We start from the raw sequence: 54076 nt of genomic DNA, 5'->3' as shown, positions 1-54076 counted from the left end.
CGCGCGACCTCGCGCGCCGCCTCGGCCATGGTCGCCTCGGACTGATCCCGCGACCAGCGGCCGTCCGGGCCGATGGCGCGGAGCGTGTAAGGGGTCGCCAGATAGACCGGCCGCCCCCACCGCGCATGCCGGGCGACGAGTGCCGGGTCGGCATCCCAGCGCAAGAGATCCGCCCGGCCCGCGGGATGGCGCCGCAGCGCGGCCCATCCGTTCGATCGAAAAGCGCCGGAGGCCGCAGCCCCCGGCGAAGTGGCCGCGTCCTGTACAGGCAAGGGCGCGGCGGCGGTCACAGAAGGCTCCCGAGAGCCGTGGCGAGGATCGCAGATCCCGCGAGGACGGAGGGGACGAGCCACCAGCCGGAGGGCATTCGATAAGGACGGGGAGCGCTGTCCTGTCGGTAGGTTTCGCCCGCCTCGTCGCAAGAGGGGTCCTGCGGAAAGTGTTGGGAAAGTTTTCCAAGGCGCTTCCGGGCATGAGCTGCCCAGAAGTCCGCCACCGCACCGAGGTGGATGGCTGCGGTGATTTCGGCCACGAGGACCTTGCGCATGATCGTGATCATTCCTGTGCCTGTAGGGTTGTCGCCGCCTCTGCGGGGAAGTTCTGGTAGGCGAGGCCGACGACGAACCCGCTGGGGGAATGACTGCCGTCCCACCATTTGCGCGCCGTCGATCCGTCGACACCGAAGGTCATGGCCGCATGCTCGGGACTGTCGAAGTTCTCGCGCACGAAGCGCGACCAGCGCGCCGCGAAGAAGGCGCGATAGGTCATCGCCTCCCGCTTGGCGGAAGACTTTCCGGGGGACTTTCCTGACATGGTTGCTCCATCCTGAACCCGACCAGAGGTTTTCGATGACGAAGCGATTTGATGAAGGGCGAGGGGGGCAGCGGGATACATCACGCCGCTCCCTGCTTGTTTGCTATCGACTGGGTCATGAACCGGCGGAGCTCGTCCGCGATGCGGATCGTGCAACTGCCGCCGGCCTTCAAACGACCGTAGAGACGGCTATTGCCAACTGCGCGGCTCGTGACCGTCGCCGGCGCTATCCCGCGCGCGGCTGCATAATTCTCGATCTCAGAGAGGAGGTCAGCGTTCGACATGGCGCGATAGGGGACTTTTATCCCCATCATGTCAAGGGACATTTATCTCCTAAACGGCAGCTGGAGCTTCCGCTACCGTGCTGGGAATGACGAGGACCTTTCGAGAAGCCTTCATCGAGGCGCTGCAACGGACCGGATGGTCCATCAATCGTGTAGCGGACGCTGCAGGGGTTTCGGCAGACCAACTCAAGAAGCTGAACCAAGGAAGGTCCCTGTCCACGAATGTTGATGACGCCGTTAAGGTTGCTCACGCATTCGGCTACACCTTGGACGAGTTCATCAATGACGATCTGGCGAAAGTCCGATCCGACGTTGCCAGTCTATACAGTCAGCTATCAGATGCGGAGCGCCAGATCCTGCGAGACGCAGCACGAGGGCGAGCCGCTCGGGGCCAGGCGGAAGAGCCGTGATTCTTTCAAGTTCTCGTCGCACCTCGTCAATTTTCATAGCCGCCTCTAGTTCACAGTTCGTTCACGCTGGCCTTGCGAGGCCAGATCGTCAACCGCTCTCCGTCCCGGCTGCGACATTTTGGCTGTGGACAGCGTGAGCTTTCACAGGGTCGGGGCGTAGCAAGAAGAACCTTCGTGCGCAAACGGGCGGCCTGCAGCATGTTTGGGTCAGGTATTGAGAGCCGCCGGGGGCGCTGGCCGGCCCTCGGCGGCGGCCTCCTCGAGAGCCTTTGTGGCGCACCTGTCGTCGCATTGGGCGCGGGCGTCTGGTGCCCTCGAATCAAGGCGGACGATTTGGCGGGGACAAATATCCCTGACGCCCGTTGACGGGGATATTTGTCCCCGGTATGCTCCGTCCACCCTCAGATGGGAGCACATCATGCCCGCCACCGCCATCCGCTACCCGGCCTCGGCGCCGGTTGCCCGTTTCGCCCTTCTCGACCTGACCGAGCCCCAGCTGCGTCGGTTGCTCGCCGCGGCCGAGGCGGGGCTCCCGCAGCTCGACGCCACCGACGACGAGACCAGCGCCGAACTCGCCGCCATCCTCGGCCAGGCGCGGGAGGCGCTTGGAGCATGAGCCGGATCCTGCCCCTCACGCCCCGCGATCTGAATGCCGTGCGCCATCGCGCGGAGCATGCGCCGGACGGCGCCAGCCGCGATCTCGCGCGCCGCGCGCTGGCCGATCATGCTTTCGCCGTGGCCTCCGGACGCGCGCTGGCCCGGGCACGGCCGCGGCCGGCCTTCCGGACGAGCAGGCCGAGCCCGCTCGGGTCGAACCTGACCGGCTTCCTTGTGGGCGCGCTCGCGCTCCTGGGCTTCCTGTTTGTCGCGACGGTCCTGTGGGCGCACGTCACCGACGTGGCCAAGACCATGCGCCAGCAGGCCAGCGCCATGCGGGGCATGTGATGGAGGCCGCCCCGCAGCCCGCGCCGCGCACCGGGCCCGTCCCGGTCGAGAGCCTCAACGCGGCCGATCTCGACCGCATGGCCGCGGCCATCGACAGCGGCCGGATCCGCAAGCCGCCGATGAAGGAGACCCCGGCCGACCGCGCCGTGGCCGAGGCCGCCTATCAGGTCGCGGCCGACGAGCTCCGCCAGTTCATCGAGCGCTACGAGCAGCTCGAGGCCGAGAAGAAGGAGATCGGCGGTCAGCAGAAGGAGCTGATGGCCGAGGCGAAGGGCAGGGGCTATGCGCCGAAGATCCTCAGGATGATCGTGGCGCTCCGCAAGCGGACCCCCGACGACATCGCCGAGGAGGAGACGCTCCTCGAGCTCTACAAGGCCGCGCTCGGCATGGCCTGACCCACCCCCGGCGCGGCGGGCGATCCGCGCAGCTTCCGTTCACTCCGCCCGGCGCCTCGCGCGCGCAGGGCCCTGTCCCGCGCTCCGGCGCGCCGGAGAAGAATTGCATGAAGGGCATCCCGCATGGCTAAGGACTTCATCTCCCGAGGCGATCTGCGCCTCATCCCGCTCGCCGAGCTCCGGCTCTCGCCGCTCAACAGCCGTCAGGAGATCGCGGCCGAGGAGGTCGAGGCCATGGCCGAGAGCCTCGCCGTGGCGGGGCTGCTGCAGAACCTGATCGGCCATCTGACACCCACGGGCGTCGAGATCGTCGGCGGCGGCACCCGGCTCCGCGCGCTGCAGCGCCTCGCGGCCGAGGGCTGGAGCCGGCATGAGGATCTCATTCCGATAGATCCGGTGCCGGTGAAGGTGACGGCCGACCTGCAGGAAGCGGTGGCCTGGGCCGGCACCGAGAACAGCGCGCGCTCGGCGCTGCACCCGGCCGACGAGGTCCGCGCCTATGCCGCGATGCGCGAGCGGGGCGCGAGCCTGTCGCGGATCGCGCGCAGCTTTGCCCGCTCCGAGGCTCATGTCGAGCGGCGGCTGAAGCTCGCGGACCTGCCGGCCGAGGCTCTGGCGGCGCTCCGCGCGAACGAGATCTCGCTCGAGATGGCGAAGGCGCTGACGCTGGCGCCGAGCGGCGAGCGCTGCCTTGAGGTGCTGGGATCGGTGCGGGGGCGCGACGTGCGGCCCGAGCAGGTGCGGCGCGAGCTCACACCCGGCACCGTGCCCTCGACCGACCGGCGGGCGGTCTTCGTGGGGCTCGAGGCTTATCTCGCCGCCGGTGGAACCTCTCAGCGCGATCTCTTCGCCGACCGGACGCTGCTGGAGGACGAGGCGCTCCTCGACCGGCTCTTCGCCGAGAAGGGCGCGGCCGAGGCCGAGCGGATCCGCGCGGAAGAGGGCTGGGAATGGGCGACATGGGTGCCGGAGGAATATGTCTCCTGGACCGTCACGCAGAAGCTGGTGCGTCTCTACGCCCGGCCGGGGAAGCTCTCGGACGGAGAGGAAGCGGAGCTCGCGGCGCTCGAGGAGCGCGAGGCCGACGACACCCTCGACGAGCCCGGCCGCGCGCGGCTGGCCGAGCTCGAGGCCCGGCGCGAGGGGGGCTTCACCGACGCGCAGCGCGCCTCGGCCGGGATCTTCGTCTATTGCAGCAGCCGGGACGGGCTCTCGGTCGAGCGGGCCTATCAGCAGCCGCGGGCGGTTCCGCGCGGCGCGGCCGAGCTGGCACCCGACCTGCCGCAGTCGCTGATCGAGGACCTGCATCGGATCCGGCTCGGGGCGCTGCAGGCGCGGCTGATGGACCAGTCCGAGCTCATGCTCGACCTTCTCGCCTGGTCCCTCGGCGGCGGCCTCAGGCCCTGGGCGCGCCCGCTCGCGATCTCACCCACCGACCAGCCCATCGTGCCGGAGAAGGGCGAAGGCACCAGCTACCCGCCGCGGCTGGCGGCACGGCTCGAGCCGAATGCGAGCCTCGGCCCCGACGGCACCCCGGCCGAGTTCGAGGCCTTCCGGGCGCAGGGGAAGAAACACCGCAACCAGATCCTGACCGAGGCCCTCGCGCGGACTTTCTGCACCGGCAGCTCCGGCCTCTCGGCCGCGCTCGCGCGCCAGCTCGGGGTCGAGGTGCGCCGGATCTGGACGCCCACCGCCCAGGGATTTCTCGGCCGCTGCAGCGCGGGCTATCTCGACCGGCTCTGGAATGAGCTCGTGCCGGCGGCCGAGGCGGAGCCAGCTCATCAGAGCTTCAACAAGCTGAAGAAGGGGGAGAAGGCGAAGCGCCTCGAGGCGCTCTTCGCCGATCCCGACACCCGCGAGGCCCTTGGCCTCAGCCGCGAGGACTGCGCGAAGATCGACGCGTGGGTGCCGGCCGAGCTCGGCTGGCCGGAGGGCGAGGAATGAGCGGTCCAGACAAGGCCGCAGCCATGCGGCGGGCGAGGGCGGGCCGATGAGCGCCCCGTTTCGCCACGAGGATCCGGTGCTCGATTTCGTGCGCACCTTGGCCCGCAGCTACGCCGCGCGGCATCATGCAGAGGGACAGGAGAGAGAATCAGGATGCACGGCAGGCGCGCCGCAATCTACGCCCGCTACTCGACGGAGCTCCAGGACGGACGATCGATTGACGATCAGGTGGCGCTCTGCCGCGAGCATGCCGCGCGGAGCGGGCTGACCGTCGTCGCGACCTATGACGACCGTGCGAAGACCTCGGCGAGCATCTTCGGTCGCGACGGGCTCGCGCGCATGATGGAGCAGGCGCGGGCCCGCCAGTTCGACGTCGTGATCGTGGAGGCGCTCGACCGGCTGAGCCGCGATCAGGAGGATCTGGCGCACATCCACAAGCGGCTGAGCTTCGCCCGGATCGACATCCTGACAGTGCATGAGGGCGTGGCGGATTCGGTGTCGGTGGGCCTGCGGGGGCTCATGGGGACGATGTTCCTCGAGGCGCTGAAAGCCAAGACGCGCCGGGGTCTCGCCGGCGTGATCCGCGACGGTCGCCACGCCGGCGGGCAGACCTACGGCTATCGCGGCGTCCCGGGCGAGCCGGGAAAGCGCGAGATCGTGGCGCACGAGGCCGAGATCATCCGGGAGATCTTCGCGGCCTATGTGGAGGGGAAGAGCCCGCGGACCATTGCGGGCGAGCTGAACGCGCGGGGGATCGCCGCCCCGCGCGGGCCGAAGTGGAATGCCTCGACGCTGAACGGCAACCCGCAGCGTGGCTACGGCATCCTGCGCAACCCGATGTATGACGGCCGTTTGGTCTGGAACCGCGTCACCATGGTGCGGGATCCGGACACCGGGCGGCGCGTGAACCGCGAGAATCCGCTGGATGCCCGGCAGGAGGTCGAGGCCGAGCATCTGCGCATCGTGCCCCGGCCGCTCTTCGAGGCCGCTGTCCGGCGCCACGCGCAGCAGGCGGAGGCGGTGCGGACGGGCAAGATCACCAAGGCACCGCCCCGGCCTTTCTCAGGCCTGATCCGCTGCGCCTGCTGCGGAGGCGGCATGAGCATCCACGACCGTTGCGGCGAGGCCATCCGGATCCGGTGCAGCACGGCGAACGAGAGCGGAAGCTGCGAGAACAAGGCGCGCTATCGGCTCGAGAAGATCGAGGAGGCGATCTTCCTTCGCCTTCGGGCGCAACTCGACCGCCCGGACTATCTGAAGGAGTTCGTCCGGGTGTATGCCGAGGAGCGCCGGCGCCTGACGGAGACGGCGCGCCGCGACCGGGCACGGCTGGAACGGGCCGCGGCGGACAGCCGGGCCCGCTACATGCGGCTGGTGGACATGATGGCGCGCGGACTGATCGAGGGCGAGGAAGCCGACGCCCAGGTGCTGCAGGCCAAGCAGGCCGCAGAGATCGCGCGGAGCGAGCTCGAGATCGCATCGAGCGAGGATAATGTGGTGGAGCTGCACCCGCAGGCGACGGCCGCCTATACCCGCGCCATCGCCGATCTTTCGGCCGCGCTGCAGCGGGGCGACGGCACGTTCGACGCGACCTCGGTCGAGGCCCTGCGCCGGATCATCACCGAGATCACCGTCCATCCCAAGGATGAGGCCGGCGACGTCCTGGTCGAGGTCCGTGGCAACATGGAGCGGCTGCTCGGGATCGGCCAACAGATTGTGGGGGGTCCGATGGTGGCGAGGGGGGGACTTGAACCCCCGACCCCACGATTATGAGTCGTGTGCTCTAACCAGCTGAGCTACCTCGCCGTCGGTGGACGCTGCACTATGGGATGTGCCGGGAAGCGTCAAGCGCAAAAACCGGGTCGCGGGCGATCCGGGGGCGGCCGGTGGCGGTTGCAGTCACGGTGGCCTCGACGAAGAGGGGCCGGCCCTCCACCGTCGCCTCGCGGACGGCGCGGGTGAGGGCGACGCGGGGATCCGCCGCGCCGGCCTCGGCCGCAAGGCGCGCCACCCGGGTGGCAAGATGCGCCTCGGCGGCGGCGAGCGCGGCTTCCGGGTCGGGCAGGCTCTCGGGGCCGTCGGGGAAATGGACGATGTAGCGGCCTTCGCCGGGGCTCGTGACCTGCAGGCTCAGCCGCTGCGAGACGAGGCCCGCCACGGCGCCGATCGCATTGGCGACCCCGCCCTGTTCGGGCAGGATCGTGGTGCAGCCGAGCCGTTCGCCCACCCCGGCGTAGAAGGAGCGGGCCGAGGCGCCGAGGCCCACCACCGGCAGGGCGAGGCGGGCCGAGAGCGCGAGCGCCCCGGGCCGACGGGCGAGGCCCGCGCGGAGGAGCGGATGGTTCACGAGGAGGGCGGGATCGGCATAGCCGTCCTCGGCCAGAGCCACCTCGAGGAGGCACTCGGCCGTCCGCTCGGTTAGCCGGTCGAGGATCGCTTCGGCCAGCGTGCGGGCATCGGGCGCCAGACGCTCGCCCCGTGCCGTGCGGCGGCGCGCCATGAGGGTGAGGGCCTTCTCGGCCGCCGCGGCATCCCAGCTGGCCAGCCTTCCCAGCACATGGTTCGCGTCAGATGGCGTCACGCCCGCCACTATCACCAACCCGCGCGCGATCAGCCGCTCGAGCGCCGCGAGATCCATCCGGCTGCGCAGTGCCTCGGCGAGCGGCATGGCCGGGCGCAGACGCTCCATCAACTGCGCCTCGCGTCCGGTGAGGCCCGCGGCGGGCAGGCCCGTCGGCAGCAGGAAGCGGCCCTCGTGCTCGCCCGGCGCATCGGAAAGGAGGGCGCGGTCGAGTGCGGCATGGACCGGCCCGGGATGATCGGCCGCCAGCAGCGACACCGGGATCAGCCGGCGCGGCCCGAGGCGGAAGAGCCCCTCGAGCCCTTCGGGCGGATGCACCTCGCTGTCGCCGCCGAGGCCGGTCGTGCGCATCGCGACGGCCTCGACCATGGTGCGGAAGCCGCCGACGAGCGCGCCCTCGGGGTCGATCTCGGGCTGGCCGTCGCGCAGCACCGCCACGTCGGTCGTGGTGCCGCCGATGTCGGAGACGAGCGCATCCCGCACGCCGGTCAGCCACCGGGCGCCGACGAGGCTCGCGGCAGGGCCGGAGAGGATGGTCTCGATCGGGCGCTCGCGCGCCAGACGGGCCGAAATCAGCGCCCCGTCGCCCCGCACCACCATCAGGGGCGCCGTCATCCGGCGCTCTGTCAGATGCTGCTCGCAGGCGGCGATGAGACGGCCGATCATGCCGATCAGCCGTGCGTTGAGCACGGCGGTTACCGCGCGCTTCGGGCCGCCGAGACGCGCCGAGAGTTCGTGCGAGCAGGTGACGGGGCAGCCTGCGACGCGGTGGACGACGGCCCGGGCGGCAAGCTCGTGGGCGGGGTTGCGGGTGGCGAAGCTCGCGGCCACGGCGAAGGCCGCGACCTGCGGCGCGACGGCCGCCACTTCGGCCTCGAGCCGGGCGAGGTCGAGGGGCGCTGCCTCGGCGCCCGAATGATGATGCCCGCCGGGCAGAGAGATCACCGGATCGCCCGCCAGCGCCTCGGGCAGGCCCGCCCGCTCCAGATCGCCCGGACCGAAGCCTATGAAGATCAGCGCGACGCGCCCTCCCTGGCCCTCGACCAGCGCGTTGGTGGCAAGCGTGGTCGAGAGCGAGACGAGCCCCACGTCCTCCGGCGCGACCTGCGCTTCGGCCAGGGCCGCATCGATGGCCCGGCCGATCCCGAGTGCAAGATCCGCGCGCGTGGTCAGGGACTTGGCCCAGCCCACCACGCGCTCCGCCTCGGGATCGACGATCACCGCATCGGTGTAGGTGCCTCCGGTATCGACCCCGAGAAGAAGCGTCATGGCAGTCTCCGCGACAAACTGTCCCGGTTCTAGCCGATCGCGCGCGGTCCGAAAGGCCCCATGCGACGCGGGACAGGCCGCCGGCGTCGTGCTGGCGGATCAGGCCGAGCGCGAGGGCCTGCGGCGGCGGCGGTGTCCGGGGGGGATGTTCAGCATCTCGCGATATTTGGCGACGGTGCGGCGCGCCAGCTGCATGTCCTCGGCCGCCAGCGCCTCGACCAGAGCGCCGTCGGACAAAGGCGCGGCCGGATCTTCCTGCGCGACGAGGCGGGCGATGGCGGCGCGGATGGCCGCGGCCGAGGGACCGCCCTCGGCAAGGCGGCCGCTGAACATGCGCCGCAGCCACCAGGTGCCGCGCGGCGTGTCCACGCAGGTGCCCGCGACCACGCGGCTCACCGTGCTCTCGTGGATGCCGAGCGCCTCGGCCACCTCGGTCATGGTCAGGGCCACGAGCGCCGAGGGACCTTCGTCGAGCGCCGCCTCCTGCCGGGCGAGGATCTCGCGCGCGACCCTCAGCAGCGTGGCATTGCGGTTCTCGATCATCCGGCCCACCGCCTGCGCCTGGGTCCAGGCCGCGCGGGCGGCCGGCGTCGTCGGGCGCTTGTCCGGCTTGCGGATCTGCACCGTGGGCATGGCCGAGCGGTTCAGCGACACCTCCCACCCGGCCTCGCCCTTCGTCGCGATCAGGTCGGGCTCGCGCACCGGCGCCGCGCCCGGATCGAACTGCGCGCCGGGCTTCGGGTCGAAGGTCCGCAGGAGCCGCAGGCGCGCGGTCACCCCGGCCTCGTCCGTGTTGCAGAGCCGCGCGAGCCGCCCGAGGGCCCCCTCTGCCACCAGGTCGAGATGGTCGAGAAGGCAGCTCAGGGTGGAATCGAGCCGCTCGGCCTCGATGGCCTGAAGCCGCAGGCACTCGGCGAGGGTTCGGGCGAAGAGGCCGGCGGGCTCGATCTTCTGCAGCCCGGCCAGCACGGCCTCGACCTCGGCGGAGGGGACGCGGGCCTGCCGGGCGATCTCGTCCGGTCCCGTCCCGAGCCAGCCGGTGGGCTCCAGCGCTTCGGCCAGAAGGATGGCGATCCGCCGCTCGGGCCCGCGCGGATAAAGCGTGTCGATGCGCGCCATCACATGCGCCATGAGGCTCGGCCCCGCCGCCGCCACCGTCTCTCCGCCCGCCGACCCCTCGCCCTGCGCGAGGCGCGACAGAACGCTCGTCCAGCGCGGCAGCCAGTCGGTCGAGGTTGCCGGTTCGAGCTGGATATGGGGGTTCTCCGCCGCCTGCTCCTGCAGGTAGCGCGTGAGGCCCTCGGCATCGGAATTCAGGACGCGGATCGAGGCGGTGAGGCCGAGATTGAGCTGCAGCCTCTGGGTCTGGGCGATACTGATGCGCTGGCGGGACTTCATGGTTCCGTCGAGCCTAGTGCCCGCGCGCCCATGGCGCAACCGGGGCGGGAGCCCCGGCGCTTGGATGCGCCACGCCGCCCGGCGGGATCAGTCCCGGAACCGCTGCATGAAGCGGCGGTCGATCCGGTCCTTCCAGAGCCAGAGCCAGGCGCCTTCGAGCCGCAGGCCGAACTTGTCGGCCACGGCCACGCGGGCGCCGCAGGAGATGAGCTTCAGGTAATCGCGCTGCGGCCGGTAGCGCCGCAGGGGCCCGCACAGAACGGCGGCGCCGAGATTGTGGCCGAGGATCGGCGCCTCGCGCACCGCGAAGACGCCCGCCTTGGGCCGGGGCGCATGGGAGAGATGGGCGCAGTCGCCCACCGCGAAGATCGCGGGATCCGAGCTTTGCAGCGTCGGCCCCACCCGGACGAAGCCGCGCTCGAGCGCGAGGCCGGTGCCGGTCAGCCATGCCTGCTGCTGCGCGCCCGTCACGGTCAGGGTGAAGTCCGAGGGCAGGCGCGTGCCGCAGCCGAGGATCACCGCATCGGGCGCGATCCGCGCCACCTCGGTGCGGGTCAGGATCCGGATGCCGAAGCCCGCCATGCGGGTGAGGAGCGCCTGCCGCGCGCCTGCGCCGAGGCCCGGCAGCACCTGCGCCGCGCGCTCGACGACGGTCACGCGGGGCCGGGCGCCCGCGCTCTGCAGCCGGAAGGCCTGCGCCATGGCCAGCTCGATCCCTCCGGTGCCGCCGCCGATCACCACGATCTGCGGCTCGGCCGGCGCCTGCGCCACGAACGCGTCCCACCGGTCGGCATAGGGCCCGAGGGGCTTTGCCGCCACCGCATGATCCGCGGCCCCCGGCACCTGCGGCAGGTCCGAGGCGATGCCCACGTCGAGAGAGGCCACATCGTAGGGCAGGCTGTCGCCCCCCGCGAGCAGCACGCGCTTCGCCTGCCGGTCGATGCCTGTGGCGCAGTCGAGCACGAGCCGGGCGCCCGCGCGCCGGGCCAGATCCACGAGGTCGATCATCATGTCCGACCGGCGGTAGTGTCCCGCGACATGGCCGGGCAGCATCCCGGTGTAGGGCGCGGCGGGCTTGGGATTGACGAGGGTGACGCGCAGGTCTGGCACCGGCTTCCAGCCGAGCAGCACCAGCGCATGGGCGTGCCCGCCGCCGATCAGCACCAGATCGCGCGCGCCGCGCTCCATTCAGCCCTCCGCCAGCCGCGCGACCTGCGCGGCGATCCGGGCCGCAAGGGCCGGCAGATCGTCCAGCCGGTCGGTCTCGACCGCCGCGCGCGGCGGGGCCGAGCGGGCGCGGTGCTTGGCGTAGCGCGGATCGTAATGCCGCTGCATCAGATCGGCCGCGAGCTCCTCGAACCGGCCCGCGGCGGCGTGCGCGTGCCATTCCTCGATGCGTTTTGCCGGATGGACGGGGCGCAGAAGGTCGATGACGGCGGCGAGCCGCGGGCCGTCCTCGACCAGATCGCGATAGGCGCGCACGAGATAGGCCGCGCGGGCCGCGACGGGGGCGGCGACCTCGATCCGCGGCGCGGCCTGCATCGCCTTCCAGAGGCCCGGCGGCAGCCGGATCTCGCCGATCTTGCTCGATTCCGCCTCGACCACCACCGGCTGCGTCGGATCGAGCCGGGCCAGCGCCACGGCGAGGCGGCTTTCGAAGCCGCGCTGCGCGGGCTGACCGCCCGCCAAGGCGCCGAAGAGCGAGCCGCGGTGATTGGCGAGCCCCTCGAGATCGAGGACCTGCACGCCGAAGGCGGCCAGATGCGTCAGGATCTCGGTCTTCGCGGCCCCGGTGTTTCCGTCGATCACCACCACGGGCGCCCGGACCGGCCGGTCGTAGAGCTCCTGCACCACGAGGCCGCGCCAGCTCTTGTAGCCGCCTTCCAGCACCTCGACCCGCCAGCCGATCTGGCCGAGGATCATGGCGAAGGAGTTCGACCTCTGCCCGCCGCGCCAGCAGTAGACGAGCGGGCGCCAGCCGCCCGGACGGTCGGCCAGAACCTCCTCGATGTGACGCGCGGCATTGCGGGCCACCAGCGCCGCGCCGATCTTGCGGGCCGAGAAGGGGTTGACCTGCTTGTAGATCGTTCCGACCCGGGCGCGCTCCTCATTGTCGAGGACGGGCAGGTTGATCGCTCCGGGCACGCGGTCCTCCTGCCATTCGGCAGGCGAGCGCACGTCGATCACATCGTCGAACCCGTGCTCGATGAGCTGCGAAAGGTCGGTTGCACGATAGGCCATGCGCCTTCCTAGCCCGCCCCGCGCCCCTTTGCCAGCAGCCCTGCCACTCGCGACGGGACGGCAGCGTCGCAGGCGTGGTCTCTTTCCTACGCGGTAAGATGTGCTGGTCGCACCGTGCGCGCTCAGCCGGGGCGTTCAGCGCCGGAAACGGGGCTGCCGAGAGGTTTCGCTCCCCCGCCCGACCTTGATCGCAAAGGACATGCGGTTGACAGCCGTCAACTTCGGCCGCTCACTCACCTTCGGGAAAGAGGCGAGGTCAGGATCCCGACCGAGGCCTCGCCCGGTCCGCGGCTGGCCCTCGCAGGAGCGGCAGCCGGCGCGCTCAGTTCTTGGGCTTCGTGGCGGAATCCACCAGCTCGGCCTTCTTCCGCTCGGCCCATTCCCGGCCCGGATCGCCGCCCCAGAGAAGCCAGCCGACATATTCGGGCGAGGGATCGTCCTCGTTGCCGAAGTTCTCGTCCTGCTTGTGCACTTCCTGTCGGTCGAAGAAGTTCACCATCCGCTTGATGGTCTGCGGCGAGAGCGACTTGCGTCCCTTCAGGTCGCGCGCGCGGGCGACGCCCACGTTGGTGCCGCCGCGCTTGTATTTTCGCCGCAACTCCAGCCCCTTCTCGGCGGTCGAGGCGACCTCCGGCGGCGGCGTCAGATCCACAGTCTTGTCTTTCATCTTGACCATTACCCCCGTTCCCCCAAAGGAAACACAGGCTAACGCACGGGGGAGTGGCAAGGTTCCCGCCATCCTACTCCTGTGCGCGAAGAACTTGCGCAGGCCGCGACCGGAGCGGACGCAGCGCGAAGAGAAGCCCCGCGAGAAGCGTGGCAAGCACGCCTCCGACCACGATCGCCAGAGCCGAGACCGGCTCGAACCGGTAGCTCGCGTCCATCACGAAGGTCATGACCGCCCAGCCGGCAAGCCCCCCCGCGAGGATCGCGACGAGGCCGGCCGCGCCGCCGAGGAGGCCGGATCGGAGAGCGAAGCTCGCGAGGATCCGGGCGCGGGTGGCGCCCAGCGTCTTGAGCACCGCGGCCTCGTAGATCCGTCCGCGCTCGCCCGCCGCCGCCGCGCCGATCAGCACGACGAACCCCGTGACCAGCGTGGCGGCCGCGGCCCAGGCGGTGGCGGTCGCAATGGCCGAGAGCGCCTCGCTCACCCGCTCGATCGCATCCTTGACGCGGATGGCGGTGATGTTGGGATAGGCGGTGGCGAGCTCGCGCAGGATGCGGCCCTCGGCCTCGGGCTCGGCATAGACGGTGGCGATGAAGGTGTGGGGCGCGCCCGCCAGCGCGGCCGGGTTCATGACCATCACGAACCCCATGCCGGCCGAGGAGAAATCCACCTCGCGCAGCGAGGTGATCTCTGCCTCGATGTCGCGGCCGAGGATGTTGACCGTGAGCCGGTCGCCGAGCTTGAGCCCGATCTCGGCCGCCTCTTCCGCGGCAAAGGAGACCTGCGGCGGGCCCTGATAATCCTCGGGCCAGAAGGTGCCGGCCACGACACGGGCCGTCTCGTCGGGGCGCGCGGCATAGGAGATGCCGCGGTCGCCGCGCACCACCCAATGCTCGCCCGCCACTTCGCGGGCCGGGCGGCCGTTGATCCGGGTGAGGACGCCGCGCAGCATGGGGGCGGCCTCGACCCGGCTCACCGCCGCATCGCCGCGCAGGGTCGAGAGGAACCCCTCGATCTGGTCCTGCTGGATGTCCACGAAGAAGTAGGAGGGCGCGCGCGCCGGCAGGTCGCGCTCGATGGCCGAGCGGAGGTTGGCGTCGATCTGGCCCACCGCGGCCAGCACAGAAAGGCCGAGGCCCAGCGACAGGACGACCGAGGTCGCCTCCTGCCGCGGACCGCCGATGGAGGCCAGCGCGAGGCGCAGCGCCGTCCGGCCGCGGGCGAGGCGGGAGCGGGCCGCGCTGCGGGCTGCCCTTCGCAGAAGGAGCGCGGCCATCGCGAGGATGAGGAGCGCGCCCACGATACCGCCGGCCGAGGCCAGCGCCAGAAGCGCCGTGCCGGAAAAGGCCACGGCGCCGCCCACGAGGAGCGCCGTCAGCCCGCCGATGGCGGCGAGCCAGGGCCAGCGCGGCCGACCGCCTTCGCCCGTGCCGCGGTAGAGCGCGGCGGCGCGGACGCTCTCGGCGCGGGCGAGCGGCCAGAGCGTGAAGATGAAGGCGGTGAGGATGCCGTAGAAGGCGGCTTCGAGCAGAGGTGCCGGATAGATCCCGAAGGTCACCGGGAAGGGCAGGGAGGCCTCGATGAAGGGCGAGGCCGCGAGCGGCAGAAGGACGCCCAGCAGAAGCCCGGCCGCCACGCCGAGCGCGGTCAGCGCGCCGATCTGGAACAGATAGGCCAGAAAGATCGTGCGCCCCTCGGCCCCGAGCGTGCGGAGCGTGGCGATGGTGGCGACCTTCCCCTCGAGATAGGCGCGCACCGCGGCAGAGATGCCGACGCCGCCCACGGCGAGACCGGCGAGCCCCACGAGGACGAGGAAGGAGCCTGTCCGGTCCACGAACCGCTCGACGCCCGGGCTTGCGCGGCGGCTGTCCGACCAGCGCATCCCCTTGTCGCGGAAGGCGGCCTCTGCCTCGGCCTGCGCTGCGGCGAGATCGGTGCCCGCGGGCAGGTCGAGCCGGTATTCCGTCTCGTAGAGCGTGCCGGGCTCGAGCAGGCCGGAGGAGGTGAGGGCCGAGCTGTGCACCAGCGTGCGCGGCCCGAAGGAGAAGCCGCCGGTGATGCTGTCGGGCTCGCGCACGAGGACCGCGCCCAGCCGGAAATTGCGGGTGCCGAGCCGGAAGCTCTCGCCCACCGAGAGGCCGAGCCGGTCGGCCAGCACCCGATCCATCACGGCGCCGGGCAGGCCGCGGTCGGCCAGAGCCTCCTCGAGCGGGAAGGGCGGGTCGAGCTCGACCTCGCCCTCGAGCGGATAGAGGCCGTCCACGCCCTTCACCTGCGTGAGCGCCCGGTCCTCGCCCACCACGGCCATGGAGCGGAACTCGACCACCTCCGAGACGCGCTCGGCCCGGGCCTCCATCCAGGCCTTCTCCTCGGGCGTGGCGAAGCGGTAGGTGAATTCCATCTGCGCGTCGCCGCCGAGCAGCACCGCGCCCTGATCCGTCAGCCCGGCCTCGATGGCCGCCCGCACGAGGCCCACCGCCGCAATGGCCGCGACCCCGAGCGTGAGGCAGGCCAGAAACACCCGGAAGCCGCGGAGGCCCCCGCGCAGCTCGCGCCGCGCAATCCGTGCCGCGTTTCTCATGCCGCCTTGCGCTCCTCGCCTGCGATGCGCCCGTCGGCGAGCCGCACCACCCGGTCGCAGCGCGCGGCAAGTTCGGGCGCATGGGTCACGAGGACCAGCGTCGCCCCGTGCCGGTCGCGCAGCCCGAAGAGGAGATCCATGATCGCGGCCCCGTTCACCCCGTCGAGATTGCCCGTCGGCTCGTCGGCCAGAAGGATCGCGGGCCGGGGCGCCGCGGCACGCGCGAGCGCCACCCGCTGCTGCTCGCCCCCCGACATCTGCGAGGGATAATGGTCGATCCGGGGCCCGAGCCCCACGGCGCGCAGCTCGGCCTCGGCGCGGTCGAAGGCGTCGGGCGCGCCGGCAAGCTCCAGCGGGATCGCGACATTTTCAAGTGCCGTCATCGTGGGGATGAGGTGGAAAGACTGGAAGACGACGCCCATATTCCCCCGGCGGAACCGCGCGAGCTGGTCCTCGTCCATCGCCGTCAGGTCCTGGCCCAGCGCCGTGACCGTGCCGCCGGTGGCGCGCTCCAGCCCGCCCATCAGCATCAGGAGCGACGACTTGCCCGATCCCGAAGGCCCCACGAGCCCCAGCGTCTCGCCGCGCCGCACGTCCAGACTGATCCCCTTCAGGATCTCGACCGGGCCTGCGTTTCCCGCCAACGTCAGCCGCGCGTCCCTCAGCGCCAGGATCGTCTCGCTCATGCACCTTGTCCCTCTCAGCTTCAGACCCCGATATGGCGCGCTCGGCGCGATGCGCAACATGGCGCTGGCCCTCGTCTTCTCGGCCATGCCTGCCGCCGCGGCCGAGGAGGTCACGGTGCTGGCGCTCGGCGACAGCCTGACGGCGGGCTACGGCCTGCCCGAGGGCGAGGGCTTCGTGCCGCAAATGCAGCAATGGCTGCGGGACCATGGCGAGAGCGTCTCGCTGGTGAATGCCGGCGTCTCGGGCGACACGACGGCGGGCGGCCGCGCGCGGCTCGACTGGAGCCTGACGCCCGAGGTCGATGCCATGATCGTGAACCTCGGCGGCAACGACATGCTGCGCGGCCTCGATCCGGCGCTGACGCGCGGGAACCTCGAGGCGATCCTGAAGACGGCCGAGGACCGCGGGCTGCCGGTGCTTCTGGTCGGGCTCGCGGCCCCGGGCAACTATGGTCCCGACTTCAAGCGGTCGTTCGATGCGATCTTTCCCGGTCTGGCCCAAAGCTACGGCGCGGATCTGGAACCGAACTTCTTCGCCGCCCTTGCCGCACGGCTGGACGAGCCCGACGCGCGTCAGCGCTACATGCAGCCCGACGGCATCCATCCGAGCGCCGAGGGCGTGGCCGTGATCGTGGAGGAAATGGGGCCGCGCGTGCAGGCGCTGGTCGAGCGTGCGCGGCAGTAGGCTCGTCGCGCGCGCCGGGCGGCGGCCTCTCCGCGCTTCCACCGGGCGCGCTGACGCCGCCGGCCTTGCGGGAGGCCGGTTTCTCGGCTCGGAGCCCATGCCGATTGCATGTGCCCGCCGTTTCCGGTTAAGACCCGCCCTCATCGAAAGGGGGCGCGCCAATGTCCGAAGCCCGCAAGCTCTTCATCAAGACCTACGGCTGTCAGATGAATGTCTACGACAGCGAGCGCATGGCCGAGGCGCTCGGCGCCAAGGGCTATGTGCTGACCGAGGTCGCCGAAGAGGCCGACATGGTGCTCCTGAACACCTGCCACATCCGCGAGAAGGCGGCGGAGAAGGTCTATTCGGATCTGGGCCGCCTCCGGCCGCTGAAGACCGCCAAGCCCGACCTGAAGATCGGCGTGGCGGGCTGCGTGGCGCAGGCCGAGGGCGAGGAGATCCTCAAGCGGATGCCGCTCGTGGATCTGGTGGTGGGTCCGCAGAGCTATCACCGCCTGCCCGACATGCTGGAGCGCACCGAAGGGGGCGCCCGCGTGGTGGACACGGACTTTCCCGAAGAGGACAAGTTCGACCATCTGCCCGAGCGCAAGGCCACCCGCGGCCCGGCGGCCTTCCTGACCGTGCAGGAGGGCTGCGACAAGTTCTGCGCCTTCTGCGTCGTGCCCTACACCCGTGGCGCCGAGGTGAGCCGGCCCTTCGCGCGGCTGATGGCCGAGGCCCGCGGGCTGGTGGAGCGGGGCGTCCGCGAGATCACGCTTCTGGGGCAGAACGTGAATGCCTGGTCGAACGACGGCCGCGGGCTCGGCGGGCTCATCCGCGAGCTGGCCCGCATCGACGGGCTCGAGCGGCTGCGCTACACGACCTCGCATCCCAACGACATGGCCGACGATCTGATCGAGGCCCACGGGGCCGAGCCCAAGCTCATGCCCTATCTGCATCTGCCGGTGCAGTCGGGGTCGGACCGGATCCTGAAGGCCATGAACCGCAAGCACACGGCCGAACATTATCTGCGGCTGATCGAGCGGATCCGCGCCGCGCGCCCCGACATCCTGCTGACCTCGGACTTCATCGTGGGCTTCCCCGGCGAGACCGAAGCCGATTTCGAGGCGACGCTCGATCTGATCCGGGCGGTGGGCTTCGGCTCGGCTTTCTCGTTCAAATATTCCGCGCGCCCCGGCACGCCCGCCGCCGAGAAGCCCGAACTGCCGGCCGAGGTCTGCGACGCGCGGCTTCAGCGGCTGCAGGCGCTGGTGACCGAGCAGCAGCGGGCGGCACAGATGGCGATGGTCGGGCGCGAGGTGGGCGTGCTCTACGAGAAGGCCGGGCGCCTGCCCGGACAGATGGTCGGCAAGTCCGACCATCTCCACGCCGTCCATGTCGAGGACAAGGCGGGGCAAGTGGGCGATCTGGTGCGCGTGCGCATCACCGCAAGCGCGCCGAACTCGCTCGCCGGAGAGCGTCTGGGCGCCTGATCCCGGCATCGGCCGGAGAGGGGCGCGGCGGCATTCACAACCGCGCTCTTCTCTTGCGTCCTTTCCGTGCAGCGTCACAAGAAATTGTGGTTTCGTCACCTATTTTCTTGCCTTGGGGCCATCGCGACCCCACTCTTGATACATGGCCCTCCAGCACAAGGAGTTGTCTTTGGGCATCAGCGCGCTGACCCCCCCGACCCGTTCCGAGGATGTCGTGGAAACGCTTCTCGAATTCCCTGACAATCGTCTCCTGATCGATCTCTGCGGCGAGTATGACCGCAACCTGGCGCAGATCGAACATCAGATGGGCGTGCATATCCTGCGCCGGGGCAACCGGCTGGCGGTGATCGGCGACAGGGAAGCGCGGGATCAGGCGTCATCGGTGCTCCGAGGCCTCTATTCCCGGCTCGAGGCGGGCCGCGGTCTTGTCGCGGGCGACATCGACGGGGCGATCCGGCTGGGTCGCCCGGTGCTCGACGCGGCACAGGGCGAGCAGATCGAACTTTTCACCCCGGGAAAATACGAGATCCGCACCCGGAAGAAGCCGGTCGAGCCGCGCACCGAGGCGCAGAAGGCCTATGTCGCCAATCTCTTCGATCACGAACTGGCCTTCGGCATCGGCCCGGCGGGCACCGGCAAGACCTATCTTGCCGTCGCCGTGGGCGTGACCATGCTGATCGGCGGCGTGGTCGACCGGATCATCCTCTCGCGTCCCGCGGTCGAGGCGGGCGAGCGGCTGGGGTTCCTGCCCGGCGACATGAAGGAGAAGATCGACCCCTACATGCAGCCGCTCTACGATGCGCTGAACGATTTCCTGCCGCAGAAGCAGCTCATGAAGCTGATGGAGGAGAAGCGGATCGAGATCGCGCCGCTCGCCTTCATGCGCGGGCGCACCCTCTCGAACGCCTTCGTCGTGCTCGACGAGGCGCAGAACGCGACCACCATGCAGATGAAGATGTTCCTCACGCGTCTGGGCGAGGGCAGCCGCATGGTCGTCACCGGCGACCGCACGCAGATCGACCTGCCGCGGGGCACCGCCTCGGGGCTCGCCGATGCCGAGCGGGTGCTGAAGTCGGTGCGCGGGGTCTCGTTCAACTACTTCACGGCCAAGGATGTGGTGCGCCACCCGCTTGTGGCCCGCATCATCGAGGCGTATGAGGCCGAAGATGGAGCCTCTGGTTGAGACAGTGATCGAAGACGGGCGCTGGGAGGAGCTTGACCTCCCCGCGCTCGCGACCCGTGCGGCCGAGGCCACCCTCGCGGCGCTGGACATGCCGGCGGAGGGCTTCACCCTCGTCGTAATGGGCTGCGACGATGCGCGCATCGCCGAGCTGAACGGCGCCTTCCGCCAGAAGGGCAAGCCCACGAACGTGCTCTCCTGGCCGTCGGAAGAGCGCGCCTCCGAAGAGCCGGGCATGGCGCCCGAGCCGCCCGAACCCGGCGATCCCGAGGATCCCGAGCCGCTCGGCGACGTAGCCATCGCCTTCGAGACCTGCCAGCGCGAGGCGGCCGAGCAGGGCAAGCCCGTGACGGATCATGTCACCCATCTTCTGGTGCATGGGGTGCTGCATCTTCTCGGCTACGACCATGTCGAGGAGGCGGACGGCGACCTGATGGAGGCGACCGAGACAAGGATACTTGCGGGGCTGGGGGTGCCCGACCCATATTGATCCGGCGCCGGATCTGGCGCGGCCATTCGGAAAGGACAGATGGACAGTAGCAGCGACGGGTCTATGGCAGCGCAGAGCGCGCCCGACCAGACGGAAGACGACCAGGCGGAGCCTGGACCGAAAGGCCTTTTCGGCCGCCTTTTCAGCGCCTTCTCGCCCGCCGAGGCCGGAGGCGGTGCCCTGTCCCCGCAGGACCGGGCCTTCGCCATCGCGCAGAGCAGCCTGACCCTTCCCGGCATTGCCAACCTGCGCCGCCTCCGGGTGGACGATGTGGCGATTCCCAAGGTCGAGATCGTGGCCGTGCCGGTGGACATCGGCAAGGAGGATCTGGTGGCGGTGTTCCGCGAGCACGGATTCTCGCGCCTGCCGGTCTACCGCGAGACGCTCGACCAGCCGCTGGGCCTCGTGCTGCTCAAGGATCTGGCGCTTCAGCACGGGTTCAACGGCAACGGCAGCTTCGATCTGAAGACGCTGCTGCGGCCGCTCCTTTATGCGCCGCCCTCGATGCCGATCGGCGTCCTTCTGCAGAAGATGCAGCGCGAGCGGGTGCATATGGCGCTCGTCATCGACGAATATGGCGGGGTCGACGGGCTCGTCACCATCGAGGACCTGATCGAAACCGTGATCGGCGAGATCGAGGACGAGCATGACGAGGTCGAGGGCCCGCTCTGGACGCTCGAGAAACCCGGCGTCTACATGGCGCAGTCGCGCACGCCGCTCGACGAGTTCGAGGCCGAGATCGGCCTGCGCCTCCGCCGCGAGGAGGAGGACGAGGAGATCGACACGCTGGGCGGGCTCGTCTTCCTGCGCACCGGCCGCGTGCCCGTCCGCGGCGAGATCGTCCCGCACGAGAGCGGCGCCGAATTCGAGGTGATCGACGCCGACGCGCGCAAGATCAAGCGGCTGCGCGTCCGTCTTCCGGGCGCCGTCGCCGCGCCCGTGGGGGGGCGCGCGCTGCCGGCCGAACAGCCCCTTCATTCTGGCTGAAATATCCTCGGGGGGTGCGGGGGGCAGACAGCCCCCCGTGGCCCGACCCGTCCCGGCGCACCCGCCGCTCTCCCCGGTTCGGACCTCGTTCACAGCCTCTCGACCGGCCGGCCCTTGACGGCGCAGGTCCGCCGGGGCACCCACGGGCGGTGTCACCGGAGCCGCCATGATCGCCCTCGTTCGAACCCACCCCATGGCCCTGCGCCTCGCCCTTGCCTTCGGAGCGGGCGTGGCTCTGGCCTCGGGGCAGGCGCCCTTCGGCCTCTGGTGGCTGGCCCTGCCTGCCCTCGCCGCCCTGATCGGGATCGTGGCCGGCGCCGCGACCCGCAGGCAGGCCGCGCTCCTCGCGCTCTTCGGCGGCGCGGGGCATTTCGCCGCCGCGCTCAGCTGGATCGTCGAGCCCTTCCTCATCGACGCCGAGACCTACGGCTGGATGGCGCCCTTTGCGCTGGTGCTGATCTCCTTCGGTCTGGCGCTCTTCTGGGCGCTCGCGGGCTGGCTCGCCCATCTCGGCGCCGGCTGGCGGCGGCCCATCGCCTTCGCCACGGCCCTGGGCGCGGCGGAACTGGCCCGCGGCTATGTACTGACGGGATTTCCCTGGGCGCTCATCGGCCACATCTGGGTCGGCGCCTGGCCCGTGCAGGTGGCGAGCCTCATCGGCCCCTCGGGCCTCACGCTTCTCACCGCGCTGGCCGCGGCCCTGCCCATCGCGGGACGGGCGCGGGGTCTCGGCCTCTCGGCGGCGCTTCTCGCGGCGATGGCGGGCTTCGGCCTCTGGCGTCTGTCGCTGCCCGAGCCGCCGCCCGCGGGCCCCGTGCTGCGGATCGTGCAGCCCAATGCCGAGCAGCGCATGAAATGGGATCCCGATCTGGCCGCCACCCATTTTTCGCGCCTCCTCACGCTCACGTCCGACGGTCCGCGACCGGACCTCGTGATCTGGCCCGAGACCTCGGTGCCCTATCTCCTCGACCGCGCGCCGGGGCTTCTCTCCGAGATCGCCGCCGCCGGGCGGGGCGCGCCGGTCATCGCGGGCATCCAGCGCGGCGAGGGCTGGCGCTTCTGGAACAGCCTCGTGGTCGTGGGGCCCGCGGGCGAGATCGCGGGCCTCTACGACAAGCATCATCTGGCGCCCTTCGGCGAATATGTCCCGATGGGGGATCTGATGTTCGAGCTCTTCGGCCTGCGCGCCTTCGCGGCGCAGGAAGGGTTCGGCTATTCGGCAGGCCCCGGGCCGCAGGTGCTCGACCTCGGCCCGGGCCTCGGCAAGGTCCTTCCGCTCATCTGCTACGAGGCGGTCTTCCCGCAGGACCTGCGCACTGCCGAGCGGCCCGACTGGATCCTGCAGATCACCAACGACGCCTGGTTCGGCACCTTCAACGGCCCCTACCAGCATCTGGCCCAGACGCGGCTGCGCGCGATCGAGCTCGGCCTGCCTCTGGTCCGGTCGGCCAATACCGGCATCTCGGCGCTGGTCGATGCGCGCGGCCGCGTCCTGAGCGACCTGCCGCTCGGAGAGGCGGGCTACAAAGATGTCGCACTGCCGGGGGCCTTTCCGGCTACCCCCTTCTCCCGTCTGGGAGAATTGCCGGTTCTGGTGGCCCTCCTCGCCCTCGCGGCGCTTCTTGTGGCGACGCGCAGGCCTCGGGGCGCTTGACCCGCCTCCCCTCAGGGGTGTAGCGCGGAGGGCAACCGTCACAACGGCTTCCTGGCGTGACGGGGTTAACCCCAACGGAGCACTTCCCATGTCCCGCATGAACTACGTCTTCACTTCCGAGTCCGTCTCGGAAGGTCACCCCGACAAGCTGTGCGATCGCGTGTCGGATGCCGTCCTCGATACCTTCCTGGCCGAGGAACCCACCGCCCGGGTCGCCTGCGAAACCTTCGCCACGACCGGCCGCGTCGTTGTCGGAGGCGAAGTCGGCCTCTCCGATCCCCAGAAGCTGGACGAGTTCATGGAGCGCGTGGACGGCATCGTCCGCGATTGCGTGAAGGACATCGGCTACGAGCAGCAGGAATTCCACTGGCGCACCATCGAGGTGCAGAACTTCCTGCACCGCCAGTCGGCCCATATCGCGCAGGGCGTCGACAAGGACGGCGCGGGCGACCAAGGCATCATGTTCGGCTATGCCTGCCGCGAGACGCCCGAGCTGATGCCGGCGCCGATCCAGTATTCGCATGCGATCCTGCGCCGGCTGGCCGAGGTGCGCAAATCGGGTCAGGAGCCCGACCTGCGTCCCGACGCCAAGTCGCAGCTCTCGCTGCGCTACGAGAACGGCAAGCCCGTCGAGGTGCGCTCGATCGTGCTCTCGACCCAGCACGCCCATGAGGAGCAGACCTCCGACGACATCCGCGCCATCGTCGAGCCCTACATCCGCGAAGTGCTGCCCGAGGGCTGGATCACCGAGGCGACCGAATGGTGGGTGAACCCAACCGGGACCTTCGTCATCGGCGGGCCGGACGGGGATGCGGGCCTGACGGGCCGCAAGATCATCGTGGACACCTACGGCGGGGCCGCGCCCCACGGCGGCGGCGCCTTCTCGGGCAAGGATCCGACCAAGGTCGACCGCTCGGCCGCCTATGCCGCGCGCTACCTCGCCAAGAACGTCGTGGCCGCGGGCCTCGCCGAGCGCTGCACGCTGCAGGTCTCCTATGCCATCGGCGTGGCGAAGCCGCTCTCGATCTATGTCGACACCCATGGCACGGGCCAGGTGGATGCGGCGCAGATCGAGAAGGCCGTGGCGGACTGCATGGACCTCACGCCGCGCGGCATCCGCGAGCATCTGAACCTCTGCCGGCCGATCTATGCCCGCACCTCGGCCTACGGTCACTTCGGCCGGGCGCCGGAAGCGGACGGCGGCTTCTCGTGGGAACGGACGGACCTGACCGACGCCCTGCTGAAGGCCGTCTGAGGAACCGGCGGCAAGTCCTTGCCGCATAAGGGCGGATTGCCTCTGACAGACAAAATGAAGCCCCGGCGGATCGCCGGGGCTTCTGTCGTTCTGAAACTCTTGCTGAAAAGGCGCTTCGTGAAATCCGGTTCAGCCCCCGAGGCTGTCCATCACGCCGTAGGCGCCGGCGACGCTGCCGAGCTGCCCGATGCGGCCGCTGTCGCGGGCATAGGCATCGACCGCGGCCGAGGTGCCGGGCCCCCAGGCGCCGTCGATGGAGCCCGAGTAATAGCCGTAGCGCGCGAGCGAGATCTGCACCTCGCGCCGCATCTGGGGCGAGAGCTCGCGGAAGGCCTGGGCTGCGGGCGTGGAATGGACGCTCGGGGCCACATAGCGGGGCTGGTAGGTGACCTGACGCGGGGCGGTGGTGGCATAGGTCGCCCGCGGCTGGACGTAATATTGCGGCTGGGCCGGCGGGGCCGCATAGCGGGGCTGCTGCTGACCGAAGGGCCACTGGCCGTTGGCGCGCATGTTCTGCATCACCACGCCCGCAACGGCCGCGGTGGCGGCGCCGGCGATGAAGGCCTTGTCCTTCTTGCCGAGCGCATGGGCGGGCGCCGCGGCGGCGGGCACCAGCGAGAGGGCGGCCAGCGCGGCGATGGCGGTCTTGCGAAGGTCGATGGTCATCTCTGTCTCCGTTGTTCGCGCCCCGGTCGGCAGGGGCGGTGGTATCTGCTGCTCCGGAACATGGGTCGAAGCGGCGTGTCAGGCAAAAACCCGGGGCTGCTATCGGATAACAGCGCCCCCGGATCTCCCTCAAGTCACTGAAATGTAAGGAAACGGAAAGCCGCTCATCCCCCGGTTCCCGAGGCGGCAAAAACTTGCGCGGGGGGCGGTTGACCTGTGGCGCGGGGGCGTTTAGGGGCTGGCGGAGGCTGCAGAAGGTGCCGAAATGAGTGACGACGACGCCCCCGAATCCCTACGCGGCGCGGCGGACGGCCCCGCCTGGCGCAACTTCTATGGCCGGCGGTCGGGCAAGACGCTGCGCCCCTCGCAGAAGGTCTATCTCTCCGAGGATCTCGGCCGGCTGCGGCCCGAAGGCATCACGCGCGAGGAGAACCCCGAGCGTCGCCCGCTCGATCTCGGCGCGCTCTTCGGCGGCCGTCCGGTCTGGCTCGAGATCGGCTTCGGCGGCGGCGAGCACATGGTCCATATGGCTGCGCGCAATCCCGGGATCGGCCTGATCGGCTGCGAGCCCTTCGTGAACGGGGTGGCGATGCTGCTCGGCAAGATCCGGGCGGCGGGCGTGGAGAATCTCCTCGTGCACCCGGGCGATGTGCGCGATCTCTTCGACGTGCTGCCGGAGGCCTCCGTCTCGAAGGCCTTCCTCAACTATCCCGATCCCTGGCCGAAGAAGCGCCACCACCGGCGCCGGTTCGTGACGCAGGGCTATCTCGGCCCTCTGGCCCGCGTGCTCGCGCCGGGGGCCACGTTCCGCGTTGCGACCGACATCCCCGATTATGTGCGCCAGACGCTTGAGGAGGTGCCGCAGGCCGGCTTCGATCTCGTGTCGGAGAGCGGCGAGGCCTGGGAGGACTGGCTCTCGACCCGCTACGAACAGAAGGCGCTCCGCGAGGGACGTGTGCCGCACTACATGACCTTCCGGCGACAGGGCTGAGCGGCCTTAGAAAAAGACTTTTAACTCAGTGATCTGTGTGCTTTTGCTCGCGTGCTGCATGAGCATGGTGGGATCGGCACCCCGCGCTTGTGCGGTCCACATGTAGGCCCTGCGCCTTGTGTCGTCGGGTGGTGCGCGGTGCCTGCGGGCGGGTTTGATGCTGGACCGGACCGGGCGCATTGGGTAAGGCTCGCGCCGTCAATCTGGAGGAAGATCATGTCCGGACACGGGCCCGCGCAACCGATGACCGCTCGCCGCTCGGGGCCGCTGAAGGGGCGTGCCGAGATCCCCGGCGACAAGTCGATCAGCCACCGCGCGCTGATCCTCGGCGCCATGGCGGTGGGCGAGACGCGGATCACGGGTCTTCTCGAGGGGCAGGACGTGCTCGACACCGCGAAGGCCATGCGCGCCTTCGGCGCCGAGGTGATCCAGCACGGGCCGGGCGCCTGGTCGGTGCATGGGGTGGGCGTGGGGGGCTTCACCGAGCCCGCCGAGGTGATCGACTGCGGCAATTCCGGCACCGGCGTGCGGCTGGTGATGGGGGCGATGGCTACCTCGCCGCTGACCGCGACCTTCACCGGCGATGCCTCGCTCCGCAAGCGGCCCATGGGGCGGGTGACCGATCCGCTGGCTCTGTTCGGCACGCGCGCCTACGGGCGCAAGGGCGGGCGGCTGCCGATGACGCTCGTGGGCGCCGCCGATCCGGTGCCGGTGCGCTATACGGTGCCGGTGCCCTCGGCGCAGGTGAAATCGGCGGTTCTTCTGGCCGGGCTGAACGCGCCCGGGCAGACGGTCGTGATCGAGCGCGAGGCGACGCGGGACCATTCCGAGCGGATGCTGCGCGGCTTCGGCGCCGAACTCAGCGTCGAGACGGGGCCCGAGGGGCAGGTCATCACCCTGACCGGGCAGCCGGAGCTTCGGCCGCAGACGGTGGCGGTTCCGCGCGATCCGTCCTCGGCGGCCTTTCCGGTCTGCGCGGCGCTGATCGTCGAGGGATCCGAGATCCTGGTGCCGGGGGTGAGCCGCAATCCCACCCGGGACGGGCTCTATGTGACGCTGCTCGAGATGGGCGCAGACATCGCCTTCGAGAACGAGCGCGAGGAGGGCGGCGAGCCGGTGGCCGACCTGCGCGTGCGGGCCTCGGCCCTCAAGGGCGTGGAGGTGCCGCCCGAGCGCGCGCCCTCGATGATCGACGAATATCCGATCCTGTCGGTGGTGGCGGCCTTTGCCGAGGGCTTGACGATCATGCGCGGCGTGAAGGAGCTGCGCGTGAAGGAGAGCGACCGGATCGACGCGATGGCGCGGGGGCTTGAGGCCTGCGGCGTGCGGATCGAGGAGGACGAGGATACGCTGATCGTCCATGGCATGGGCCGGGTGCCGGGCGGGGCCACCTGCGCCACCCATCTCGATCACCGGATCGCCATGAGCTTCCTCGTGCTCGGCATGGCGGCGGAGGCGCCGGTGACCGTCGACGACGGCTCGCCTATCGCGACCTCCTTCCCTGCCTTCATCGATCTGATGGCGGGTCTCGGAGCGGATCTGGCGGCGGGCTGAGCAGGCGGCGGCGGGGGCTTCGCGCCCCCGCACCCCCGCGGGATATTTGGACCAGAATGAAAGGCCGGGGAATGCGCTTCACGGTGGCGATCGACGGGCCGGCGGCGGCCGGCAAGGGCACGATCTCGCGGGCGGTCGCGGCGCATTTCCGCTTTGCGCATCTGGATACGGGGCTGCTCTATCGCGCGGTGGGGGCGAAGGTGACCGAAGGCGCCGATCCGGTGGCGGCGGCCGAGGGGCTCGATCTTGCCGATCTCGCGCGGGGCGATCTGCGCTCGGCCGAGGCGGGGCAGGCCGCGAGCCGGGTGGCCGCGCTGCCCGAGGTGCGGGCGGCCCTCGTGGCCTTCCAGCGGAGTTTCGCGCGGCGCGAGGGCGGGGCGGTGCTCGACGGGCGGGACATCGGCACCGTGATCTGCCCGGAGGCGGAGGTGAAGCTCTTCGTGACGGCCTCGGACGAGGAGCGCGCGCGGCGGCGCTGGCTCGAACTGGCGGCAAAGGGCGGCGCGCAGAGCGAGGCCGAGATCCTGGCCGATCTGCGCGAGCGCGACCGGCGCGACCGCGAGCGGGAGGCCGCGCCGCTCCGGCCTGCCCCCGATGCGCTCTTGCTCGACACGACGGAACTGACTATAGACGCCGCAGTGAACAAGGCGATCGAAGCCATCGAACTGAGGCAGGCGCAGGGTCGGGAGTAATCCTCGGCCCTCATTGCCGTGAGGCGGCCCTGTTCGCCGCGATGCGAAAAGACCGGCGGAGCCAACCGCCAGGCCCGTGAAATGACGTGAAAAGGATAACTGACTGCATGTGCGCTAAAGCAACCATGGAAGAATTCGAGGCCCTCCTGAACGAGAGCCTCCAGATCGACACCCCCCAGGAGGGGTCGGTCGTGAAGGGCAAGGTCATCGCCGTCGAAGCGGGCCAGGCCATCATCGACGTCGGCTACAAGATGGAAGGCCGCGTCGACCTGAAGGAATTCGCCGACATGTCGGGCTCGGTCGACATCTCGGTCGGGGATGAGGTCGAGGTCTATCTCGACCGGGTCGAGAATGCCCGTGGCGAGGCCGTCATCAGCCGTGACAAGGCCAAGCGCGAGGAAGCCTGGGACCGTCTCGAGAAGGCCTATGCCAACGAGACCCGCGTCGAGGGCGCGATCTTCGGCCGCGTCAAGGGCGGCTTCACCGTCGATCTCGGCGGCGCCGTGGCCTTCCTGCCCGGTTCGCAGGTCGATGTGCGCCCCGTGCGCGATGCGGGCCCCCTGATGGGCATGAAGCAGCCGTTCCAGATCCTGAAGATGGACCGTCGCCGCGGCAACATCGTCGTGTCGCGTCGCGCCATCCTCGAAGAGAGCCGCGCCGAACAGCGCGCCGAGGTCATCTCGAACCTCTTCGAAGGCCAGACCGTTGACGGCGTCGTCAAGAACATCACCGAATACGGTGCGTTCGTCGATCTCGGCGGCGTGGACGGCCTGCTGCACGTCACCGACATGGCGTGGCGCCGCGTGAACCACCCCTCGGAGATCCTGTCGATCGGCGAGACCGTGAAGGTCCAGGTCATCAAGATCAACAAGGAAACCCACCGCATCAGCCTGGGCATGAAGCAGCTCCAGTCGGATCCGTGGGATGCGGTGGAAAAAGCCTATCCGATCGGCTCGGTCCACAAGGGCCGCGTGACCAACATCACCGACTACGGCGCGTTCGTCGAGCTGGAAGCCGGTGTCGAAGGTCTGGTCCACGTCTCGGAAATGAGCTGGACCAAGAAGAACGTGCACCCCGGCAAGATCGTCTCGACCTCGCAGGAGGTGGACGTCATGGTGCTGGAAATCGACAGCGCCAAGCGCCGCGTGTCGCTCGGTCTCAAGCAGACCATGCGCAACCCGTGGGAAGTCTTTGCCGAAACCCATCCGGTCGGCACGCCGATCGAGGGCGAGGTCAAGAACATCACCGAATTCGGTCTGTTCGTGGGTCTCGAGCACGATATCGACGGCATGGTGCACCTCTCGGATCTCAGCTGGGATCAGCGCGGCGAGGAAGCCATCCAGAACTACCGCAAGGGCGACGTCGTGAAGGCGGTGGTGACCGAGGTCGACACCGACAAGGAGCGGATCTCGCTCTCGATCAAGGCGCTCGGCGACGACACCTTCTCGGAAGCCATCGAAGGCGTGAAGCGGGGCTCGGTCATCACCGTGACCGTGACGGCGATCGAGGACGGCGGCATCGAGGTCGAATACAACTCGATGAAGTCGTTCATCCGTCGTTCGGACCTGTCGCGCGACCGCGCCGACCAGCGTCCGGAGCGGTTCCAGGTGGGCGACAAGGTGGATGTCCGCGTGACCAACGTGGATGCCAAGACCCGTCGCCTCGGCCTGTCGATCAAGGCGCGCGAGATCGCCGAAGAGAAGGAAGCCGTCGAACAGTACGGTTCGTCCGATTCGGGCGCCTCGCTGGGCGACATCCTCGGCGCGGCGCTGCGCAACAGCGATCGCGGCTGAGGTCGCCTCAGAGACGATCGGAGGGCCCCGCGGCTGCGCGGGGCCTTTCGCATTTCTCCGCCCATCCCGCGGAAGTGTCCCTTATTCCACGGTTTTCCAGTTTGTGCGGCGCAGATTTTTCCTCTATCCTTCCTTGGCATAAGCGTCCGCCGAAGGCGGCTCAGGGGGGCAAGGATGATCCGATCGGAACTGATCCAGAAAATAGCCGACGAGAATCCTCACCTCACCCAGCGCCATGTCGAGCGGATCGTGAACACGGTCTTCGAGGAGATCATCGAGGCTCTGGCCCGTGGCGACCGGGTGGAGCTGCGCGGATTCGGCGCATTCTCGGTCAAGGCCCGGGATGCCAGAGTCGGCCGCAACCCGAGAACGGGTGAAGCTGTCGAAGTCGAAGACAAGAAGGTTCCCTTCTTCAAAACCGGCAAGCTGCTGCGTGATCGCCTGAATGCGAAGTGACGGCGCGGCATTGCCCCTCTGATTGGTGAGCAGGACCCCTATGATCCGTTGGTTGCGTATTCTGTTCCTCGTCGTCCTGGCGGTCGTGCTCCTGACCGTCGCGCTCGCTCACCGGGATCCGGTGACGGTGAGACTCATGCCGGATAACCTCGCGACCTTCGTGGGCACGGGCTGGTCTGCCTGGTCGATGCAGCTGCCGCTTTATGCCGTGATCTTCGGCGGCATCGTGGCCGGCCTGCTCATCGGGTTCTTCTGGGAATGGATGCGCGAGCACAAGCATCGGGCCGAAGTGCGCCGCAAGTCGCAGGAAGTGAAGACCCTCCAGCGCGAAGTCTCCACGCTCAGATCCAAGGTCGAGACCGGCACCGCCGTCGGCGTGCCGAAGAACGACGTTCTGACCGCGCTCTCGAAATCGGCCTGATGGCAGGAGTCCGCGTCAAGATCTGCGGACTGCGGACGGAGTCGGATGTGAAGGCGGCCGCGTCCTCGGGCGCGGCCTATGTCGGTCTGGTGTTCTTCCCGAAATCGCCGCGCCATCTGGAGCTTGCGCAGGCGCAGCGGCTCGCGCTCGCCGCGCCGCCGGGGGTGGCCAAGGTGGCGCTGACGGTCGACGCCAGTGACGAGACGCTCGACGCCATCGTCGAGGCGGTGCCGCTCGACATGCTGCAGCTTCACGGCGGCGAGAGCCCCGAGCGGGTGGCCGAGGTGCGGGCGCGCTACGGGCTGCCGGTCATGAAGGCCGTGGGGGTGGCGGACGAAGGCGACCTGCCGCAGATTCTCGAACAGTCGCTGGCCGCCGACCAGATCCTGATCGATGCAAAACCGCCGAAGGGCGCGGCGCTGCCCGGCGGCAATGGCCTCTCCTTCGACTGGCGGCTGATCTCGGGGCGGCACTGGATCAGGCCCTGGATGCTGGCGGGGGGGCTGACGGTCGAAAATCTGGCCGAGGCCGTCCGGCGCACGGGGGCGTCGCAGGTCGATGTCTCCTCGGGCGTCGAATCGGCGCCGGGCGTCAAGGATCCGGCCCGGATCGCGGCCTTCCTGCAGGCCGCCCGGTGATCCGCTTCCGCGACGCGCGACGCGAGGATGTGGCGGCCATCCTGGCGCTGCTCGCCGACGATGCGCTGGGGGCTCAGCGCGAGACGGCCCCGCTCGAGACCTATCTCGCGGCCTTCGACCGGATGGCCGCGGCCCCGGGGATGCTGCTGATCGTGGGCGAGCAGGAGGGCAGGGTGGTCGCCACCTATCAGCTCGCGATCCTGCCGGGCCTGTCGCTCCGGGCCGCGACGCGTGCGCTGGTCGAGGCGGTGCGGGTTGCCTCCGACCTGCGCTCGCAGGGTATCGGGGCGGATCTCATGGCCGATGCCGAGGCGCGCGCGAGGGCGGCCGGCGCCACGCTGATCCAGCTCACCACCCATCGCTCGCGCAAGCGGGCGCACCGCTTCTACGAGCGGCTCGGCTTTACCGCTTCGCACATCGGGTATAAACGGGCGCTGGACTGACAGGAGTGCGCGCCATGGCCGAGGACGGCATCAACAGCTACATGACCGGCCCCGACGAGCAGGGTCGTTTCGGCATCTTCGGCGGACGCTTCGTGTCCGAGACGCTGATGCCGCTGATTCTCGATCTCGAAGCGCGCTATGAACATGCCAAGACCGACCCGGATTTCTGGGCCGAGATGGACGACCTGTGGAAGAACTACGTCGGTCGTCCCTCGCCGCTCTATTTCGCGCCGCGGCTGACCGAGCATCTCGGCGGGGCGAAGATCTATCTCAAGCGCGACGAGCTGAACCATACCGGCGCGCACAAGATCAACAATGTGCTGGGCCAGATCATCCTCGCCCGCCGCATGGGCAAGACCCGGATCATCGCCGAGACGGGCGCGGGCCAGCATGGCGTGGCGACGGCGACGGTCTGCGCCAAGTTCGGGCTGAAATGCGTGGTCTACATGGGCGCGCACGATGTCGAACGGCAGGCGCCGAACGTGTTCCGCATGCGGCTGCTGGGCGCCGAGGTGGTGCCGGTGACCTCCGGGCGCGGCACGTTGAAGGATGCGATGAACGACGCGCTGCGCGACTGGGTCACCAACGTGCGCGACACCTTCTACTGCATCGGCACCGTGGCGGGCCCGCATCCCTATCCGGCGATGGTGCGCGACTTCCAGTCGATCATCGGCCGCGAAGTGCGCTGGCAGCTGGCCGAGCAGGAAGAGGGCCGCCTGCCCGACACGCTCGTGGCCGCCATCGGCGGCGGGTCGAACGCCATGGGGCTGTTCCATCCGTTCCTCGACGATCCGTCGGTGCGGATCGTCGGCGTCGAGGCCGGAGGCAAGGGCGTCGACGACCGGATGGAACATTGTGCCTCGCTGACCGGCGGACGTCCGGGCGTGCTGCACGGCAACCGGACCTATCTGCTGCAGGATGCCGACGGCCAGATCCTCGAGGGCTTCTCGATCTCGGCCGGGCTCGACTATCCGGGCATCGGGCCCGAACATGCATGGCTCCATGACACGGGCCGGGCGGAATATGTCTCGATTACCGATGCCGAGGCGCTGGAGGCGTTCCAGCTCTGCTGTGCGCTCGAAGGGATCATTCCCGCGCTCGAGCCGTCGCACGCGCTGGCCCATGTCATCAAGATCGCGCCGACGCTGCCGCGCGACCATATCATCGTGATGAACATGTGCGGGCGGGGCGACAAGGACATCTTCACCGTGGCGAAGCATCTGGGCTTCGACATGAAGATCTGACCGCGCGCGGGGGGCTGTCTGCCCCCCGGCCCGGCCCTTCGGGCCGGTCTCCCCCCGAGGATATTTTTCCAGAGTGAGAGCCGCGCGGCTCAGGCGAGGTCGATCGCATAGAGTTTGAGCACCTCGAGCGGGACCACCTCGAGCGTGCGGCGGTGGGTGGCGCCGAGGCGCACCCGGGGGGCGGCGCCCTCCTCGTGGGCCTGCAGGAACCGGCCGGCGCAGAGGCACCAGCGGTCGCCGGGCTTCAGCCCCCGGAAGCCGAATTCGGGCCTGGGCGTCGAGAGATCGTTGCCGAGATATTTCGACAGGGCGAGGAATTCGGCCGTCATCAGCGCGCAGACCGTGTGCATCCCGCGGTCTGTGGCGCCCGTGTCGCAGCAGCCGTTACGGAAGAAGCCGGTGACCGGGTCGGTCCCGCAGCTTTCGAGCGGTGCGCCCAGCACGTTGATCGAGGCTTCCATCATGGTTCGTCTCCCTTTCGCGCCACTCTGCCCGAGCGGGGCGGTGCTGCGAAGGACAAACTGGCGGACCGGGCTTCGGGTTTCTCCGGAGAGGGCAGGGCGGCGAAGGCCGCGGCCGCCCCCGCCGGAGTGATTGCACTTTCCGCGCGATCCGGGAACAACGGGAGGACAGGCCGCAGGGGCCGCAGCCGGGGAGCTTCGCCGATGTATGACTATGCCGTGCTCTGGGAATGGGTGATGATCGCCGCCCGCTGGACGCATGTCATCACGGCCATCGCCTGGATCGGCTCGTCCTTCTATTTCATCGCGCTCGACCTCGGCCTGCGCAAGACGCCCTCGCTGCCGCCGCTCGCCCATGGCGAGGAGTGGCAGGTGCATGGCGGCGGCTTCTATCACATCAACAAATATCTCGTCGCGCCGGACTTCCTGCCCGAGCATCTGACCTGGTTCAAATGGGAAAGCTATGCGACCTGGCTCTCGGGCTTCGCCATGCTGGTGCTGCTCTACTATGTCGGGGCCGAGCTCTTTCTCATCGATCCCACGGTGATGGAACTGTCGGTCTGGCAGGCGGTGGCCCTGTCGCTCGCCTCGCTGGGCGGCGGCTGGCTGGTCTATGACGGGCTCTGCCGCTCGCCGGTGGGACGGCATCCGACGGCGCTGATGATCCTCCTGTTCGGCGTGCTGGTCGCGATGGCCTGGGGTTATACGCAGGTCTTCTCGGGACGGGCGGCGCTCCTGCATCTGGGGGCCTTCACCGCCACCATCATGAGCGGGAATGTCTTCCTGACCATCATGCCGAACCAGCGGATCGTGGTGTCCGACCTCAAGGCCGGGCGGCGGCCGGACCCGAAATACGGCGAGATCGCCAAGCAGCGCAGCACGCACAACAACTATCTGACGCTGCCGGTGATCTTCCTCATGCTGTCGAACCATTACCCGCTGATCTTCGCCACCGAGTTCAACTGGCTGATCGCCTCGCTGGTCTTCCTGATGGGGGTGACGATTCGGCACTGGTTCAACTCCCGTCACGCGCGCAAAGGCAACCCGCACTGGACATGGGCGGCGACGGCGGTGATCTTCCTCGTGATCGCCTGGCTCTCGACCGCGCCGATGCGGGGCGTGCCGGAGGAGGCGGCGCTCGGCGGCAGGGCTGCGCGCTTCGCAGCCGCCGACGGATTCGCGGAAGTGACGGACATCGTGACGGGGCGCTGTTCGATGTGCCATGCGGCCGAGCCGGGCTGGGACGGCCTTCACTGGCCGCCGAAGAACGTGCGGCTCGAGACGGCCGCGCAGATCGCCCACGAAGCGCGGCGGATCTATCTGCAGGCCGGGATCACCCATGCCATGCCGCCCGGCAACCTCAGCTACATGGAGCCCGAGGAGCGGGCCGCCATCGTGCGCTGGTATCGATCGGTGGCGGGCTGACGGTTCGAGGACAGCCGTAGCGCGCCTGGATAAATCGGGTTCGGCTTAATCCGTCCTTAAACTGACTCGCGTCTTCTGGGGCGACCGGAAGAACGAGGTCGCCGAACGTGACTGTCCTGAGCCCATCCTTACCGCATGCGGCCGGTATCGACGCCGCCCTGGTCGAGAATCCCTGGCTCGGCCTCCGGCGGAGCGGCCGATATTTCCAGAATGCCGAGACGGAGGCGCTCTTTGCCCGCGCGCTGGGATATGCCCGGGCCGGCGTCTGCGTCCATCTCGCCGGACCGGCAGGCCTCGGCAAGACGACGCTCGCGCTGCGCATCGCGCAGGCGCTCGGGCGGCCCGTGGCCTTCATGACCGGCAACGAATGGCTCGGCAGCCGCGACTTCATCGGCGGCGAGATCGGCCAGACCGTCACCAGCGTCGTGGACCGCTATATCCAGAGCGTCCGGCGCACCGAACAGAGCGCGCGGATCGACTGGAAGGAGTCGATTCTCGGGCAGGCCATGCGGTGCGGCCAGACCTTTATCTACGACGAATTCACCCGTGCCTCGCCCGAGGCGAATGCCGCGCTTCTCTCGGTGCTCGAAGAGGGGGTGCTTGTCTCGACAGACGGCGCGAGCCGGCACCAGTATATCGAGGCGCATCCCGACTTCCGCGTCCTGCTGACCTCGAACCCGCATGAGTATCAGGGGGTCAAGGCAGCCCCCGACGCCCTGATCGACCGGATGGTGACCCTGCGGCTCGAGGAGCCTTCGGCGCCCACGCTCGCGGGCATCGTCGCGCTGCGCAGCGGCCTCGATCCCGCCACGGCGCGCCGCATCGTGGATCTGATCCTGTCCGTCCAGCGCTCGGGCGAGATGCAGGCGCCGCCGTCGATGCGCACGGCCATTCTCGTCGCCCGGCTCGCCGCGCCACTGCGTCTCGCGGGCCGGCTGAGCGACGCGGCCTTGGCCGAGATCGCCGCGGACGTGCTGAGGGGCCGCGGCCTCGAGGCCGATGCGGCCGCGTTCGAGGCAAAGTTGGCCGCCCCCACGCCAGGAGAGACCGCCCGATGAAGAGCCCGAAAGCGACCTCGGCCCGGCGGCCATGCAGGACGTCCCCGGCCCTCGCCCGGACACCGAAGGAGGCGGCGATGCATCTGGTGCGGCTCGAGTTCGACGTCAGCCGGCTCGAGAAGGCGCTGGAGGCTGCCCGGAGCCGGATGGCCCGCTGCGCGCAGGATCTGGAGCGGCGTAAGCGCGAGCGCGAGATCCTGCTCGCCCTGCTGGGCCGCTGAGGGGGAAGGACGGATGATGGATCAGCCCAAGACCCTCGCCTTCAGCGCCGAGCCCGGTCAGGCCGCCCTGACGATGCTCGAAGTCATCGCCGTGGCGCGGCGGGCCTTCACCACCATGAACGGCGGCCGCATCGACGCGGTGGCGAACTGCGCGCAGACCGAGGGCGGCGACTGGCGCGTCGTGATCGACGTGATCGAAAGCGCGGCCAAGATCGGGCGCAACGACCTGCTCTGTGCCTACGAGATCCGGGTGACGCCGCAGGGCCGCGTCGGCGGCTTCCAGCGCCTCGGGCGCTACCACCGCGAGGAGGGCGCGCCGTCATGAGCTTTCAGATGCAGAGCCCGCTCCAGCAGGACAGTCTGGCCGACGTCCTCGAGCGGATCCTCGACAAGGGGATCGTGATTGCCGGCGACATTTCGATCTCGCTGGTGGGGATCGAGCTCCTGACGATCCGCCTGCGCCTTCTGGTCGCCACCGTCGACAAGGCGCGGGAGATGGGGATCAACTGGTGGGAGAGCGATCCTCGCCTCTGCATCACGCAGGCGCCTGCCTCCGACGGTTCGGCCGCCCTGCTGGACCGGCTCGAGCGGATCGAGACCCAGATCGGGCAACTGGCCGCAGCACGCGAGGGATGAGATGAGCGACGAGAAGAAGCCGGGCCCCGGCAGGACGACCGCTGACATCGAGCTGAGGTTCGGCCGCCTCCTCAGCGCGCTCGGCAGCGCCCTTTCCGACATGACAGGTCGCCTCGAGTCGGGCCAGAGCAGGGAGATCCGGCGGGACCACACGATCGACGTCGGGATGGGCCCGATCCGCACCGAGACGCGCATCCGCGTGCGGTACGCCTCCGACTTCGGCAACGCGGAACCCGAACCGGGCCCGGTGCCTGAGGAGACCGCCGAGAGACCACCTGCGCCCGCGCGGCCCATTCTGGCGGACATCGCGACGGTGGGCCGGACGTGGCAGCTTCAGGCGGATTTACCTGGTGTTGCCGAGGAGGACCTCACTCTGGAGCTCGACGCAGGCGATCTCCTGATTTCGGCCGAAGGGAGCGGCCGGCGTTACGAGGGGCGGTTCCCCCTCCCGCCCGGCGTCGGGCTCGCCGACATCCGGATCTCGCTCAAGAGCGGCATCCTTGACCTGACCGCCCCGCTTCCGGAGGCGCCATGATCTATCTCTACGGCCTGCTCGAGGAACCCGCCTCCGGCCACGAGGTGCTTGCCGGCATGGCGGGGGTCACGGGGCCCATCGCACTCGCGAGGCTTCCAGGAGGCATCCTGATCTACAGTTCCGCCACAGAGGCCGACATTCTGCCGCGGCGCCGCCTGCTCCTGGCGCATACCCGGGTGCTCGAGGCGGCGGCCTGGTTCGGCAACTTGCTTCCGATGCGGTTCGGGATGATGGCATCGACCCTCGCCGAGGTCGCGGCCATGCTGGCGTCGCGCCTGACCGAACTCTGCGCCGCCTTCGACCGCGTGCGCGGCCGGGTGGAACTCGGTCTGCGCCTGTCGTTTCCCCGAGAACCGGCGCTCGCCGCTACCCTCGCCACCGCGCCCGACCTTGCGGCGGAGCGGGCGCGGCTTCTGGCCCTGCGCAGGCCCGATCCCATGGCACAGGCCGAGTTCGGGCGCCGACTGGCAGAGCGGCTGGATGCCCGGCGGGGAGAGACGCAACGTCTCCTCTTCCAGAGCCTCCGTCCGCTTTGGGTCGATCATCGTCTGCGGGTGCCGGACTCCGACGTTCAGGTCATTGCCGTCGATGTGTTGGTCGAGGACGGAGCCCAGGATCGCCTGGCTGCCGCGCTTGTGAAAGCCGCGGCAGATTGCAGCTTCGCCCCGACAGCCGAACCGTCCGTTCGAGTGATAGGACCGGTGCCCCTGTTCAATTTTGTCGATCTGGTTCTCTCTCCCCGCCGCGAAGAGGTTGCCTGATGGGCCTGCTCACCTCTCTCCTGACGCTGCCGTTTCGGGGTCCGTTCGACGGAACCCTGTGGATTGCCGCCCGCATCGGCGAGGCTGCCGAACAGAGTTGGAACGATCCCGCTGCGCTGCGGGCGGCTCTGGTGGAAGCCGAGCGGCAACTGCTCGCGGGCGAGCTTTCCGAGGAGACCTACGACGCCATTGAACTCGATCTTCTCGAGCGGCTCAAAGGAACGGCGAGATGAGATTTCCGGCGGTGAAAGTGAAAGGGCCGAAGGCTGGTTCGCGCGGCTGCGCGCCCTCAGGCCAGCAAATCCCAGCAAGGCTCGCGATTCCTCGTGGCGGTGCCACACGAGACACATCGTTCCGCACCCCCGTCGAGGACCTGTTGCTGGAAGGAGAAGCTGCCATCGCGGATGGTCTGAACGTTCTGCAGGCATTGCAGTGCTTCGCGGCCACTCGAGAATGCATGATCTTTTCGCTTGAAAGGGGCGCGTGATGAGGCTCCGGGAAGTCGTCGCCGTGCTAGAGGGCCATCCGCCTTCCGTCCTGCCCGAAGGCACCGAGGCCATTTGCGAGGCGGGCTTGACCGCCATCCTCGGTATGCCACCCGGGCTGCTGAGCGGTCGCCGCGCGCTTCTGGAACATGCTGCCTGCAGGCAGGCGGTGCTCGAGCGACTGATGGCCTTCGGCACGGTTCTGCCCGTCCTCACCGGCAATTGCCTGACACCAGCCGAAGCCGCCGCCGCGCTTGCGGCAAACAGCCCGCGGCTCAGACAGGAGCTGCGGCGTCTCGCCGGACGGGTGCAGTTTCAGGTTCTCGTCCAATGGCACGCGGCGCTGGTTCCGAAACGCACGGACCCCGACGAGACGGCCGAAGACCTTCGGCTCAGGTTCACTCACCGGATTGCGGACGCCCTGGCGCGGGTGGCGGAGCGGCACGTCAATCTCCCGCTGCGGGAAGATATGCTTGCCAACCAGGCACTTCTTCTGCTGCAGACCCGCACCGACGATCTTGACCGATCTCTCGAGCAGATTGATGCGCTCTGGACAGAGGGGCTCAGGATCCGCCGGATCGGCCCGTCGCCGCCCGTTTCCTTCGCCAGTCTCAACTTCCGCAGAGTATCTTCGGCAGCGATCCGCCGCGCCCGTCACCGGTTCGATCTGGAAGGGCCAGTTGATCCGATCCGCCTCCGGGCGCTCCGGCGCGACCTTCTGCTGCGCGCGTCAGAGGCCGAGCGGGCAGAAATTCTTGCCGCGGCCGCCGTGCTGGATCTGCTCACACGATGCGCCGCATCGGGTGGAGACCTGCATCTGGTGCGTATCTGGTCAGAAGGTCAGGCCGTGCCCTCCGATCTGGAGGACGCCGCATGAGCGGCCTCCTTCTTCTGGGAGTGGTCTCCGGCCTTGGGATCAGCCCCGCGATCACCTCTCCGCACCTGCGTCTGGACGGTGACGGCTACGCGGCGATTCTCCTGTCGCTTGATCGTCTGCCCCCGGATCCCGCTTCGCCTGACTGGGCCGTGCAGGCCGCTCTTGCGCAGAACGCCATCCTGTCCGCCTATGCCGCGACCGAGGATGTCCTCCCGGTCGCTCTCGGGGCGGCCTTTACTGGTATTGCCGCCGTGAAGCGCCATCTGGACGCCGAACGTGCAACCCTTGATGCCGGAATGGAACGGTTGGCGGGCCGGGCGGAGTATGTCGCGCAATTGATCGCGGAACAGGTCGCGGACGGGGCCGCGCCAGCTCCGGCCTCGGGATCCGCCTTCCTCAAGGCCCGCTCCGCTCGTCACGAGCAGAGACGTCATCTGGCGCGCGAGCGAACCGGCTTTGCGAGAGCCACGGCCGAAGAGCTGGCCTCGCTGTCCTGCTCGGCGTCGGCGCGTCCATTGAAGCCCGACGGGCCGCTGCTTGATCTCTCCCTTCTTGTCGCGCGGGATCGGGTGCCAGGCCTGCTGGAGGCCGCAGAGGCCTCTTCCCGTGCCGGATCTCGCCTCGCCCTTTCCGTCCGATTGATCGGCCCCTGCGCTCCCTTTTCCTTCCTGCCGGAGACCCGCGGTCATGACTGACTCAGCCCCGACCCTCCAGTTCGCGACGGCGGAGGAAGCGCTGCAAAGCAGCGAAACGCGCCTCGTCGATGTGGTGGATGCCCTTCTGTCACAAGGCATCGCGATCCGGGGGGAGCTTTGGCTTACGATTGCGGATGTGGATCTCGTCTTCCTCGGGCTCGACCTGCTGCTGGCGAACCCGGATAGGCTGCAATGCAGAGTGCCGGACGCAGCATGATACCCATCGGCCTCGCTCGCGCAGGACCTGTTCCGGCGACCTGCTGCGCGCTTTCCTGCGCGGGGCTTCACCTCGTCTGCGCTCCGCACGACATGGCGGGCGATGCGCGCAGCCGCGTTCGGCTGCATCTGGCTGCGATGCGGGACTGCGAGACCTTCCTGCCGTTTCCACCCGCGGCCACAATTGCCGTCGATGAGGCGATCGCCTGGTGTGGAAGGCGGACGAATGCGCTCGCCGAAGAGATCGATCGTTTCAGCCGGCAGCGGCAACTGACGGTGTCGGCGCGGCTGATTGCCCCCCTTTTGCCCGATGCAGCCGCGTCTGGGGCGGGCTGGCTGCGCGCCCGCCGGGATGCCTCCGCGCATCAGGCGCGGCTGCGCACGGTGCTCATGCAGATCATGTCGCTGCTCGGAGAGGTTCGCTGCATCCCGGGGCGGCTTCAGGACGAAGTTCAGGTCAATCTTTTGGTTCCGGCGGCAGAGACGCATCCTGTGCTTCACGAGCTTCGCGAACGCCTGCGGGTGGGCGATGCCCTCTGGTCCGCCTGCACCGTGACAGGCCCTTGGCCGCCTTACGCCTTCATCAGTTGGGAGACAGCATGACATATCCTTTTCCTCCGCTCCTGCTGCGCGACGACCGCTTGCCTCCGACGGAGGCCCCGGTCACGGCGCCCCGCATCGCGCTCGACCCGGACCGGCTCGAGCATGATCTGGCCCGTATTCTGCTGGGGCTGATGGAGATGCTGAGGCAGATCATGGAGTTGCAGGCGATCCGCAGGATGGAGGCGGGCTCGCTGAGCGAGAGTCAGCAAGAGCAGCTTGGCACGACACTGATGCGGGCCGAGGCGGCCATCCACGAGATGGCGGCCCGTTTCGGCCTGACGCCCGCGGATCTCTCGCTCGATCTGGGCCCGCTGGGGCGGACGATCTGAAGCAAGAAACTCTGCATTAACCAGCTTCCACTACCTTCGGCGAGAAGACAGGGAGTGAAGCCAATGCTCGCCATGAGCCCCCCGAAGCCGGCCGTCGAGCTGGATCGCCACATCGATCTGGACCAGGCCCATGCCGTGGCGAGCGGCGGCGCGCGGATTGTCCTTGCCCCTCCGGCGCGCGACCGGTGCCGTGCGTCCGAAGCGCGGCTCGGCGCTGTCATCCGCGAGGCGCGCCATGTCTACGGACTGACAACCGGCTTCGGTCCCCTTGCGAACCGCCTGATCTCAGGTGAGAATGTCCGAACGCTGCAGGCCAATCTTGTCCATCATCTGGCCAGCGGCGTGGGACCGGTGCTTGACTGGACGACGGCGCGCGCCATGGTTCTGGCGCGTCTGGTGTCGATCGCTCAGGGAGCCTCCGGTGCCAGCGAGGGGACCATCGCTCGCCTGATCGACCTGCTCAATTCCGAGCTCGCTCCGGCCGTTCCCAGCCGCGGCACGGTGGGCGCGTCGGGTGACCTGACACCGCTTGCGCATATGGTGCTCTGCCTCCAGGGCCGGGGAGACTTCCTGGACCGGGACGGGACGCGGCTTGACGGCGCAGAAGGGCTCCGGCGCGGACGGCTGCAACCGCTCGATCTCTCCCATCGCGATGCACTGGCGCTGGTCAACGGGACCTCCGCCATGACCGGGATCGCGCTGGTGAATGCTCACGCCTGCCGCCATCTCGGCAACTGGGCGGTGGCGTTGACGGCCCTGCTTGCGGAATGTCTGAGAGGCCGGACCGAGGCATGGGCCGCGGCACTGTCCGACCTGCGGCCGCATCCCGGACAGAAGGACGCCGCAGCGAGGCTGCGCGCCCGCGTGGACGGCAGCGCGCGGGTGGTCCGGCACGTCATTGCCGAGCGGAGGCTCGACGCCGGCGATATCGGGACGGAGCCGGAGGCGGGGCAGGATGCCTACAGCCTGCGCTGCGCTCCGCAGGTTCTCGGGGCGGGCTTCGACACGCTCGCATGGCATGACCGGGTGCTGACGATCGAGCTGAACGCGGTGACCGACAATCCGGTGTTTCCGCCCGATGGCAGCGTGCCCGCCCTGCACGGGGGCAATTTCATGGGCCAGCATGTGGCGCTGACGTCCGATGCGCTCGCCACGGCCGTCACCGTTCTGGCGGGCCTTGCGGAGCGCCAGATTGCACGTCTGACAGATGAAAGGCTGAACCGTGGGCTGCCCCCCTTCCTCCACCGGGGCCCCGCCGGGTTGAATTCCGGCTTCATGGGCGCACAGGTGACGGCGACCGCGCTCCTGGCCGAGATGCGAGCCACGGGACCTGCCTCGATCCATTCGATCTCCACGAACGCCGCCAATCAGGATGTGGTCTCGCTTGGGACCATCGCCGCGCGCCTCTGCCGCGAGAAGATCGACCGTTGGGCGGAGATCCTTGCGATCCTCGCTCTCTGTCTTGCACAAGCTGCGGAGCTGCGCTGCGGCAGCGGCCTAGACGGGGTGTCTCCCGCGGGGAAGAAGCTGGTGCAGGCCCTGCGCGAGCAGTTCCCGCCGCTTGAGACGGACCGGCCCCTGGGACAGGAAATTGCCGCGCTTGCTACGCACCTCTTGCAGCAATCTCCCGTCTGAGCGCGGCCTCAGGTCGTGGCGGGATCCACCGTGAGGCCTACAGCCTCGGCATATTTGAGCCAGGTCTCGATCGACGCCACGACGGCACGGACCTCGATGGCGATCAGCTCGATCCCGACGAGGGATACACGCACGAAGGCATCGATCACGACGCCCTTGTCCAGAATGCGATCGATGACTTCCGCAATCGAAGCGGAGGCAACGCTTTTCTCAATGGCCATTATCTTCCTCGATATCTTGCAGGGTTGTCCGCTGATGCGGTCCCCACAGAGTTACCGGCAAAAGGTCAAACGGGAATGAACAGGTAAGATGCAGGATAACCGGACGGGGGCGCATGGATCGGGATGCCGGGAGCGTCTTGCCCCTGCCGAAGCGGGCAAGCTGTGGACGCGCTCGGCACGACCCCCGTCGCGGAGCCGCGGCACCCGGCTCGGTTCAGGCGGAGAAGGAGAAGCGCGTCTCCTGGCGGAAGGTTTCGCCCGGGGCGAGGGTGATCGGGGGGAACTCCGGCCGGTTCGGCGCGTCCGGCCAGAGCTGCGGCTCGAGCGCAATGGCGTCGAAGGCCCGGAGCGGTCGGCCCCCGTGGCCCGCGAAGGGCATGCTGTCGATCTCGCGGCCGGTATAGACCTGCAGGCCCGGGGCGGTGGTGGCGAGAGTGAGACGGACGCCCGACCGGCCGGTGAGGCGCGCCACCTCGGTCAGGTCTCGCTGCGCACTGGCGAGGCAGAAATTGTGGTCGATCCCCTCGGTCTCTCCGAGGGGGCGGCCCGCGCGGAAGTCCATCGCTCCGGATACGGGGCGGATCTCGCCCGTAGGCAGGCCGGCCTCGACCGGAAGCCAGTGCTCCGCCGCGATCTGCAGCTGCTGGCCGCCGATCCCGGGCTCGGGATCGAGGGTCCAGTAGCTGTGGTTGGCGAGGTTCATCAGCGTCGGCGCATCCGTGACCGCGGTCAGGATCAGCCGGAGCGTCGCGGGCGGGTCCAGCACGAACTCGGCCTCGAGCCGCCGGTTGCCGGGAAATCCGTCGATGCCGTCCGCGAGTTCGAGCCGCAGGAGCGCGCGGCCCGCCTCGACCTCGACCGGCTGCCAGTGCCGGGCATGGGTTCCCGCCGCCCCGGAATGGAGGAGCGTCCGGCCCTCGTTCGGCACGAAGCGGGTCGGCCGGCCATTGATGCAGGCCCGGGCGCCGCCGATGCGGTTCGCGACCGGACCGACGATGGCGCCGAACCAGCGGAGCGGTCCGAGATAGGCCGCGAGGTCGGACGCGCCTGCCGTGAGCGGCCAGTCGATCCCGGCCAGACGCAGGTCCTGCAGGATGGCGCCTCGGTCGAGCAGGGCCAGGCGGAGGTCGCCTGCGGCCAGGGCGATGCGCTGGACGGGCCGCCCGTCAGGGGCGGTTCCGAAGCGGGTGAGGGTCATGGGCGCCTCCGGTGCAGGCGGGCAGGCTGCGCCGGAGGCCGCGCGAGATCAAGGGGCGACGCAGGACAGGATGCCGTCGGCGAGGCCGCGGATCAGGTTCGCGTAGAGCTGCGGGCCCGGTTCGAGCGTGCTGCCCGACGGATCGAGCGCCGGGCCGGCCTTCGCGCCCGTCTCCTGCGCGATCTGCCGGGCGAGCTTCGCGTCATGCTGCGCCTCCGGGAAGATGCAGCGCGGGGTGCCCGCCATCTCCGCGCGCAGGTCCGCGAGGTGCGCCGCCCCCGGCGCGGCCGCATCGCCTGCCGAGACGCTGCCCTGCACGGTCAGCCCGTAGTGGCCGGCGAAGTAGCCGTAGGCATCGTGGAAGACGTAGAAGGGCTGGTTCCGCGCCTCGTCCAGCCTTGCGGCCGTTTCGCGGTCGAGCTCGGCCAGCGCTGCCCGGGCGGCCTCGGCATTGGCGGCGTAGGTCGCCGCATTCTCGGGATCGAGGTGGCCCAGTTCGCGCGCGACAGCCGTCAGCCAGAGCTGCGCATTCTCGGGATCGAGCCAGGCATGGGGGTCGAGGCCCGTATGGCTGTGGCCCTCATGTTCGCCGTGATCGTGCGCTTCGTCGCCGTGGGTGTGGCCCTCGTCCGCGTGATCGTGCGCTTCGCCGGCGTGGCCCTCGTCCGCGTGCTCGTGCCCTTCGCCGGCGTGATCGTGGTCCTCGTCCGCATGGTCATGGCCGTGCCCAGCATGGTCGTGTGCCGCGCCTTCGCCGAAGTCCTGCAGATGCGTGCCCGCGACCTGCATGAGACGCAGCTCCTCGCCCTTGCGGCCCTCGAGCGCGCGCTCGAGCCAGCGGGTCATCTCCGGTCCGATCCAGACCACCAGATCGGCATTGGCCAGCGCGCGCGCCTGACTCGGGCGCAACTGGAAGGAATGCGGATCCGCTCCCTGGCCCAGCAGGAGGTCCGGCTCTCCGAGATCGCCCATCACCTGCGCCACCAGCGAATGGACCGGCGGCAGGTCCGTCACCACGCGCGGCACTTCGGCCAGGGCCGGGCCCGCGAGCAGGCTGGCGAGAGCGACTGATATGGTATAACGCATGGTCTGCCTTTCCTTGAGATGGGCGCAGATGTATTACGTTATATCATAACGCGTCAATGGGGGAGAGGATGACCGCCGATACCGGAGGCACCGCGGCATTCGCGCCGCACGATCACAGCCGTTGTGCGGCCTCGATCCTCGCCCATGCCGAGGAGGCCACGGCCGCGGCCGGGGCTCGCCTGACGCCGGTGCGCCGGCGCACGCTCGAGATCCTCCTCGAAGAACACCGGGCGCTCGGCGCCTACGAGGTGCTGGAGCGGCTGGCGCAGGAGGGTTTCGGAAACAAGCCGCCCGTGGCCTATCGTGCGCTCGACTTCCTCGTCGAGCAGGGGCTCGCGCATCGGATCCGCCGGCTCAACGCTTTCACCGCCTGCATGCATCCGGGCGAGGCCCATGCGCCCGCCTTCCTGATCTGCAGCCGCTGCGGCGTGGTGGCCGAGGCGCCGGCCGAGCCGGTGCGGGCCGCGCTGGATGCGGCGGCCGCGCAGCTCGGCTTCGAGATCGAGCGGACGAACATCGAGGCCGTGGGCCTCTGCCCCGCCTGCCGGGAGGCCGCATGACCCTGATCGCCGCCCATCATCTCGCCGTGCGGCGGGGGCGGGACGAGATCCTGTCGGACGTGAGCCTGTCGGTCGCGCCCCGCGAGATCGTGACCATCGTGGGCCCGAACGGCTCGGGCAAGAGCACGCTCCTGCGCGCCCTCCTGGGGATCCTGCCCGCCGCCGCGGGCCGCGTGAGCCGCAGGCCGGGGCTCCGGATCGGCTATGTGCCGCAGAGGCTGCAGGTCGACGGGACGCTGCCGCTCACTGCCGCGCGCTTCCTGTCGCTGCCGCGCAGGCGCGCCCCTGCCGAGGTCGCCGCGGCGCTGGAGAGGGTGGGCGTGCCCGAGGTGGCGGACCGTCAGCTCGCCGATCTTTCGGGCGGGCAGTTCCAGCGGGTCCTTCTGGCGCGCGCGCTTCTGACCGAGCCGGAGCTGCTGATGCTCGACGAGCCGACGCAGGGGCTCGACCAGCCGGGCGAGGCGGCCTTCTACCGGCTGATCGAAGAGGTGCGCTCCACCACCGGCGCCGCGATCCTGATGGTGAGCCACGATCTGCATGTGGTGATGGCGGCGTCGGACCGGGTGATCTGCCTCAACCGCCATGTCTGCTGCGAGGGCACGCCGCGCGTGGTCTCGAATGCGCCGGAATATCGCGCGCTCTTCGGCCACGGCACCCAGGGGGCGCTCGCGCTCTACCGCCACGAACACGATCACGACCATACGCACGATCATTCCCATCATGCTTGACGACTTCCTCATCCGCGCGGCGCTCGCGGGCATCGGCGTGGCGTTGGCGGCGGGGCCGCTCGGCGCCTTCGTCGTCTGGCGCCGCATGGCCTATTTCGGCGACGCGACCTCGCATGCCGCCATCCTCGGTGTGGCGCTGGCGCTCGCCACCGAACTGCCGGTGGGGCTCGGCACGCTCGCCGTGGCGCTGGTCATGGCCGCGACCGTGGCCACCTTGAGCGGCCGCGGCTGGGCCATGGACACGATGCTGGGCGTGCTCGCCCATTCCGCGCTGGCCTTCGGCCTCGTCGCGGTGAGCTTCCTGCCCTCGGTGCGCACCGATCTCTCGGCCTGGCTCTTCGGCGACATCCTCGCCGTCTCGGTGCCGGATCTGGCCTTCATCTGGGCGGGAGCGGCGCTCGTGCTGGCGCTTCTCCTCTGGCGCTGGTCGGCGCTTCTCACGGCCACGATCAATGAGGATCTGGCCGCGGCCTCCGGCATCGACCCCGCGCGCGAGCGGCTGATTCTCACCCTCGCGCTCGCGGTGACGGTGGCGGTCGCGCTGAAGGTGGTGGGGGCGCTCCTGATCTCGGCCATGCTCATCATCCCGGCCGCGGCCGCGCGCGGCCTGGCCCGCAATCCCGAGCCGATGGCGCTGCTCGCGGCCCTGATCGGCGCGGGCGCAAGCCTCGCGGGCCTTGGCGCCTCGCTGGCCTTCGACACGCCGGCAGGCCCCTCGATCGTCGCGGCTGCGGCGCTGGCCTTCCTCGTCTCGGCGCTCCTGCGGCGCGCCTGAGACCGTTCACTCTGCCCAAATATCCTGCGGGGGGCTTCGCCGCAGGCGAAGTCCGCCGCCGCCTGCGGCGGCGGACGGGGGGCGCAAAGCCCCCCGCGCCACGGCCGGCTCCAAGCATTCCGTCGCACCATCCGCGCCCATGTCGTTTTCGGACGCCAAATGTCGGGCTCACCTCTCCGCAGCGGCGGCGATCAGTCATTGATGCGGCAAACCCTGCGGTGACGGAGTGCGCGGATGAAGACCCATGTGAAAGCCCTTGTCGTCGGCGGCGGTGCTGTCGGGAACGGCATCGCCTACCATCTCGCCAAGGCCGGCTGGGACACGATGCTGGTCGAGCGCGACGAGCTCACCGCGGGCTCCACCTGGCACGCCGCGGGGCTTCTGCCGCTCTTCAACATGAGCTACGCCACCACCCACATCCACAAGTATTCGGTCGATTTCTACAAGGGGCTCGAGGCCGAGACCGGGCTCAACCCCGGCTTCTATGTCGTGGGCAACCTGCGCATGGCCCAGACCGACGCGCGGATGGACGAATACATGCTCTATTCCTCCGTAGCCGAGACGGCGGGGGTCTATCATGAGTTCCTGAGCCCGAAGGAGATCGCGGAGCGCTGGCCCCTCGTGCGCACCGAGGATCTCAAGGGCGCGCTCTTCCACCCGCAGGATGGCTACATCAACCCCGCCGACGTGACGCAGGCCATGGCCAAGGGCGCGCGGCAGCTCGGCTGCACCATCGAGCGCCGGATCCAGGTCAACGGCTACCGCTGGACGGGCCGCGAATGGATCGTCTCCTGCGTGCGGATGGCCGAGCAGGGCGGCAACCTCGTCCCGACTGAGGAAAGCTTCGAGATCCATGCCGAACATGTGGTGACCGCCACCGGCAACCATGCGCAGCGCACCGCCCGGCTTCTGGGCATCAAGATCCCGGCCATTCCGGTCGAGCACCAATATATCGTGACCGAGCCCGACCCGGCGCTGGTCGAATGGCGCAAGACCAACCCGCAGCACCCCGTCCTGCGCGACGCCGACGCCAAATGGTATGTCCGCGAAGAGCGCGGCGGCTGGATCCTCGGCCCCTACGAGCGCAACGCTCCGGCCCGCTTCCTCTATGACGTGCCCTCGAGCTTCCGCGCCGACCTCTTCCCGCTCGATCTCGAGCGGATCGAGGAGGAATACATGTCGATGATCCACCGGATCCCCTCGTCCGAGACCGTGGGCCTGAAGGACGATTACAACGGCCCGATCTGCTACACGCCCGACGGCAACCCGCTGGTGGGTCCCGCCCCGGGCCTGCGCAACATGTGGCTGGCGGAAGGGTTCAGCTTCGGCATCACTGCGGCGGGCGGCACTGGCCACTATCTCGCGCAGATGATGACCGAGGGCGAGGCCGAGATCGACATGGCCTCGCTCGATCCCCGGCGCTACGGCAGCTGGATGACGACCGAATACGCGGCGCGGAAGAACGAGGAATGCTACGAGCATGTCTTCATCCTCCACCACCCTGACGAGGAGCGCGAAGCCTGTCGTCCGCTGCGCACCGCCCCGGTCTACGACCGGCAGAAAGCGCTCGGCGCGCAGTTCGGGCAGGTCAACGGCTGGGAGCGGCCGAACTACTACGGGCCTGCGGATGCGCCGGCCGGTTTCGACCACGCATCCCGCAGCTTCCGCCGCGGTGCCTGGCATCCGTTCGCCCGCGCCGAGGCCGAGGCGCTGCGCGAGACCGCGGGCCTGATCGACGCCACCGCCTTCACCAAGCATCTGGTGCGCGGCCCCGGCGCCACGGCCTTCCTCGACTGGTTCACCTGCAACAAGCTGCCGGCTGTGGGCCGGATCAACCTGACCTACGCGCTGACGCCCGCCGGCACCACGCGCACCGAATATACCATCGTGCGGTTGGCCGAGAACGAATATTACCTCGTGTCCGCCGGTGCCTGGACGGCCTACGACGCCGACTGGCTGAGGAAATGCGCCGAAGACAGGATCGGCGATTTCGGCTGGATCGACATCCATGACGTGACGACCCAGTGGGGGGTCTTTGCGCTGGCCGGACCCAATGCGCGCGCGATCCTGAACGAGGTGGTGAAGGATGCCGACCCCGCCACCCGGCTCTCGAACAAGCGTTTCCCCTGGCTCAGCTACCGCGACATCGAGCTTGGCATGTGCCCGGTGCGGGCGGTGCGGGTGGCCTATACGGGCGAACTCGGGTGGGAGCTGCACCATCCGATCGAGATGTCGACCTATCTCTGGGACCTGCTGCTGAAGGCGGGCGAAAAGCACGGGCTGAAGCTCGTGGGGGCGCGGGCGCAGAACTGGCTGCGGCAGGAAAAGAGCTACCGCGCCTTCGGCAACGAGCTCGGCCGCGATGCGACGCCGATGGAAGCGGGGCTCGACCGGTTCATCGACCTCGGCAAGGACTTTCAGGGCAAGGAAGCGATGCTCGCGACCGGCATCCGCTCGAAATGCGTGACGCTCCTGATCGACGGGCCGGCGGATGCCGATCCGTGGGGCAAGGAGGCGCTGCTTCTGAACGGCGAGAAGGTGGGCCGGCTCACCTCGGGCGGCTGGTCGGTGGCCTTCGGCAAGCAGATCGGCATGGGCTATGTCCGCCCCGATCTGGCCGAGGTGGGCACGAAGCTGCAGCTGCGCATGTTCCGCGAGACCTGCGAGGCCGTGGTGGCCGAGGATTCGCCCTACGATCCGAAGAACGTTCGGATCCGTCAGGACGGCTGATCCCGGGGACGGGGGGCTGTCTGCCCCCCGCCGCCGGCCGGGGCCGGCGGCCCCCCCGAGGATATTTGCACCAGCGTGAAAGGCTCAGCGCAGGTTCAGCGCGAGCCAGGCGGCCCAGCGGGTGGCGTCGCCGTTGAAGACGTTGATGTCGGTGACCTTGCCGATGCCCGGCACGATCCCGGTGCCGGTATATTGCCAGAAGGTCCAGGGATGGCCGGCATAGCGCTCGTGCGGATGGGCGGCGACCGAGCGGAGCCAGAAGTCGTATCCGGTCAGGCGCCACATCTCGTTGCGCTCGAAGAAGTCGATCGTCGTATAGATGATCGGGCGCCTGCCGTAATGGGCACCGACCTGACGCAGGAAGGTGAGCGCCTCGGCCCGGACGACCGCGGGCTCGGGCCGGAAGGTGCAGGTGGGCGAGAAGGGGTTCCATTCCATGTCGAGCACCGGCGGCAGGGCGCGCGGGGACTTCGGCACGGTCCGGATGAACCAGTCGGCCTGTTCCGCGGCCGGGCGGCAGAAATAGAAGAAATGGTAGGCGCCGCGCGGCACACCCGCGCGGCCGGCGCCGCGCCAGTTCTCGTGGAAGGCAGCATCCACCCGGTCGCCGCCTTCGGTGGCCTTGATGAAGGCGAAGGAGACGCCGGCCGAGGCGGCGGTGGGCCAGTCGATCGGGCCCTGGAAGCGCGAGACGTCGATCCCGTGGACCTGGTAGCTCGAGGGCGCCCGGCCGCTCCAGGGGTGGGGCTTGGCATCGCCGAAGCTCGGCTGGGCGACGGTGACGGTCTGGCCGGAAGGCAGTTCGGCGATGACCTCCGGCCGGCCGCAGGACAGAAGCAGCGCGGCGAGGCCGAGGGCTAGGAGGCGTCGGGTCATGGGGCTCCGGAGCGATGAGGAGAACAGGCGCGACTGTGCCGCAAGCGAGGTCGCCTGTCACCCCTCGGAGGAGGAGTTCCGGCCGCGGACCTGCCGTAGCCGGTCGCCGTGGCGGCGCGGCCCGGACATGGGCCGGGCTGCGGGACCGCGCCTCGATGTCAGCAGGCGGGCAGCAGCGCGACCAGAGCCTGACGGCGGGGGGCGGCTCAGCGGGCGCAGCCGCCGCTGCCGGATCTCCGGTCGCGGCCCGGGCTGCGCTTCAGGTCCGGCGCGCCACGAACATCAGGTTGTGCGCGGGCATCTCGATCCTGCGCACCGCGAGGCCCGCCTCCGCCAGCCGTTCCTCGATCCAGGTGCTGTCCTTGAGGCCGATCTCCGGGTTCTGGGCGCGCAGGCTCGCATCGAAGCTCTCGTCGCCTGCGCTGCCGGGGCGGCCGTCGCGCAGGAAGGGGCCGTAGAGGAAGAGCGTGCCGCCCGGGGTCAGCGCGGAGGCGGCATGACAGAGGACGGCCGCGGCCTCCGTCTCCGGGATCAGGTGCAGGAGGTTCACGATCAGCAGCGCCTCGCAGGGATGGCGGGCCGGCCATCCGGGCCGGGTGGCGTCGAGAAGGATCGGCGCGCGCAGGTTCGGTGCGCCGGAAGCCTCGCGCCAGGCCTCGATCGAGGGCAGGTTTGCGGGGTCCACGTCCGTCGGTTGCCACAGAAGGGCCGGAAGCGCCGCCGCAAAGCGGGCGGCATGCTGGCCGGTGCCGGCCGCGATCTCGAGCATCCGCCCCTCGGGCGCCTCGTCGCGCAGGACGGCGAGGATGGCTTCGGCATTGCGGTCGGCCGAGGGCGCGTGGCGGCGGCCATCCGGACCGGTCGGCGCGCCTGAATCCGGCAGCCGCAGGCTCATGCGAAGCGGTCGGGCGAGAGGGCCGCGATCAGCGCCGCCGGCACCTCGGGGCTGCGCCCGCCGATCAGGTCGGCTGCGAGGCGGCTCGCGGCGGGGCAGGTCTGGAAGCCGTAGCCGCCCTGGCCCGCAAGCCAGAAGAAGCCGGGTGCGGCCGGATCCTCGCCGATCACCAGCACCCGGTCGGGGGCGAAGGTGCGCAGGCCCGCCCAAGAGGCCAGAAGCCGTGTCACGGGCTCGGTCACCATCTCCTCGTAGCGGGCGAGGCCCTCGGCCAGCACCATGTCGTCGGCCCAGGCGTCGTGGGGCTCCTGCGGATCCTCGTCGGCGGGCGAGACGATCAGCGCGCCGGCATCGGGCTTGGCATACCAGCTTTCGCCCACGCCGAAGATCATGGGCCAGCGCGAGATGTCGTGGCCGCCGGGCGCCGGAATGCGCGCCATCGAGCGGCGGTAGGGCACGAGGCCCAGGGGCCGCACGCCTGAGAGCGCGGCCACCCCGTCGGCCCAGGCACCGGCTGCATTGACGAGGATGCGCGCACGGTAGCTTTCGCCCGCCTCGACGCGCCAGCCCGCCCCGTCGCGCGCGATGGCGCCGACCCGCGCCTTCGTGACGATCCGGGCGCCACGGGCGCGGGCCTCGCGGGCGAAGCCCTGCAGAAGCCGGTCGGTATCGATGTCCCAGGCATGGTCGGCGCGGGCCGCGAGCGTCACGTCGGGGCGCAGGATCGGCACGGCAGCCCGCGCCTCTTCGGCCGAGATGCGCTCGAGATGCATCCCCACCGTCTCGTCCTCAAACTGCTCACGCTCGGCCTCGCGGCCCACGACCAGGAGGCCCCGCGGCGAGAGGATGCCGTCGGCTGCCCGGAAGAAATCGCCCGAGGCGAGCGACAGCTCGACCACCGGCGGCAGGCCGTAGCGCGGCTCGTAGAGTGCGGCGGACCGGCTCGAGGCGTGATGCGCGAGCGCGTCCTCGGCCTCGAGCAGCGTGACCGAGCCGAGCTCCGAGAGGCGGGCGGCGGCCGAGACACCGGCTATGCCCCCACCGATGATGAGAAAATCGCTGTCCATACGGCGCAGGCTGGCCCGCGCCGCGCGGATTGGCAAGGGGTCATCCCTTGCGGGCGGCCTTGAGCTTGTCGATGCCGAGCATCTTCATCGCCGCCCATTCGTAAAGCGGCTCGGCCGTGCCGAGCTTCACCTTGCGCAGGAAGTATTTCTCGAAGGCGATCTTGGCGAAATGCACCCAGCGACCCTCGGCCGACCAGTTCACGTTGCGCGGCGGGATCTGCGGCTGGGCGATGAAGGCGATGCCGCGGTCGCCGAAATCGGCGAGGCAGACCGCGTTCCAGGTGGCGACCTCGTCGGGTTCCTTGCCGCGGACCAGCGCGCCGATGTTGTGCGCCGTGGCGGTGACCATCGATTCGATCATGAAGCCGGTTTTGGGCACACCCACCGGCACCGGCGTGACCCCCATCGGCGGGATTGCCACGCAGACGCCCACCGCGAAGATGTTGGGGAAGGTGGGGTTGCGCTGGTGAGGATCGACGAGGGTGAAGCCGCGCGGGTTCGAGAGCCCCTCGATGCCCGAGACAGCCTTCACCCCCCGGAAGGCAGGCAGCATCATCGCATAGCCGAAGGGCAGGGCATGGGGCTTCGTGGCGCCGCCTTCGGCCACTTCCTCGACATGCATCGTCCCCGCCTCGACCCGCGAGATCCGGGCCGAGGTGATCCATTTGATATGGCGGCTGCGCAGCGCGGATTCGAGCAGCCCCTTGGTGTCGCCCACCCCGTCGAGGCCAAGATGGCCGATATAGGGTTCGGAGGTGACGAAGGTCATGGGCACCCGGTCGCGGATCCTGCGTCGGCGCAGGGCCGCATCGAGGATGAAGGCGAATTCGTAGGCGGGCCCGAAGCAGCTCGCGCCCTGCGCCGCCCCCACCACGATGGGGCCGGGGTTTTCGCAGAACCGCTCGAAGGCCGCATGGGCGGCCTCGGCATGGTCGACATGGCAGATGGACTGGGTGTGGCCCTCGGGTCCGAAGCCCTCGATCTCGTCGAAGGCAAGCTCGGGGCCGGTCGCCACCACGAGGTAATCGTAATCGAGCGCAGTGCCGTCGGCGAGCTCCACCCGGTTCTCGGCCGGCACGAGGCGCGTGGCGGGCACCGTCCGAAAGGCGATCCCGAGCCGCTGCATCGTCGGCGCCAGATCGGCGCTGATATGGCTGCGCGTCCGCCA

Annotated in this window: 60 protein-coding genes, 1 tRNA gene and 1 riboswitch (2 of these 62 only partly in view); of the genes, 40 read left to right on the top strand and 21 right to left on the bottom strand. The window is 69.6% G+C overall.

Annotated features, from left to right (window positions below; all coding sequences use genetic code 11):
- From RSP_RS18740 to RSP_RS18725, 4 genes are all read right to left on the bottom strand, one after another.
- Nucleotides 1–290: the 5' portion of a DUF1937 family protein gene (locus RSP_RS18740; RefSeq protein ID WP_023004229.1), read on the bottom strand. It extends 262 nt beyond the left edge of the window; only the first 290 of its 552 coding nucleotides appear in the window; its start codon is at nucleotides 288–290; the stop codon falls past the left edge of the window.
- Nucleotides 287–559 (bottom strand): hypothetical protein, encoded by a 273-nt coding sequence (locus RSP_RS18735; protein WP_023004227.1) that lies wholly within the window; start codon nucleotides 557–559, stop codon nucleotides 287–289. Before RSP_RS18735 ends, RSP_RS18740 begins: the two co-directional genes overlap by 4 nt.
- Nucleotides 556–768, bottom strand: coding sequence for a hypothetical protein (locus RSP_RS18730; RefSeq protein ID WP_002719110.1), 213 nt, complete (start codon nucleotides 766–768; stop codon nucleotides 556–558). Before RSP_RS18730 ends, RSP_RS18735 begins: the two co-directional genes overlap by 4 nt.
- A gap of 125 nt (nucleotides 769–893) precedes the next feature.
- The gene (locus tag RSP_RS18725; protein ID WP_017140399.1) at nucleotides 894–1139 is read right to left on the bottom strand and encodes a hypothetical protein; all 246 of its coding nucleotides are present in this window, start codon (nucleotides 1137–1139) and stop codon (nucleotides 894–896) included.
- A gap of 786 nt (nucleotides 1140–1925) precedes the next feature.
- Here RSP_RS18725 and RSP_RS18720 point away from each other — a divergent pair.
- The 5 genes from RSP_RS18720 to RSP_RS18700 all read left to right on the top strand — a co-directional run bounded on the left by RSP_RS18720 (nucleotide 1926) and on the right by RSP_RS18700 (nucleotide 6564).
- Nucleotides 1926–2123 (top strand): hypothetical protein, encoded by a 198-nt coding sequence (locus tag RSP_RS18720; RefSeq protein ID WP_011339457.1) that lies wholly within the window; start codon nucleotides 1926–1928, stop codon nucleotides 2121–2123.
- On the top strand, nucleotides 2120–2452 hold the full coding sequence (locus RSP_RS18715) for a hypothetical protein (protein ID WP_011339456.1): 333 nt from the start codon (nucleotides 2120–2122) through the stop codon (nucleotides 2450–2452). Before RSP_RS18720 ends, RSP_RS18715 begins: the two co-directional genes overlap by 4 nt.
- Nucleotides 2452–2847, top strand: coding sequence for a DUF2312 domain-containing protein (locus tag RSP_RS18710; protein ID WP_011339455.1), 396 nt, complete (start codon nucleotides 2452–2454; stop codon nucleotides 2845–2847). Before RSP_RS18715 ends, RSP_RS18710 begins: the two co-directional genes overlap by 1 nt.
- Nucleotides 2848–2970: 123 nt before the next feature.
- A complete protein-coding gene (locus tag RSP_RS18705; RefSeq protein ID WP_011339454.1) occupies nucleotides 2971–4791 on the top strand; it encodes a ParB/RepB/Spo0J family partition protein in 1821 nt (606 codons plus the stop codon).
- A 153-nt stretch (nucleotides 4792–4944) separates the two neighbouring features.
- Nucleotides 4945–6564 (top strand): recombinase family protein, encoded by a 1620-nt coding sequence (locus tag RSP_RS18700; RefSeq protein WP_011339453.1) that lies wholly within the window; start codon nucleotides 4945–4947, stop codon nucleotides 6562–6564.
- On the opposite strand, the gene RSP_RS18695 is transcribed toward RSP_RS18700, so the two are convergent.
- The 8 genes from RSP_RS18695 to RSP_RS18660 form a co-directional block, all read right to left on the bottom strand.
- Nucleotides 6521–6597 (bottom strand) — tRNA-Met (locus RSP_RS18695). The genes RSP_RS18700 and RSP_RS18695 overlap by 44 nt on opposite strands.
- Before the next feature lie 16 nt (nucleotides 6598–6613).
- Entirely contained in the window at nucleotides 6614–8641 is a 2028-nt protein-coding gene (locus tag RSP_RS18690; protein ID WP_011339452.1) for a hydantoinase/oxoprolinase family protein, read from the bottom strand.
- 99 nt (nucleotides 8642–8740) lie between these two features.
- On the bottom strand, nucleotides 8741–10039 hold the full coding sequence (gene rpoN / locus RSP_RS18685) for an RNA polymerase factor sigma-54 (RefSeq protein WP_011339451.1): 1299 nt from the start codon (nucleotides 10037–10039) through the stop codon (nucleotides 8741–8743).
- 87 nt (nucleotides 10040–10126) lie between these two features.
- The gene (locus RSP_RS18680; RefSeq protein WP_011339450.1) at nucleotides 10127–11227 is read right to left on the bottom strand and encodes an FAD-dependent oxidoreductase; all 1101 of its coding nucleotides are present in this window, start codon (nucleotides 11225–11227) and stop codon (nucleotides 10127–10129) included.
- Nucleotides 11228–12280: a tRNA 2-selenouridine(34) synthase MnmH gene (gene mnmH, locus RSP_RS18675; RefSeq protein WP_011339449.1), complete on the bottom strand. Its 1053-nt coding sequence runs from the start codon at nucleotides 12278–12280 to the stop codon at nucleotides 11228–11230.
- A 322-nt stretch (nucleotides 12281–12602) separates the two neighbouring features.
- Nucleotides 12603–13019, bottom strand: coding sequence for a hypothetical protein (locus RSP_RS18670; protein ID WP_011339448.1), 417 nt, complete (start codon nucleotides 13017–13019; stop codon nucleotides 12603–12605).
- Nucleotide 13020: 1 nt separating this feature from the next.
- Entirely contained in the window at nucleotides 13021–15528 is a 2508-nt protein-coding gene (locus tag RSP_RS18665; protein ID WP_011339447.1) for an ABC transporter permease, read from the bottom strand.
- The gene (locus RSP_RS18660; protein ID WP_002724571.1) at nucleotides 15525–16214 is read right to left on the bottom strand and encodes an ABC transporter ATP-binding protein; all 690 of its coding nucleotides are present in this window, start codon (nucleotides 16212–16214) and stop codon (nucleotides 15525–15527) included. The genes RSP_RS18665 and RSP_RS18660 overlap by 4 nt, the downstream gene beginning before the upstream one ends.
- On the opposite strand from RSP_RS18660, the gene RSP_RS18655 reads away from it, so the two are divergent.
- The 7 genes from RSP_RS18655 to metK all read left to right on the top strand — a co-directional run bounded on the left by RSP_RS18655 (nucleotide 16213) and on the right by metK (nucleotide 23937).
- Nucleotides 16213–16899, top strand: coding sequence for an arylesterase (locus RSP_RS18655; protein ID WP_002724569.1), 687 nt, complete (start codon nucleotides 16213–16215; stop codon nucleotides 16897–16899). The genes RSP_RS18660 and RSP_RS18655 overlap by 2 nt on opposite strands.
- A gap of 161 nt (nucleotides 16900–17060) precedes the next feature.
- A complete protein-coding gene (miaB, locus tag RSP_RS18650) occupies nucleotides 17061–18371 on the top strand; it encodes a tRNA (N6-isopentenyl adenosine(37)-C2)-methylthiotransferase MiaB (protein WP_011339445.1) in 1311 nt (436 codons plus the stop codon).
- A 142-nt stretch (nucleotides 18372–18513) separates the two neighbouring features.
- A complete protein-coding gene (locus RSP_RS18645; protein WP_011339444.1) occupies nucleotides 18514–19554 on the top strand; it encodes a PhoH family protein in 1041 nt (346 codons plus the stop codon).
- Complete coding sequence (gene ybeY, locus RSP_RS18640) at nucleotides 19538–20041, top strand: rRNA maturation RNase YbeY (protein ID WP_011339443.1); 504 nt, start codon at nucleotides 19538–19540, stop codon at nucleotides 20039–20041. The genes RSP_RS18645 and ybeY overlap by 17 nt, the downstream gene beginning before the upstream one ends.
- Nucleotides 20042–20080: 39 nt before the next feature.
- On the top strand, nucleotides 20081–21028 hold the full coding sequence (locus tag RSP_RS18635) for a transporter associated domain-containing protein (RefSeq protein WP_011339442.1): 948 nt from the start codon (nucleotides 20081–20083) through the stop codon (nucleotides 21026–21028).
- Between the two features lie 166 nt (nucleotides 21029–21194).
- Nucleotides 21195–22682: an apolipoprotein N-acyltransferase gene (gene lnt / locus RSP_RS18630; protein ID WP_011339441.1), complete on the top strand. Its 1488-nt coding sequence runs from the start codon at nucleotides 21195–21197 to the stop codon at nucleotides 22680–22682.
- Between the two features lie 32 nt (nucleotides 22683–22714).
- Nucleotides 22715–22764: riboswitch (SAM-SAH riboswitch) on the top strand.
- A 6-nt stretch (nucleotides 22765–22770) separates the two neighbouring features.
- Nucleotides 22771–23937, top strand: coding sequence for a methionine adenosyltransferase (gene metK / locus RSP_RS18625; protein ID WP_002724558.1), 1167 nt, complete (start codon nucleotides 22771–22773; stop codon nucleotides 23935–23937).
- A gap of 129 nt (nucleotides 23938–24066) precedes the next feature.
- On the opposite strand, the gene RSP_RS18620 is transcribed toward metK, so the two are convergent.
- Nucleotides 24067–24603: a peptidoglycan-binding protein gene (locus tag RSP_RS18620; RefSeq protein WP_002724556.1), complete on the bottom strand. Its 537-nt coding sequence runs from the start codon at nucleotides 24601–24603 to the stop codon at nucleotides 24067–24069.
- Nucleotides 24604–24868: 265 nt separating this feature from the next.
- Here RSP_RS18620 and trmB point away from each other — a divergent pair, with 265 nt between their 5' ends.
- The 9 genes from trmB to trpB all read left to right on the top strand — a co-directional run bounded on the left by trmB (nucleotide 24869) and on the right by trpB (nucleotide 32835).
- On the top strand, nucleotides 24869–25594 hold the full coding sequence (gene trmB / locus RSP_RS18615) for a tRNA (guanine(46)-N(7))-methyltransferase TrmB (RefSeq protein WP_011339440.1): 726 nt from the start codon (nucleotides 24869–24871) through the stop codon (nucleotides 25592–25594).
- A 216-nt stretch (nucleotides 25595–25810) separates the two neighbouring features.
- Nucleotides 25811–27148 carry a 3-phosphoshikimate 1-carboxyvinyltransferase gene (aroA, locus tag RSP_RS18610; RefSeq protein WP_011339439.1) on the top strand — a complete coding sequence of 446 codons (1338 nt, stop codon included), beginning with the start codon at nucleotides 25811–25813 and terminating at the stop codon, nucleotides 27146–27148.
- A gap of 71 nt (nucleotides 27149–27219) precedes the next feature.
- Entirely contained in the window at nucleotides 27220–27840 is a 621-nt protein-coding gene (locus RSP_RS18605) for a (d)CMP kinase (protein WP_011339438.1), read from the top strand.
- 107 nt (nucleotides 27841–27947) lie between these two features.
- Nucleotides 27948–29633 carry a 30S ribosomal protein S1 gene (gene rpsA, locus RSP_RS18600; protein WP_009564251.1) on the top strand — a complete coding sequence of 562 codons (1686 nt, stop codon included), beginning with the start codon at nucleotides 27948–27950 and terminating at the stop codon, nucleotides 29631–29633.
- 174 nt (nucleotides 29634–29807) lie between these two features.
- A complete protein-coding gene (ihfB, locus tag RSP_RS18595) occupies nucleotides 29808–30089 on the top strand; it encodes an integration host factor subunit beta (RefSeq protein ID WP_011339437.1) in 282 nt (93 codons plus the stop codon).
- A gap of 40 nt (nucleotides 30090–30129) precedes the next feature.
- Complete coding sequence (locus RSP_RS18590) at nucleotides 30130–30510, top strand: LapA family protein (protein ID WP_017140397.1); 381 nt, start codon at nucleotides 30130–30132, stop codon at nucleotides 30508–30510.
- Nucleotides 30510–31148, top strand: coding sequence for a phosphoribosylanthranilate isomerase (locus tag RSP_RS18585; protein WP_011339435.1), 639 nt, complete (start codon nucleotides 30510–30512; stop codon nucleotides 31146–31148). Before RSP_RS18590 ends, RSP_RS18585 begins: the two co-directional genes overlap by 1 nt.
- Nucleotides 31145–31591, top strand: a complete 447-nt coding sequence (locus RSP_RS18580) for a GNAT family N-acetyltransferase (protein WP_011339434.1) — start codon at nucleotides 31145–31147, stop codon at nucleotides 31589–31591. Before RSP_RS18585 ends, RSP_RS18580 begins: the two co-directional genes overlap by 4 nt.
- A 14-nt stretch (nucleotides 31592–31605) precedes the next feature.
- Nucleotides 31606–32835: a tryptophan synthase subunit beta gene (trpB, locus tag RSP_RS18575; protein ID WP_002724529.1), complete on the top strand. Its 1230-nt coding sequence runs from the start codon at nucleotides 31606–31608 to the stop codon at nucleotides 32833–32835.
- Between the two features lie 89 nt (nucleotides 32836–32924).
- On the opposite strand, the gene RSP_RS18570 is transcribed toward trpB, so the two are convergent.
- On the bottom strand, nucleotides 32925–33299 hold the full coding sequence (locus RSP_RS18570; protein WP_002724527.1) for a DUF2237 family protein: 375 nt from the start codon (nucleotides 33297–33299) through the stop codon (nucleotides 32925–32927).
- Between the two features lie 201 nt (nucleotides 33300–33500).
- Between RSP_RS18570 and RSP_RS18565 the strand changes: the two genes are divergently transcribed.
- The 15 genes from RSP_RS18565 to RSP_RS18495 all read left to right on the top strand — a co-directional run bounded on the left by RSP_RS18565 (nucleotide 33501) and on the right by RSP_RS18495 (nucleotide 42772).
- Nucleotides 33501–34721 (top strand): urate hydroxylase PuuD, encoded by a 1221-nt coding sequence (locus RSP_RS18565; RefSeq protein ID WP_011339433.1) that lies wholly within the window; start codon nucleotides 33501–33503, stop codon nucleotides 34719–34721.
- Nucleotides 34722–34828: 107 nt separating this feature from the next.
- The gene (locus tag RSP_RS18560) at nucleotides 34829–35779 is read left to right on the top strand and encodes an AAA family ATPase (RefSeq protein ID WP_011339432.1); all 951 of its coding nucleotides are present in this window, start codon (nucleotides 34829–34831) and stop codon (nucleotides 35777–35779) included.
- Nucleotides 35776–36000: a hypothetical protein gene (locus RSP_RS18555; protein ID WP_011339431.1), complete on the top strand. Its 225-nt coding sequence runs from the start codon at nucleotides 35776–35778 to the stop codon at nucleotides 35998–36000. Before RSP_RS18560 ends, RSP_RS18555 begins: the two co-directional genes overlap by 4 nt.
- Nucleotides 36001–36013: 13 nt before the next feature.
- Nucleotides 36014–36325 (top strand): gas vesicle protein GvpO, encoded by a 312-nt coding sequence (gene gvpO / locus RSP_RS18550; protein WP_011339430.1) that lies wholly within the window; start codon nucleotides 36014–36016, stop codon nucleotides 36323–36325.
- Nucleotides 36322–36636 carry a gas vesicle protein gene (locus tag RSP_RS18545; protein WP_009564244.1) on the top strand — a complete coding sequence of 105 codons (315 nt, stop codon included), beginning with the start codon at nucleotides 36322–36324 and terminating at the stop codon, nucleotides 36634–36636. The genes gvpO and RSP_RS18545 overlap by 4 nt, the downstream gene beginning before the upstream one ends.
- Before the next feature lies 1 nt (nucleotide 36637).
- A complete protein-coding gene (locus RSP_RS18540) occupies nucleotides 36638–37171 on the top strand; it encodes an Hsp20/alpha crystallin family protein (protein ID WP_011339429.1) in 534 nt (177 codons plus the stop codon).
- On the top strand, nucleotides 37168–37932 hold the full coding sequence (locus RSP_RS18535) for a GvpL/GvpF family gas vesicle protein (protein ID WP_011339428.1): 765 nt from the start codon (nucleotides 37168–37170) through the stop codon (nucleotides 37930–37932). Before RSP_RS18540 ends, RSP_RS18535 begins: the two co-directional genes overlap by 4 nt.
- A complete protein-coding gene (locus RSP_RS18530) occupies nucleotides 37932–38165 on the top strand; it encodes a gas vesicle protein GvpG (protein WP_011339427.1) in 234 nt (77 codons plus the stop codon). The genes RSP_RS18535 and RSP_RS18530 overlap by 1 nt, the downstream gene beginning before the upstream one ends.
- A complete protein-coding gene (locus tag RSP_RS18525) occupies nucleotides 38162–38419 on the top strand; it encodes a hypothetical protein (RefSeq protein WP_124257453.1) in 258 nt (85 codons plus the stop codon). The genes RSP_RS18530 and RSP_RS18525 overlap by 4 nt, the downstream gene beginning before the upstream one ends.
- Entirely contained in the window at nucleotides 38419–39294 is an 876-nt protein-coding gene (locus tag RSP_RS18520) for a GvpL/GvpF family gas vesicle protein (protein ID WP_011339426.1), read from the top strand. The genes RSP_RS18525 and RSP_RS18520 overlap by 1 nt, the downstream gene beginning before the upstream one ends.
- Nucleotides 39291–39989 (top strand): GvpL/GvpF family gas vesicle protein, encoded by a 699-nt coding sequence (locus tag RSP_RS18515; protein WP_011339425.1) that lies wholly within the window; start codon nucleotides 39291–39293, stop codon nucleotides 39987–39989. The genes RSP_RS18520 and RSP_RS18515 overlap by 4 nt, the downstream gene beginning before the upstream one ends.
- A complete protein-coding gene (gene gvpJ, locus RSP_RS18510) occupies nucleotides 39982–40206 on the top strand; it encodes a gas vesicle protein GvpJ (protein ID WP_017140395.1) in 225 nt (74 codons plus the stop codon). Before RSP_RS18515 ends, gvpJ begins: the two co-directional genes overlap by 8 nt.
- 92 nt (nucleotides 40207–40298) lie before the next feature.
- Nucleotides 40299–40808 (top strand): hypothetical protein, encoded by a 510-nt coding sequence (locus RSP_RS18505; protein ID WP_017140394.1) that lies wholly within the window; start codon nucleotides 40299–40301, stop codon nucleotides 40806–40808.
- Nucleotides 40805–41137: a gas vesicle protein K gene (locus tag RSP_RS18500; protein ID WP_011339423.1), complete on the top strand. Its 333-nt coding sequence runs from the start codon at nucleotides 40805–40807 to the stop codon at nucleotides 41135–41137. Before RSP_RS18505 ends, RSP_RS18500 begins: the two co-directional genes overlap by 4 nt.
- Before the next feature lie 63 nt (nucleotides 41138–41200).
- On the top strand, nucleotides 41201–42772 hold the full coding sequence (locus RSP_RS18495; RefSeq protein WP_011339422.1) for an HAL/PAL/TAL family ammonia-lyase: 1572 nt from the start codon (nucleotides 41201–41203) through the stop codon (nucleotides 42770–42772).
- Nucleotides 42773–42780: 8 nt separating this feature from the next.
- Here the strand turns inward: RSP_RS18495 and gvpA are convergent, their stop codons facing one another.
- From gvpA to RSP_RS18480, 3 genes are all read right to left on the bottom strand, one after another.
- Entirely contained in the window at nucleotides 42781–42993 is a 213-nt protein-coding gene (gene gvpA, locus RSP_RS18490; RefSeq protein ID WP_002724507.1) for a gas vesicle structural protein GvpA, read from the bottom strand.
- Nucleotides 42994–43207: 214 nt separating this feature from the next.
- Nucleotides 43208–44191 carry an aldose epimerase family protein gene (locus RSP_RS18485; RefSeq protein ID WP_011339421.1) on the bottom strand — a complete coding sequence of 328 codons (984 nt, stop codon included), beginning with the start codon at nucleotides 44189–44191 and terminating at the stop codon, nucleotides 43208–43210.
- A gap of 48 nt (nucleotides 44192–44239) precedes the next feature.
- A complete protein-coding gene (locus RSP_RS18480) occupies nucleotides 44240–45277 on the bottom strand; it encodes a zinc ABC transporter substrate-binding protein (protein ID WP_011339420.1) in 1038 nt (345 codons plus the stop codon).
- A 68-nt stretch (nucleotides 45278–45345) separates the two neighbouring features.
- Here RSP_RS18480 and RSP_RS18475 point away from each other — a divergent pair, with 68 nt between their 5' ends.
- The 4 genes from RSP_RS18475 to RSP_RS18460 all read left to right on the top strand — a co-directional run bounded on the left by RSP_RS18475 (nucleotide 45346) and on the right by RSP_RS18460 (nucleotide 50070).
- A complete protein-coding gene (locus RSP_RS18475) occupies nucleotides 45346–45837 on the top strand; it encodes a Fur family transcriptional regulator (protein WP_012641245.1) in 492 nt (163 codons plus the stop codon).
- Nucleotides 45834–46565, top strand: coding sequence for a metal ABC transporter ATP-binding protein (locus RSP_RS18470; RefSeq protein ID WP_011339418.1), 732 nt, complete (start codon nucleotides 45834–45836; stop codon nucleotides 46563–46565). Before RSP_RS18475 ends, RSP_RS18470 begins: the two co-directional genes overlap by 4 nt.
- On the top strand, nucleotides 46558–47340 hold the full coding sequence (locus tag RSP_RS18465) for an iron chelate uptake ABC transporter family permease subunit (RefSeq protein WP_002724497.1): 783 nt from the start codon (nucleotides 46558–46560) through the stop codon (nucleotides 47338–47340). Before RSP_RS18470 ends, RSP_RS18465 begins: the two co-directional genes overlap by 8 nt.
- Nucleotides 47341–47574: 234 nt before the next feature.
- Complete coding sequence (locus RSP_RS18460; protein WP_011339417.1) at nucleotides 47575–50070, top strand: GcvT family protein; 2496 nt, start codon at nucleotides 47575–47577, stop codon at nucleotides 50068–50070.
- Between the two features lie 84 nt (nucleotides 50071–50154).
- On the opposite strand, the gene RSP_RS18455 is transcribed toward RSP_RS18460, so the two are convergent.
- From RSP_RS18455 to RSP_RS18440, 4 genes are all read right to left on the bottom strand, one after another.
- Complete coding sequence (locus RSP_RS18455) at nucleotides 50155–50946, bottom strand: glycoside hydrolase family 25 protein (RefSeq protein ID WP_009564225.1); 792 nt, start codon at nucleotides 50944–50946, stop codon at nucleotides 50155–50157.
- A 259-nt stretch (nucleotides 50947–51205) separates the two neighbouring features.
- Complete coding sequence (locus RSP_RS18450) at nucleotides 51206–51841, bottom strand: DUF938 domain-containing protein (protein WP_011339416.1); 636 nt, start codon at nucleotides 51839–51841, stop codon at nucleotides 51206–51208.
- Entirely contained in the window at nucleotides 51838–52944 is a 1107-nt protein-coding gene (locus tag RSP_RS18445; RefSeq protein WP_011339415.1) for an NAD(P)/FAD-dependent oxidoreductase, read from the bottom strand. Before RSP_RS18445 ends, RSP_RS18450 begins: the two co-directional genes overlap by 4 nt.
- 4 nt (nucleotides 52945–52948) lie before the next feature.
- On the bottom strand, nucleotides 52949–54076 hold the 3' portion of the coding sequence (locus tag RSP_RS18440) for an NAD(P)/FAD-dependent oxidoreductase (protein ID WP_002724487.1). It continues 153 nt past the right edge of the window; only the last 1128 of its 1281 coding nucleotides appear in the window; its start codon lies beyond the right edge, outside the window; its stop codon occupies nucleotides 52949–52951.

This window comes from Cereibacter sphaeroides 2.4.1 (assembly GCF_000012905.2).
Lineage (GTDB): Bacteria > Pseudomonadota > Alphaproteobacteria > Rhodobacterales > Rhodobacteraceae > Cereibacter_A > Cereibacter_A sphaeroides.
Note: the sequence above shows the minus strand (reverse complement) of the source record. Positions and strands in the feature narration are given on the sequence as shown.

Coding starts and splice junctions, on each gene's coding strand:
- RSP_RS18735 (WP_023004227.1), bottom strand. CDS start 559: ATGATCACGATCATGCGCAAGGTCCTCGTGGCCGAAATCACCGCAGCC.
- RSP_RS18730 (WP_002719110.1), bottom strand. CDS start 768: ATGACCTATCGCGCCTTCTTCGCGGCGCGCTGGTCGCGCTTCGTGCGC.
- RSP_RS18725 (WP_017140399.1), bottom strand. CDS start 1,139: ATGTCCCTTGACATGATGGGGATAAAAGTCCCCTATCGCGCCATGTCG.
- RSP_RS18720 (WP_011339457.1), top strand. CDS start 1,926: ATGCCCGCCACCGCCATCCGCTACCCGGCCTCGGCGCCGGTTGCCCGT.
- RSP_RS18715 (WP_011339456.1), top strand. CDS start 2,120: ATGAGCCGGATCCTGCCCCTCACGCCCCGCGATCTGAATGCCGTGCGC.
- RSP_RS18710 (WP_011339455.1), top strand. CDS start 2,452: ATGGAGGCCGCCCCGCAGCCCGCGCCGCGCACCGGGCCCGTCCCGGTC.
- RSP_RS18705 (WP_011339454.1), top strand. CDS start 2,971: ATGGCTAAGGACTTCATCTCCCGAGGCGATCTGCGCCTCATCCCGCTC.
- RSP_RS18700 (WP_011339453.1), top strand. CDS start 4,945: ATGCACGGCAGGCGCGCCGCAATCTACGCCCGCTACTCGACGGAGCTC.
- RSP_RS18690 (WP_011339452.1), bottom strand. CDS start 8,641: ATGACGCTTCTTCTCGGGGTCGATACCGGAGGCACCTACACCGATGCG.
- rpoN (WP_011339451.1), bottom strand. CDS start 10,039: ATGAAGTCCCGCCAGCGCATCAGTATCGCCCAGACCCAGAGGCTGCAG.
- RSP_RS18680 (WP_011339450.1), bottom strand. CDS start 11,227: ATGGAGCGCGGCGCGCGCGATCTGGTGCTGATCGGCGGCGGGCACGCC.
- mnmH (WP_011339449.1), bottom strand. CDS start 12,280: ATGGCCTATCGTGCAACCGACCTTTCGCAGCTCATCGAGCACGGGTTC.
- RSP_RS18670 (WP_011339448.1), bottom strand. CDS start 13,019: ATGGCGGGAACCTTGCCACTCCCCCGTGCGTTAGCCTGTGTTTCCTTT.
- RSP_RS18665 (WP_011339447.1), bottom strand. CDS start 15,528: ATGAGAAACGCGGCACGGATTGCGCGGCGCGAGCTGCGCGGGGGCCTC.
- RSP_RS18655 (WP_002724569.1), top strand. CDS start 16,213: ATGCACCTTGTCCCTCTCAGCTTCAGACCCCGATATGGCGCGCTCGGC.
- RSP_RS18660 (WP_002724571.1), bottom strand. CDS start 16,214: ATGAGCGAGACGATCCTGGCGCTGAGGGACGCGCGGCTGACGTTGGCG.
- miaB (WP_011339445.1), top strand. CDS start 17,061: ATGTCCGAAGCCCGCAAGCTCTTCATCAAGACCTACGGCTGTCAGATG.
- RSP_RS18645 (WP_011339444.1), top strand. CDS start 18,514: ATGGCCCTCCAGCACAAGGAGTTGTCTTTGGGCATCAGCGCGCTGACC.
- ybeY (WP_011339443.1), top strand. CDS start 19,538: ATGGAGCCTCTGGTTGAGACAGTGATCGAAGACGGGCGCTGGGAGGAG.
- RSP_RS18635 (WP_011339442.1), top strand. CDS start 20,081: ATGGACAGTAGCAGCGACGGGTCTATGGCAGCGCAGAGCGCGCCCGAC.
- lnt (WP_011339441.1), top strand. CDS start 21,195: ATGATCGCCCTCGTTCGAACCCACCCCATGGCCCTGCGCCTCGCCCTT.
- metK (WP_002724558.1), top strand. CDS start 22,771: ATGTCCCGCATGAACTACGTCTTCACTTCCGAGTCCGTCTCGGAAGGT.
- RSP_RS18620 (WP_002724556.1), bottom strand. CDS start 24,603: ATGACCATCGACCTTCGCAAGACCGCCATCGCCGCGCTGGCCGCCCTC.
- trmB (WP_011339440.1), top strand. CDS start 24,869: ATGAGTGACGACGACGCCCCCGAATCCCTACGCGGCGCGGCGGACGGC.
- aroA (WP_011339439.1), top strand. CDS start 25,811: ATGTCCGGACACGGGCCCGCGCAACCGATGACCGCTCGCCGCTCGGGG.
- RSP_RS18605 (WP_011339438.1), top strand. CDS start 27,220: ATGCGCTTCACGGTGGCGATCGACGGGCCGGCGGCGGCCGGCAAGGGC.
- rpsA (WP_009564251.1), top strand. CDS start 27,948: ATGTGCGCTAAAGCAACCATGGAAGAATTCGAGGCCCTCCTGAACGAG.
- ihfB (WP_011339437.1), top strand. CDS start 29,808: ATGATCCGATCGGAACTGATCCAGAAAATAGCCGACGAGAATCCTCAC.
- RSP_RS18590 (WP_017140397.1), top strand. CDS start 30,130: ATGATCCGTTGGTTGCGTATTCTGTTCCTCGTCGTCCTGGCGGTCGTG.
- RSP_RS18585 (WP_011339435.1), top strand. CDS start 30,510: ATGGCAGGAGTCCGCGTCAAGATCTGCGGACTGCGGACGGAGTCGGAT.
- trpB (WP_002724529.1), top strand. CDS start 31,606: ATGGCCGAGGACGGCATCAACAGCTACATGACCGGCCCCGACGAGCAG.
- RSP_RS18570 (WP_002724527.1), bottom strand. CDS start 33,299: ATGATGGAAGCCTCGATCAACGTGCTGGGCGCACCGCTCGAAAGCTGC.
- RSP_RS18565 (WP_011339433.1), top strand. CDS start 33,501: ATGTATGACTATGCCGTGCTCTGGGAATGGGTGATGATCGCCGCCCGC.
- RSP_RS18555 (WP_011339431.1), top strand. CDS start 35,776: ATGAAGAGCCCGAAAGCGACCTCGGCCCGGCGGCCATGCAGGACGTCC.
- gvpO (WP_011339430.1), top strand. CDS start 36,014: ATGATGGATCAGCCCAAGACCCTCGCCTTCAGCGCCGAGCCCGGTCAG.
- RSP_RS18545 (WP_009564244.1), top strand. CDS start 36,322: ATGAGCTTTCAGATGCAGAGCCCGCTCCAGCAGGACAGTCTGGCCGAC.
- RSP_RS18540 (WP_011339429.1), top strand. CDS start 36,638: ATGAGCGACGAGAAGAAGCCGGGCCCCGGCAGGACGACCGCTGACATC.
- RSP_RS18535 (WP_011339428.1), top strand. CDS start 37,168: ATGATCTATCTCTACGGCCTGCTCGAGGAACCCGCCTCCGGCCACGAG.
- RSP_RS18530 (WP_011339427.1), top strand. CDS start 37,932: ATGGGCCTGCTCACCTCTCTCCTGACGCTGCCGTTTCGGGGTCCGTTC.
- RSP_RS18525 (WP_124257453.1), top strand. CDS start 38,162: ATGAGATTTCCGGCGGTGAAAGTGAAAGGGCCGAAGGCTGGTTCGCGC.
- RSP_RS18520 (WP_011339426.1), top strand. CDS start 38,419: ATGAGGCTCCGGGAAGTCGTCGCCGTGCTAGAGGGCCATCCGCCTTCC.
- RSP_RS18515 (WP_011339425.1), top strand. CDS start 39,291: ATGAGCGGCCTCCTTCTTCTGGGAGTGGTCTCCGGCCTTGGGATCAGC.
- gvpJ (WP_017140395.1), top strand. CDS start 39,982: ATGACTGACTCAGCCCCGACCCTCCAGTTCGCGACGGCGGAGGAAGCG.
- RSP_RS18505 (WP_017140394.1), top strand. CDS start 40,299: ATGGCGGGCGATGCGCGCAGCCGCGTTCGGCTGCATCTGGCTGCGATG.
- RSP_RS18500 (WP_011339423.1), top strand. CDS start 40,805: ATGACATATCCTTTTCCTCCGCTCCTGCTGCGCGACGACCGCTTGCCT.
- RSP_RS18495 (WP_011339422.1), top strand. CDS start 41,201: ATGCTCGCCATGAGCCCCCCGAAGCCGGCCGTCGAGCTGGATCGCCAC.
- gvpA (WP_002724507.1), bottom strand. CDS start 42,993: ATGGCCATTGAGAAAAGCGTTGCCTCCGCTTCGATTGCGGAAGTCATC.
- RSP_RS18485 (WP_011339421.1), bottom strand. CDS start 44,191: ATGACCCTCACCCGCTTCGGAACCGCCCCTGACGGGCGGCCCGTCCAG.
- RSP_RS18480 (WP_011339420.1), bottom strand. CDS start 45,277: ATGCGTTATACCATATCAGTCGCTCTCGCCAGCCTGCTCGCGGGCCCG.
- RSP_RS18475 (WP_012641245.1), top strand. CDS start 45,346: ATGACCGCCGATACCGGAGGCACCGCGGCATTCGCGCCGCACGATCAC.
- RSP_RS18470 (WP_011339418.1), top strand. CDS start 45,834: ATGACCCTGATCGCCGCCCATCATCTCGCCGTGCGGCGGGGGCGGGAC.
- RSP_RS18465 (WP_002724497.1), top strand. CDS start 46,558: ATGCTTGACGACTTCCTCATCCGCGCGGCGCTCGCGGGCATCGGCGTG.
- RSP_RS18460 (WP_011339417.1), top strand. CDS start 47,575: ATGAAGACCCATGTGAAAGCCCTTGTCGTCGGCGGCGGTGCTGTCGGG.
- RSP_RS18455 (WP_009564225.1), bottom strand. CDS start 50,946: ATGACCCGACGCCTCCTAGCCCTCGGCCTCGCCGCGCTGCTTCTGTCC.
- RSP_RS18450 (WP_011339416.1), bottom strand. CDS start 51,841: ATGAGCCTGCGGCTGCCGGATTCAGGCGCGCCGACCGGTCCGGATGGC.